Source organism: Sphingomonas sp., assembly GCF_019749955.1.
Classification (GTDB): domain Bacteria; phylum Pseudomonadota; class Alphaproteobacteria; order Sphingomonadales; family Sphingomonadaceae; genus Sphingomonas.
The window spans coordinates 1-57,671 of record NZ_JAIEPC010000043.1 but is presented as its reverse complement, the minus strand read 5'-3'; the positions used below and the strand labels follow the sequence as shown (position 1 = coordinate 57,671).

Here is a 57,671-nt window from a genome sequence, read left to right as displayed (position 1 = left end):
GGATTTGAGCCATAGCGCGGGCGCGGTGCCGGCCGATCTGAACGGTGCGAACGCCGATCTCGCGGTCGGCTGCGGCTATAAGTATTTGAACGGCGGCCCCGGCGCGCCGGCCTATCTCTTCGTTGCCGCGCGTCACCAAGCCGCCCTCGTTAATCCGGTTTCGGGCTGGATGGGCCATGCGGCCCCCTTTGATTTCGCCGATGGCTATGCCCCCGCCCCGGGCATCAAGCGCTGGCTCGCGGGCACACCGCCGGTGCTGTCGCTCGCCGCGCTGGAGGTCGGCGTCGACCTGATGCTCGAAGCCGACCCCGCCCTCATCGCCGCCAAAAGCGCCGCCCTGTTCGACACCTTCGCCGCAATCGGCGATGCGCTCGGCCTCGAATGCGTGTCCCCCCGCGATCCAGCGCAGCGCGGCTCGCACATCTCGTTTCGTCACCCGCAAGCCTATCCGCTCTGCCAGGCCCTCATCGCGCACGGCGTGATTGGCGATTTTCGCGCGCCCGACATCCTCCGGCTCGGCCTGACGCCGCTCTACCTGGGCTTCGAGGATGTCGTGCGCGCGAGTGCGATCCTTGCCGACCTGCTCGCCACCGGCGCTTATCGCGACCCGCAATACGCAGCTCGCCACGCCGTCACCTGAGCGCCCGCTCGCGCGTTGCGCCAGCGCGCGCCATCCGGTATAGCAGTCGTTCCCGCCCCGGTTCTTGCGCGATGCCCGTTGGTCGCGCAGCCGGGGCACGTTATTTGTGAAAGTCTCCGCCGATGGCTCGCCGCCGCCAAATCTACGAAGGCAAGGCCAAGATCCTGTACGAAGGCCCCGAACCGGGCACGCTGATCCAATATTTCAAGGATGATGCGACCGCGTTCAACGCCCAGAAAAAGGGCACGATCAGCGGCAAGGGCGTGCTCAACAACCGGATTTCGGAGCATATCTTCACGCTGCTGGCGCTGATCGGCGTGCCGACGCACTTCATCCGTCGTCTGAACATGCGCGAACAACTCATTCGCCAGGTCGAAATCGTGCCGATCGAAGTCATGGTGCGCAATGTCGCCGCCGGATCGCTATCGAAGCGCCTTGGGATCGAGGAAGGCACCCAACTCCCGCGCACGATCATCGAATATGCCTATAAAAGCGACGAGCTCGGCGATCCGATGATCACCGACGAACATATCGCCGCGTTTGGCTGGGCGAGCCAGGAAGAGATGCACGACATCGCCGATCTGGCGATCCGGGTGAATGATTTTCTGTGCGGGCTGTTCGCCGGGATCGGCATTCGGCTGGTCGACTTCAAGCTCGAATTCGGCCGCATCTGGGACAATGATTATTCGCGGATCATCCTCGCCGACGAGATCAGCCCCGATTGCTGCCGCTTGTGGGACATGGAGTCGGGCGAGAAGCTCGACAAGGACCGCTTCCGGCGCGACCTTGGCGGTGAGGTAGAGGCCTATCAGGAAGTGGCGCGTCGCCTCGGCCTGCTGCCCGAAGGCGCCGAGAATGCGGTGCTCGACCTCGAAAGCCATCGCAAGCGGCGCGGCAAATAACCCGCGCCGCCGGTGGGGTTAGCCCTTCACCTTCAGCCCGCAGATGATGCCGAAGATGAAGCAGCAGAACAGCGCGAGCTGGATTTGCCCGCCATGGTCGCCCCAGCCGAAATACTCGCCGCCAAAGGCGAAGAGCGCGATGAACATCACCATTGCCAGCCCGGCCATATCCCGCATTCCTCTGATTACGCGGCATCGCGCCCCCGCGCTGCCCAATTCGGAGCCTGTGCCCCAGACGTAAACAAGTGATGAAGGTTGCGGCGAGCCGAGCGCCTAGGCATAGCAGACATGCGTTACCGGGGAGTAAGTGATGAAATTGCGGATCGTGGTGACCCTGAAGCCCGGCGTGCTCGACCCGCAAGGCCGCGCGATCCACAAGGCGCTCGACGGTCTGGGCTTTGCGGGCATCAACGATGTGCGCGCGGGCAAGCTGTTCGAACTCGATGTCGCCGACGACACCAGCGACGCGGCGATCGACGAGATGTGCCGCAAGCTGCTCGCCAATACCGTGATCGAAAATTACCGGATCGAGCGCGCATGAAAGCCGCCGTCATCGTCTTTCCCGGATCGAACTGCGACCGCGACATGGCGGTGGCGCTCGACGCCGTGACGGGCACCAAGCCGGTGATGGTGTGGCACGGCGATACCGCGCTGCCCAACAATATCGGCCTGATCGCACTCCCCGGCGGTTTCTCCTATGGCGATTACCTCCGCTGCGGCGCGATTGCGGCGCGCTCGGCGATCATTCCCGCCATCATCGCGGCGGCGGAGGCTGGCGTGCCGGTGCTGGGTGTCTGCAATGGCTTTCAGGTGCTGACCGAAATCGGGCTGCTGCCCGGTGCACTCATGCGCAACGAAGGCCTGGATTTTGTCTGCCGCGATGTCGCGCTCACCGTCGACAATGCCCAAAGCGCCTTCACCAGCCGCTATAGCGCGGGCGAGCGGATCATCGTGCCCGTCGCCCACCACGACGGCAACTACACCGCCGACGCCGAGACGCTCGACCGGCTCGAAAGCGAAGGCCGCGTCGCTTTCCGCTATGGCGAAGCCGTGAATGGCTCGGCGCGGCAGATTGCGGGGGTGCTCAACGCGAGCGGCAATGTGCTCGGCATGATGCCGCACCCCGAACGTCGGATCGAAGCCGCGCATGGCGGTGACGACGGACGGCGGCTGTTCGAAGGGCTGCTGGAGACGGTGGGCGCCTGATGGCCCATGATCCGCTCGGCTGCGACGACTGCCCGGTCCGCGATATCGCCGTGTGCGCGGGGCTTGGCGATGCCGAGCGGCGCGACCTGGCCCGGCTCGGACGCCGCAAACGCTATCGGCGCGGGGAAACGGTGTTCGCGGCGGGCGATGAGTCGATCGCGTGCGCCACGCTCGTCAGCGGCGTGCTCAAGCTATCGCGCTTCGACGCTAATGGCACCGAACGCACCGTCGCCCTGCTCCATCCGGCCGGATTCCTCGCCCGGTTGTTTGCAACCGAGATTGACAGCAGCGCGACCGCGATCACCGATTGCGAGCTCTGCCTGTTCCCGCGCGAGCTGATCGAGCGTGAGATGGGCCACCACCCCGGCTTCATGCAGCGCGTGCTGCGCGCCACCAGCGAACAGCTCGCCAGCGCGCATGACCTGATCGACCTCATCGGGCGGCGCGACGCCCGGGCGCGACTGGCCGGCCTGTTGCTGATCTTCGCGCAAGGGAGCTGCGAGGGAGCCCCGGCCGACGGCCTGCTGCTCGATCTGCCGCTGACGCGCGGCGAAATCGCGACGTTGCTCGGCCTGACGATCGAAACGGTCAGCCGCCAGCTCACCGCACTCGAAGCCGATGGCATCATCGCGCGCGAAGGCGCACGCGGCATTCGCCTCGTGCGCCTCAACGATCTGCGCGACGCTGCCGCCTGAACCCGGTCAGACCGTCGCCCGGATCACCGCGACTGCCAGACCCCAAAGGATCAGCATCGCGGGCATGATCATCACTTGCGCAATGGCAGACCCCGCGCTCAGCCGACCGCTGCCGGTATCCATCCCCTCGCGCAGGAAATCGGCCCAGCTCTCGCGCGCACCCGCTGCGGGCGCCATCCACGCCCATATCGCTGGGACCACGAAGAAGGCGGCGATGAAGAAGGCGAAAATGACGAACGGAATCGCGAGGCCAGGATCGGCAAAGGCGCTCCACATAATGCCCAGATAAACAAAGAAGCCGCCGAACACCGCGACATGCAGCATCGGGTGCAGGTCGAAAACATGCGGCGCGGGGCGGTTGTGGCCGATCCCGGCAGGCGCTCTTGCGACCGCTGGTTGTGCAACGGCGAAATGGTGGGCGGGAAAATGAGCAGTCATGGCATCGCTCCCTCATCAGGTGATGCCGCCTTCTACGTCGAGCGATGCGCAGCCGCTTTGACGCCGATCAAACTGTCAACGCTTGAGCAGCGTCGTTCGCCGCGCAAGCAGCAGGATGACGCTCGGCCAGAACATCGTGTTCCACACGTCATGCCAATCGCCCCACAGGTCGAGCGCCACCCCGCTCACCAGCCGGTCGCGAATGTCCCACGCCTCGCCCAGCAGCGCGGCCGCGAGCACCACGGCCCACGGCTTCCAGCTCGTCAGCTTCCACCCGAACAGCAGCGCCGACCCGAAGAACAAACCGAGCGCGACGTAGATGTGCAGTGCATCCTTGGCGAGATGCGTCTGGCCAACCAGCCAGAGCTTGACGGCTTGGAGCCAGCTCACACGTCGGCCCGGAAGGGCGTGAAATCAGTCTTGTCGTCGAACACGTCAACACCTTCGCGCGCCTTCAGAAAATTGACGACGAGGTAGGTGACCGGCGTCAGCAGCACTTCCCAGCTGACCTTGAGCAGCCACTGGGTCAGCAGCACCTTGATCACCAGATCATTGGTCCACCCTTCCGCCCCCCAAAAGGCGAGCGGATAGAAGATCAGGCTGTCGACCGCCTGCCCCGCCACCGTCGAACCGATCGTGCGACTCCACAACTGCTTGCCGCCGGTCCACAGCTTCATGCGCGCCAGCACATAGGAATTGACGAATTCGCCCGCCCAAAACGCACAGACCGACGCAAACACGATGCGCGGCACCTGTCCAAGAATCGTCTCATAAGCGGCCTGGTTTTTCCAGTCGGGTGCCGGCGGCAGGGCGACGACGACGAACGACATGAATGCCATGAACAGCACGGCAACTGTCCCCGCCCAGATCACCCGCCGCGCGCGGGCGTAGCCGTAAACCTCGGTCAACACGTCGCCGATCACATAGGAAATCGGGAAGAACAGGATCCCCGCGCCGAATGGCCAGTAACCGACACCCGGCAGCCATATCTGCGCGACCTTGCCCGCGCCGATGACGTTCGACAGCAGGATGATCGCAACGAACGCTGCCATCACGAAATCGAAATAGCGAAACGGCTCGCGCCCCAGATCGCGTGCCGAAACCGATTTGACGTCCATCCCGTTCCCCCAAATTCTCGCGTGCGAAGCTTTAACGGCGTTTCCCGGTCGCGCAATTCCGGCTAACGGACGTGTCGCGCGCGCCCGTAGTTCAACTGGATAGAGCACGAGCCTTCTAAGCTTGGAGTTGCAGGTTCGAGTCCTGCCGGGCGCGCCAAATACCCGGTATTAGGTAGCAAACGCACCTAAACCCTCACTCGCTGCAATCGGCGGCACCTCAGGGTCGCGACATCCATTGCGCGAACGCGATGCCGTACAGGGCGGTTAGAGCCAGCCGAGCGATGTCCAGCGATTGAGGTCCTGTCGATCTTTCATTGCGGACTAGGCAGGCAAAAGCGAGAGACAAAGGGCCGAATAGAAACAGCATGAGGCTAAGCACATTATCGCTTCGGCCGTCGCGCTCGCACAGCCACATGGCCGCCGTGCCGCAACCGAAAAGAATGATCGTAATCGTACTTTCGGTCATATCCTATCCCAATCGGTTTCGACAAATAAGCCTAGCACCAAAATCTTAATGTCTTCGATACGCGATTTTAACCGGCCGTCTGTTAACTCGGAAGAAATTTCGGGAGTAATGTAATGGGCTACTTGGTCGGATCGCTGATTGGATCGCTGATTGGCATCTATCTGCTGTATTCGCTGCTTCATTGGGCAATTTTCAAGCGCGTCACTCCCGACCCATTGGTCAGCAATCTGCTTGCAGCCGTGGCAGCTTACGTGGTGGGCTCGACGATATACGGCTTCACCTCTGCGGTGGATGGCTCGTTCAACGCCAGCGGCTTTATCGGCTACCTAATCCCGTCACTGATCGTTGTGGCGCTCGCGTTTAAGCGAGGCCGGGACAAGGCAAACGACAAGACCCTGAACACGGTCTTTGAATAAGTTGGTCGTTTCGTCCTGATACCGGCAGGGATTGGTTATCAGCTATGGTCGATTACAGCACTGCGCTGATTGCCGCGATCACCGCAATGGCCGGCTGGGGCGGCAGTGTCATCACTGGCCGCTTTAGGACGCGGGAATTGAGTCAATCGCAGAGGCGGGACGATGCAGCGCTAATGCGGGCAAAGGTAGACGAACTCTTTTCCGAACTCGACGCGCTCCAAAATGTTTCGTCTGAACAGATCGTCGTCGCCATTAGTATTCTCGATCGGAAGGACGCGGCTGGTGCAAAGATCGAGAAGCTCAACCTCGGCAGGATAAGATCGCTGGTCAGTCTGTATTTCCCCGACCTTGCAGCGATGGTCACGGTGTACGACGAAAATTGCAACGGACTGATCAGAACATTGCGGGCAGACCTTCAAAATGAAGGTATGGATAAAATGACCGCCATGTATGGTCACGTTATTCAAGCCAGCCAACTTACCTCGAATTTATGCAATGAATTGCGGGTTTCGCTAACCAAAAGCGCCACTAAGATCGGCACTTCGATCCGTCGCGCTGCATGATCTGGGGCGACTGACGTTGGTTGGTAACTTACAGCGGGCCGATCAGGGCATCCAGCAGCTTCACGCTATTCTGCGACGGCTCAACCAAAAATCCGCCGGGGTGTACGGTCCATCGCAAATTTTGAAGGATGGTAAGAGTGTCGGCGCTGGTGACGTGCCGGAACACTTCGTGGCCGGGTGCCGTGCCGTCGTCCAAGCCATTCTTGGTGCATTGACAGCGGTGGACGGACGCGTCGATCGACTCCCGCCCCGTAGGCCACCAGAATGGTGGCGAAATCTCCAGAACGCGATTGCTGACAAACGACTGGAATACGCCACGACCCATCCAGCCCTTATTGATGCCTTCGACGTTCTCGATCGCCATGTCCGCAATGAGGACTCGCGAATGGGCGCGCTTATTGTCCTCGTCGAAAACCTCGATCGAAAGATCGTGCGCTTGGCAACGATCGGCGGTTTGCGGTCGGTTGGCGATCCATACCCGCAGTGGATGACATTCACCTTCGATCTGGAAATCAGCCACGATATGGACCAGTCCCTGCTCAAATTGCTGCGAGAAGCTGATATCTTCCCTGTAACGTGCATTGGGCTTTTGGGGGACGCCCTTAACGAGGCGCGCGACATCTTCGCACATTTTGGGATTCCTGAAGCTTAAGTGAGCGGGCGCTGCAAGATTAGGACTCTTGGGCCGAACCTCGCAATCGAGCACTGCGAGGTTTAACAAAATTTGCGCGCTTTGTCAATCCTGTTTAGCGAGTTGGTGGAAGGCCGATCGTCAGCGCCGCCACATCACACCCCATTGCCCGCGCAAGCCTAACCAACGAAACAAACGTCAGGTTATGCTCGCCGCGCTCGACCCGACCTACGTAGCTGCGGTCAAGCCCGGCTGCGTGCGCCAAGCCTTCCTGCGACAATCCCATACCTTGCCGCCGCGCCCGGATGCGCTGGCCGAGGATGTCGAGATATGGATCGCTCACCCCGCCAAATCGACGGATAGGTGATTATTCGTCCACGGAGTAAGAGTCCCACTGTTAACCTTTGGTCACTAAATGCCTTCTCGGTTCCAAGGGAGGCGATGACGAAATGGCGATGGCACAGAGAACGATACTGGGTTGCGTGATTGTGCTTGTCACGGTCGGAGCGATCAGTGCGAATTTGTCTGGTGAACCTCCGAGATCAATTCCGGTCGCGGCCCAGACCCCGGTTTCGCTGCCGGATTCCAAGGGCTCGAAGCCGCCGCACGAGACGCCGAAGGTTGTGGCTCCCGCCGTATCAAGCGTTTCCGACGTCACACGGAAATCCCCTGTGGAGATCGACCCAGCCGCCGTTGCCCCGTACACCGAGGATCAATATCCAAATGTTGTCGCTAAGTTTGGGTCAGCAGTGCGAGAGTTGAACGCCACTCGGCGAAAAACGGCCAAGATTGCGGCTATGGATGCGCGATGCGACCGGGTTCAAATGGCGCAAGTCACGTCGGGCTCAAACCGTTTCAATCAACGTTTTTGGGTCAGTTGTGATAATCAAACGCGATACTATTTTGACGGCGATTCCCTTGCCGCCAACCAACCAGCCGGTGTGCAGACCCTTAAAGACATGGGCCGAGATGGCCTGCTGGACTGGTGATGGGCTGTCTCAAGGGCATCGTCGGGATCGTGTGCGGGCTAATCCTGCTCTTGATCGCAGCGGCAATTATCTAGCCGTCCGTTTCGACTGCAAGCTGAATGCGGCACGCTTGAAACATTACCCCGCAGCAAACCCCATCCTCATCGGGCAAGACCATTCTGCCCTCGATGAATTTGGTGCGTGATGCGATCTCGATCAGGTCCGCCACGTTGCCAGCGGGCAGATCGACAAGGAGCGGCTGGTTGGAGCCGATGAGGAGGACGCGGAAGGTCGCCATCACGCGGCTTTCCGCCGTTGCCAGTAGCCCTTCCACTGGCGTGACACGGGGTGATGAAGACCCGCCGCAGCAATGGTCAGGAACTGTTCGCCGTTGGAAATTCGCCGATTGTCCTCCCGCCATGACATCTCATCCGCATAGGCTCCCAAGTGAACGGCGATCCGATGATGCACACCGCGTTCCGCACGCCGCATCCGGGAGAAGAAGGACTCGGCCTGGTTAGTCGATACGTCGCCTTCCGCGTAGCTCTTGGAATGGTCGATCCGATCGACGCGCACGATCGCCTCAAGCGAATCATACGACTTTGATTCGTCTGCGAACATGCGACTGCTCTTGATGTCCACGACATAGGGGACCAGCCCAGCGCCCTCGACTTCGCTGCATACGAATGGACGGGAACGCCCCTTCCGTTCGCGCATGATCGTGACGCATTTCCGCTTCCCGGACTGATTTGCGAGCTTGCGGCGGTCACGGCGGTGTTCTTTGCGGGTGGATGGTTTCACGTAACCGCCGAAATATGCCCCGTCGATCTCGACCGCGCCGGTGAGGGTTTCGGCGTGCTGGAGCTTCCCGAGGGCCTCCCGCAGCTTCTGCTCCAACACGAACGCGGTCTTATACTGCACGTTGAGATCGCGGCTGAGGTGCAGCGCCGCCTTGCCCTTCGCGCCGTTCGTGAAGAGAGCGATGGCGAAGAGGATGTCGCGGTGCGCCAGCTTTCGGCTGGCAAAGATTGTACCGGCCGTCGCCGAAAACTGCTTGAGACAATTGGCACATTTGAACAGGCGACGCGTGCGGATCGCTCCCGTCTTTCGATTCTTGACGGTTCGGTTGATCCGATAGACCACCTGACAGCCGCAGTGATGGCAGAATGGTTCGCCGTCAGTCTCGCAATAGCGAAGCGCCACGAACGCATCCTCCGCCTCTTCCTCGGACATGCGGGCGACGCGCTTGAGATCAAGCGTTCGTGCCCTTGCCGAGAGAAGAAAATGCTGCGACTCACCCTCCAATGCGTTACGTTCGCATCGGATATGATGGTCTAGTCCAAGCAGGTCAAGCTAATTCGCATCAAATATGATGACGTAAATACCATAAGAGGTTATGCCCGTGATTGATTGGTCTGCATACGCCAAAGGCGTCCTGAGAGCGGAAATGCTTCGGAAGGGGATGAGCTACGCCGATCTGGTCGGTGCTCTCGGTGCGGCAGGGGTGAAGGAATCCGAAGCCAACCTTAGGAACAAGGTTAGCCGGGGCTCCTTCACCGCCGCCTTTCTGTTTCAATGTCTGTCGGCGATGGGCGTCAAAACGCTCCATCTGGATTAGCTAAAAAAAAGCTGGACTCCCGCTAAATGCGCAAGTAAAAAGCCTTCGTAGCGCGACATATGCGCATACGATTCGTCCCCTTCGCAAACAAGGGTTGATGAAAGAAGCCCGTGGACGGATTACGCCCCGTCTGCGGGCTTCGTCGTTTGTGGCGACGGCGGACGATATAGCTAAATCTATTTGTTGACGCAACCACTTTTTCGTAATTGTTCAAAGTGTTACTTAGAATAGCACTGTGCCGAGTCCGAGTAACACTGCGCTGATGCTTTGACCGATACTTACGGATCGAAGACAATCTCCGGTCGCACGATGCTGCGCCACTGCATCGGATACTTCCCTGATGCCTCAACCGTCCGCCCTTTGAATTTTCGGAACGAGGCCTCAACGGCCGTTTGCGTGCGACGAAGCGTCTGCCGGTCAGGATCATCACAACCGACTTCACGTAGAACTTCCAGCGCGACCTCCCGCGCCGTCAAACCCTTATCGCCCGCATTGAGAAGAACCGCCATGCCGCGCCGGCCGCATGACCCAAACGGGACCGGGATATTATGGGTCCAAGGCTTGAGCGCTGGTGTTTGTTCGGGTTGCCAATCTGGATCGGCATCGCGAAGCAGCATCTCAGCGCTTGCCACTAGCGCCTCCAGTTGCGGGATGCTGGCCTCAAGCTCGTCTAGCTTTTCAGCCTCGCGGCGGATGCGGTCGATATTGGCGTGCACGTCTTCAAGACGTCCCGCAAGCGAGGAATAGCGCTTCTCAAGCGCCAGTCGGAAATTGGTCATACCCATGCGTCTAAGGGTAAGGGTCGATGGCTCTGGTCGGATAGATAGCTGTTGGTGCGTTTGCTACCTAATACCGCAAATACCGAATTTGCGCAACGCGCGCTGTCACGAATCCTTGCTCTTGCGCGTATATTCGTCAAAGAGCCGTGGTTTGGCAGTTCGGGCGGTCCGGGGGGGGCCATGTGCGCCGTTCTGGCCCAGGGGGAATTGTAGTGATACCTGCTTTGGTGAAGCGTTGACCAATGCCGCATTCTACCGGGCACCCGTCAGGGTCGCCTCGGCACCAACGGGCGCGTTCACTGCGGCGATGACGGCATGAGCTTTGCCGGCATGACCAGCGCGATGCTGCTCGTCGGGGCACCGGTCAATAGCGGCGGCATCTCGCTTGCGCTGCCCGCCGAGGTGATCGCGCAGACCCAGCAAGATCAGGATGCTCCCAAGCCAGCGGCCGCTGCAACACCCGCGCCTGCAACACTGCCCGCACCGACCGATCCGGCCCAGACGACCGAGTCTGAGCCGATGGAAGTCATGGTCACCGCGAATCAGCGCACGGCTGGCGATCCGCTCGAAAAGCTCAACGCAACCTCGTTTGCGGTCACGCAAGCGGTCGACAAGGCAGTGGTCGCGCCGGTCGCGCTCACTTTTGTCAAGGTCGTGCCGGCACCGGTGCGCGACGGGCTCAATAATTTCCTGTTCAACATTCAGGAACCCAAGGTGTTCGTGAACTTCGTGCTCCAGCACAAAATCGGCAAGGCCGCCGAAACCTTCGCGCGCTTCTTCGTCAACACGACGATCGGCATCGGCGGGCTGTTCGACATTGCCAAGCGCAAAGGGATCCGGCTGCCGCGCCGTCCGAACGGTTTTGCCAACACGCTGGGCTTTTATGGGGTGCAGCCGGGCGCCTATCTTTTCCTACCGATCGTCGGGCCAACCACGATTCGCGACATCGTCGGCTCGTTCGCCGACAGGGCGCTGCTGCCCGTGGTGGTCGGCAGCCCCTTCAACCGCGTCGAATTCGCTTTGCCGACCAGCGCCGGACGCACGCTCGACCGCCGCGCCGCTTTCGACGAGGATTTGCGGCGGATGCGCAGCAGCGACAAGGATCTCTATTCGCAGCGCCGCGATCTTTACCTCCAGATGCGCCAGGACGAGATCGATGATCTGCACGGGCGCCCGCACACGCCGATCCGTGCGATGCTCCCGACGACCGTCGCGCCGGCAAAGCCCTTGCCGGCGCCACCCCCCACCGTCCCCGCACCCGCCACGGCCGAAACCCCGCCATTGATCCCGGCGCCCGCACCCGGCATGCCTACCCCATAGGCAACGGGGAGAGGTTGGGCATGGCAGGCGCATTATCGGGCATCCGGATCATCGAATTCGCCGGCATCGGCCCCGCGCCTTTTTGCGGCATGATGCTCGGCGACCACGGCGCCGAGGTGATCCGGATCGATCGCCCCGGTGCGCGGCTCGATCCGCGCGACGCGCTGTCGCGCAATCGCCGATCAGTGGTGCTCGACATGAAGACGCCTGAAGGTGTCGCGGCCGCGCGCGATCTGTGCCGCGGCGCCGATGGCCTGATCGAGGGCTTTCGTCCCGGCGTGATGGAACGGCTTGGACTCGGCCCCGATGTCCTCCTCGCCGATAATCCGAAGCTTGTGTTCGGCCGCATGACCGGCTGGGGGCAAACCGGCCCCTACGCACTGGCCGCAGGGCACGACATCAACTATATCGCGCTGTCGGGCGTGCTCCACACGATCGGCCGCGCGGGCGAACGGCCAGTGCCGCCGGTCAACTATGTCGGCGATTTCGGTGGCGGCGGCATGCTGCTCGCCTTTGGTATGGTTGCCGCCCTGCTCGCGGTGAAGAACGGCGCGCCGGGCCAGGTGATCGACGCCGCAATGACCGACGGATCGGCGCTGCTCAGCGGCATGAGCTGGCACATGCTCGAAGCCGGGATCAACCGCGACGAAGCGGGGGTGAATCTGCTCGACGGCGCCGCGCCCTTTTACGACACCTATGCCTGCGCCGACGGCAGATTCGTTGCGATCGGATCGATCGAGCCGCAATTTTACGCGCTGCTGCGTGCGGCGGCTGGTGTCGCCGATGATCCCGATTTTGACCGCCAGCATGATCGCACGGCCTGGCCCGCGCTCAAGGCCAAGCTGACGGCGATCTTTGCGACCAAAACCCGCGATGACTGGTGCGCAATCATGGAAGCAACCGACATCTGCTTCGCCCCGGTGCTGGCGATGCGCGAGGCGCCGCTGCACCCGCATAATGCCGCGCGCGAAACTTTTGTCCGCGTGGCCGGCGCAACGCAGCCCGCCCCCGCCCCGCGCTTCTCCGCAACCCCCGCGCCGCACCCGACAGCGGCGCCAGAAATGGGGGCCGATACGGAGTCTTTGACGATGGTCGCCGATGCCGGAGCATAATCCCGGGAGCTGAACGACGCTGAGATAGCACGGGCGCCCCAATTCGGGGCAGCCTGCCGATGGGTTCATACCGTTACCCAAGCGAAATGGCAGGACTTCCGCCGCTTTTGTGGTTAGCATTTGGTTGCCGAATCGGGTGCGCGGGGCGCCGGTCTGGCCGGAGGCCGGGGTAGATGGGCGCTGAACTGGCCTTGAGTGTCGGACGACTTCGGCCAGCGACGGTATCCGCATTCAGCGAATTCTACGACGAAGACCCCAATCTGGTCGTCCGCGACATTGCCGCGCGCCCCCGCACCGCCGGCCACATCATTGTTTTTGCAAATGAAAAAGGCGGTGTCGGCAAATCAACGCTCGCGTTCCACACCTGTGCGGCGCTGGCGGGTGCGGGATACCGGGTCACCGGTTTCGATCTCGACTATCGCCAGCAGACGCTCGCGCGCTCGCTCACGAATCGCGAGGCGACCGCGCGTAGCCTGGGGGTTGCGCTGCCGATGCCGCTCTGCGGCGTCCTGCGTCAGCAAAATGGCGCGCAATTGTGCCAAGAGCTGGCGCGGATCGGTTGGGACAGCGACTTCATCGTTATCGACGCGGCGGGCCATGATTCGCCGATCGCGCGCCGGGCGATCGCGCTCGCCGATACGCTGGTCACCCCGGTCAACGGCTCCTTCGTCGATCTCGATCTGCTGGGCCGCTTCCGCGCGGATTATTCAAAGCTTGAGGCGCAGGGCTGCTTCGCGGCGCTCGTCAACGCGCTGCGCGACGCGCGGGCGCGGCACGGGATGCGCGCGCTCAACTGGGTGGTGATGCCCAACCGCATGCGCCGGGTCGGCAGCCAGAATGACCAGCGGTTCGAAGATGCGCTGGAGGAGCTCGCCTCGGCCTGCGGCTTCCGCGTCGGTCAGGGTCTCGCCGAACGTGTGGCTTACCGCGAGCTGTTCCTGCTCGGCCTGACCCATCTCGACCTCAAATATATTCGTGGAATCGGGCGTCTGCGCGGCGCCGCGCGCGATGAGCTGGCGGGCTTTATTGCGGATTTGCGCCTGCCCGAAATCCCGCTGTTCGTCCGCTCGTTCGGCGAACGTCGCGCCTGACGGGCGCTTATCCCTGCCCTGCACCCGGCGCCAGCGTTCCCCGATCGTTGCGCCAACGCCAATGCTGCGGTTGCCGCCCAAGGGTCGCCTCGTTAGGCTCCGCGACCATGAAAATGCTCCCCGTCGCGCTCGCCGCCCTCGCCTATGCCAGCCCCGCTTTCGGCCAGACCGACACAATCGAGCGTGCGCGCTGGGCCGCGACCGCGCAGCGCACGACGATCATCCGCGACGATTGGGGGATCGCGCATGTCCATGGCCCGACCGATGCCGATGCCGTGTTCGGGATGATCTATGCCCAGGCCGAAGACGACTTCAACCGCGTCGAGACCAATTATCTCGTCGCGCTCGGGCGGCTGGCCGAGGCGGAGGGCGAGAAGGCGATCTGGCAGGACCTGCGCCAGCGGCTCTACCTCGATCCCGCCACGCTGCGGCAGCAACATGCCGATAGCCCCGCCTGGCTCCAGGCGTTGATGCGTAGCTGGGCCGATGGGCTGAACTATTATCTGTTCACGCACCCCAATGTCCGCCCGCGTGTGATCAAGCATTTCGAGCCGTGGATGGCGCTCGCTTTCTCCGAAGGGTCGATCGGCGGCGACATCGAACGCGTCAACCTGCGCCAGCTCGCGGCCTTTTATGGCGGCAAGCAACTCGCGATGAATGATCCCGACCCCCGCACCTATCGCGAGCCGCAGGGATCAAACGGCATCGCCATCGCGCCGTCGCGCACCAAGGATGGCCATGCGCTGCTGCTGATCAATCCGCACACCAGCTTCTTCTTCCGCTCCGAACAGCAAGTGTCGAGCGACCAGGGGCTGAACGCCTATGGCGCCGCGACCTGGGGTCAGTTCTTCATCTACCAGGGCTTCAACGCCCACGCCGGGTGGATGCACACGTCGAGCGGCGTCGATTCGGTCGACGAATTCGCCGAGACGATCGTCGAACAGGCCGGCAAGCGCTTTTACCGCTATGGCCGCGAGTTGCGCCCGGTGAAGGTCAAGCCGATCACTCTGTCGTACCGGCGCGCCGACGGCATGCTCGCGATGCGACGCTTCACCACCTTCGCCACGCATCACGGCCCGATTACGCGCAGCACGGGCGGCAAATGGATCGCTTTTGCGCTGATGAACAAGCCGATGGCCGCGCTGGAGCAAAGCTTCCTGCGCACCAAGGCGAGCGATCTCGCGAGCTTCCTCAAAGTCGCCGAGCGCCGTGCGAACAGTTCGAACAACACGTTGTTCGCCGACGACAAGGGCGCGATTGCCTATCTCCACCCGCAATTCGTGCCCAAGCGCGATGATCGCTTCGATTACCGCAAGCCCGTCGATGGCAGCGATCCGGCGACCGATTGGCAGGGGCTGCACGCGCTGAGCGAATTACCCAAAGCCGCCACGCCGCCCGTGGGCTGGGTGATGAACACCAACGACTGGCCGTGGTCGGCGGCCGGACCCGACAGCCCCAAGGCAAGCGCCTTCCCGCGCTATATGGACACCGCAGGCGAAAATCCGCGCGGGCTGCACGCGACGGCTCTACTCACCCCGGCGAACGGCCTGACGATCGAGGGGCTGCGCGCGCTCGCCTTCGATCCGCACCTCAACGCGTTCGATCCGCTGATCCCCGGCCTTGTGACGGCGTGGGAAGCGCTGCCCGATGGCGCCGACAAGGCGAAACTCGCCAAACCGGTCGCGCTGCTCAAGGGTTGGGATCGCCGCTGGGCCGCTGACTCGGTTGCAACCTCGCTCGCGATTTTCTGGGGCGAGGCGTTGTGGGGGGAGACCATCCCCGATCTCCAGCTCGAAACCGCAGGGCTTGCGCATTACCGCGCGATGGAAGCCGCCAGTCCCGCGCGCAAGCTCAAGGCTCTCGGCGTCGCCGTCGACCGGCTCACCGCCGATTTCGGCTCGGCCGAAGTGCCGTGGGGCGAGATCAACCGCTTCCAACGCAATGATGCGGCGATCGTGCAAAAATTCGACGATGCCAAGCCGAGCACGCCGGTCGCCTTTGCTTCGGCGCAATGGGGCTCACTCGCCTCGTTCGGCGCGCACGCCTGGCCGGGCACCAAGCGCTATTATGGCACCAGCGGCAACAGCTTCGTCGCGGTGGTCGAATTCGGCCCGCAGGTGCGCGCCGTTGCCGTTACGGCGGGCGGCGAAAGCGGCGACCCGGCCTCAAAGCATTTCAACGATCAGGCGACGCGCTACGCCACGGGCGCGCTTCGCCCGGTCTATTTCTGGCCCAGCGAGCTGACCGGGCATATTGAGCGGCAGTATCACCCCGGCCGCTAAAACGAGCCCGCTAAGCCGGGAGCGCTCACTGGCCTTGTCGGGGAAAGCGCCTTATTGGCGGCTTTATGGCCAAATCGCGCACCCACCGCTTCTATTCGATCCACGCCCATGAAATGGTGCGCGTCGCCGCGACCACGCCACGCGCGACCGTCGGCGAGCCTGCCGCCAATGCGGAAGCCGCGATCGATCTGGTCAAAAAGGCGGCGGCGAACGGCGTCGACCTGATCGTTTTTCCCGAACTCAACATGTCGTCCTACGCGATCGACGACCTGCACATGCAGGCCGCCCAGCACAGCGCGACCGACGCCGCGATCGCCCGGCTCGCGAGCGCGACCGCCAAGCTCGCGACAGTGATGCTCGTGGGTGCCGCAATCCCGCGCAACGGGCGACTCTATAATTGCGCCATCGCCATCGCGCGCGGGCGCATCCTCGGTGTCGTGCCCAAGACCTTCCTGCCCAATTACCGCGAATTTTACGAAAAACGCTGGTTCGCGAGCGGCGCTGGCCTCACCGGCATGGAAATCGACCTCGCCGGGCAACGCGTGCCGTTCGGCACCGACCTGATCTTTGCCGCGAGCGACTTGCCGCATTTCGTGTTCCATACCGAAATCTGCGAGGATTTCTGGTCCCCCACCCCGCCCTCGACCACCGGCGCGCTCGCGGGGGCCTATATCTGCAGCAACCTCTCCGCCTCGCCCATCCTGATCGGCAAGGCACGCGACCGCGCGATGCTCGCCTCGGCGCAATCATCACGCGCGATCTGCGCCTATGTCTTCTCGGCCTCGGGGCCGGGCGAAAGCACCACCGATCTCGCTTGGGACGGCCAGAGCCTGATCTACGAAAACGGCGATCTGCTGAAAGAGTCTCAGCGCTTCCGCTGCGAGGCCGACACGATCGTCGCCGACATCGACGTCGCGCGGCTGCGGATCGAGCGGATGCGCAACGGTACCTTCAACGACGCCGCACGCCTCGCGGGCGACCCCGAGTACGAGTTCCGCCGCATCACTTTCGAGCACAAGCCCGACTTCGCCGATGTCGGGCTCCAGCGCGACCTGCGCCGCTTCCCCTTCGTCCCCAACACGCCCGAGCGGCTCGACGCCGATTGCTACGAAGCCTTCAACATCCAGGTCGAAGGGCTGATGAAGCGGATCGAGGCATCGCGCACCGAACGACTCGTCATCGGCATTTCGGGCGGGCTCGATTCGACGCATGCGTTGATCGTCGCGGTCAAAGCCGTCGACCGGATGAAAATCCCGCGCGATCATGTGCTCGGCTATACCATGCCCGGCTTTGCGACGAGCGACCACACCAAGGAAAACGCCTGGGCGCTGATGCGCGCGCTGGGTGTGGCGGGCGACGAGATCGACATTCGCCCCGCCGCGCAACAGATGCTCGACGATATCGGCCACCCGTTCGCGAAGGGTGACAAAATCTACGACGTCACCTTCGAAAATGTGCAGGCGGGCCTGCGCACCGATTATCTGTTCCGGCTCGCCAACCAGCATAATGGCTTGGTCGTCGGCACCGGCGACTTGAGCGAACTCGCGCTAGGCTGGTGCACGTACGGCGTCGGCGATCACATGAGCCATTACGGCGTCAACGCCGGCGTGCCCAAGACGCTGATCCAATATCTGATCCGCTGGACGATCGCGACCGACTTTTGGGATGCCGAGACCGACCGCGTGCTCGAAGCGATCCTCGCGACCGAAATCTCGCCCGAACTGGTCCCCGCTGATGCAAGCGGCGCGATCCAGAGCACGCAAGAGCGGATCGGCCCCTATGAGCTGCACGACTTCTTCCTGCACTACACGATCCGCCAGGGGCTGCCGCCGTCGAAGATCGCTTTTCTCGCGCTGCATGCCTGGAACGATGTCGCGAAGGGCCGCTGGCCACGCGGTTTCCCGAGCGCGGCAAGGCACAGCTATGATCTGCCGACGATCCGAAAATGGCTCGAAGAATTCCTGTTCCGTTTCTTTACCACCAGCCAGTTCAAGCGCTCAGCGCTGCCCAATGGCCCGAAAGTCTCGGGCGGTGGGGCGCTAAGCCCGCGCGGCGACTGGCGCGCGCCGAGCGACGGCGTCGCGACGGTTTGGCTGGAAGAGCTGAAGGCGAATTGTCCCGGTTAACCTGGCAGCGATTGTTGCAGTTTCTTGCTGTTTCTCTCCCTATGCTCGCCATTACCGGGTTGATTGCAAGCGTAAGACATACGATTTCCCCGACGTAGACGGTCTCGTCGCGTAGCAATTTGGTGCCAGTCAATGCTCCGCAACCAGATATCTCGTCCGGGGGGGGTTGAGCAGATGTCCACGCCAAACCAAGGATTGAACGCGCAGCGCGAAGCGGAAATGCCCGCGCGCCTCAATACCGATCTTGATCGGCCGGGTTTCGACTTTTTTGAACACAGCGATACGGGCGTAACCCTCTTCAACGTCGTCCAACCAGCCCGGACCAACGAGTTGATGGTGTCCGGGCGAGTTGAAGCCCAACCGGACATGTTGATGATCACGCGCGGTTCGGGGGAAAGGGCGTTTGGCAAATTTGCCGGGACGCCGTTTGCAGTGCAACCCAGTAACGCGGTGCGTGCCACATTTACCCCACATGGAACCGACAGCCATGTTGTTTATAATCCAACGTCCCAAACATTTGGCCTGAATTTTCCCAATGGGTTGCTGGCCAATTTGTCGCCAGACTGCACCAAATTCCGCGAGATGGCCCCCGTCCTGTTTCACCCCCATGGACAATTGATCCAGTTTGCACAGGCATTGAAGGCAGAAATCGCTTCGCCGGGCTTTGCGTCTTCAATGCTGGTCGAGGGGATGAGCCGCGCCATCAGCGTGGCATTGCAGCGTTTGGACCTGCACCCGATCAACGATCAGGCCGACCACATCGTCCTGCCGAACTGGAAACTGCGGCGGGTAATCGACTATATCCAAGGCCATTTAGAGGATGACGTGCGTCTTAGCGATTTGGCGTCGGTGGCCGGGTTGTCGACCTTCCATTTTGCGCGCGTGTTCAGGCAAGCGACGGGCGTCACCCCTTATCAATATGTGCGTGATCGCCGCATCGAACACAGTCGCGTCCTGCTGCTGGAGGACAATCTCGAATTGTCACAACTCGCGCTAAAGTGCGGATTTGCCAGCCAGTCGCATTTTACCGCCGCATTCACCAAGGCTGTTGGCATGTCCCCAGGTCGATTCCGCCGCAATAATCGCCAATAATGCCGCATCGAACGCTTTTTTTCGAAATCTTGCTATTCACCGCATCTCCAAATTGCCGACGCCGCACGGCGGAGCAACTGTTTGAGCTGAAGCCAAACCGCCCCTGAACGGTCGGGCTGATTTTTCGATCTTTGCGGCGGGTAAAGCCTGCGCGCGTCACGTCAATTGCTTCGGTCGGTGCCCTTATGTCACATTGACGTCTGAAATCGGCCAAAATGGGTCGGTGTTCAGAGGCGGGCAACCACGACTCGCGATGATGCCAGCGGAGCGGAGGGCGGCAATGACAGAGCAATCGACCACCGTATACCGATCGCAAACTGGCTATGCGCCGACGAGCCAGATTCGCTTTGAGCAGGCCGCACGCGTGGTGCCGCATCATCATCAGGAATCGGACATCGTGTTGTATCGCATGTCAGGCGCGAAGGGCGCCGCGGGCATGAGCGAAGCCACGCGCGGCGGTGACGCGCCCGATTTATTCTATCTGTCGCGCGGCACCGGTATCGGTGCGGTCGGCAAGGTTGCCGGCACCCCTTTTGCGATCAAGCCGCATCATGACCTGCGCACGACCTTCACGCCGTCCGGCGCCGACGCGAGCGTTACCTTTGCTGCGTCCGCCAGCTCATCCAATCTGATGTTTCCCAAAGGCTATCTTCAGTCGCTGCTCGAAGATCGGATTTGTCAGAGCTTTCGCCCGATCCTGTACGGCCCCGACAAAAACCTGATTCAGCTCTTCTACATGCTGGAAGCCGAAATCGTTCAGCCGGGGTTTGTCACCCGCGCGATGGTCGAGGGGTTGAGCCACGCCATCGCCGCGCGGCTGATCGGCATTGACCCGTCGGAAATCAACCTGGAGGCGGACAAGATCCATCTGCCAAAATGGAAATTGCGTCGGGTCATCGACTTTATCGAGTCCAATCTGACGCAGGGGATTGCGCTTGCCGACCTTGCCGCCGAGGCCGGCTTGTCGATGTTCCATTTTGCCCGCGTATTCAAGCAAGCCGTGGGCGTGACGCCCTATCACTTTGTGCGCGATCGCCGGATCGACCGCGCCCGCGCCTTGTTGCTCGACGAAAGTCTCGACCTTGGTCATGTCGCGGCGGCTTGCGGTTTTGCCAATCAGTCGCATTTCACGGCGGCGTTCAGCAAAGCGGCGGGCATTTCGCCGGGTCGGTACCGGCGCCATCATCGCGCTTAGTCGCGCACTACCCCCGCGCCCTTTCCGGGCGACCTAGCGATCGACCCGACCGGTCTCTTTCGGATTTTGCTGCGTGCGCTGCTTCTACCGTGCCCGGGCGCAGCACATGATCGCGATCAGTGCGAGAAACGCAGGTTGCGGCGATAGCGTCCCGGCGAGATGCCCATCGCCTTGGTGAAGGCGCTGGTAAAATGCGACTGATTGGCAAAGCCGCACGCACCGGCGACATTGACCATGTCGAGATCGCCTGCGGCCAACAACTTGCAGCTATAGGCAATGCGGCGCTCGAACACGTAATGATAGGGCGTCGACCCCGTCGCGCGCTTGAACACGCGCGAAAAATGGAACACCGACAAGCCGGTCAACGCCGCGAGATCGCCGAGGCGAATGTTCCGATCAAGGTTCGCCTCAATATAGTCGTCGACGCGGCGCAGCTTCCAGGCGGGCAGGTAGATGCGCTCGGCCTCATGCGTCAGCTTGTCCTGATTGATCTGGACGAGGATTGACGCAATCGCCCGCGTCAGCCCCTCGATCATCATCGCCGAAACAAAGCCGGGCGTCGCAATCTCGGCCTCAAGCATCTGGATCAAACCGGCCAGCCTGACGTCGTCGATGAACAGCTTGGGCACCAGGCCACTGTTGCACTCCTCGGCGACCAGCCGGTCGAGATAGCCTTGCGGGAACATCAAATTGCTCGAGCGCGCCGCTGCGGTGAATTGGATCGACGTATCGATATCGCGGGGAATAAAGGTCGCGCGCAACCGACGATGCGGCTCCATGACGAACGGCGTGCCGGCAATCTTTCCTTGGGCGGGGTTGCCTGTCCCGGGGAACAGGAACAGCAGGTCGGGCTCGCCGGTTCCCCGCACGGCTTCGGTCAGCATGCCGGCATTGCCGTTGCCAATCATGCGGTACATCAGGATGTCGGTCGCGCGGTGCTGAAACGGATCGATCACGGTCTCGCGTCCGTAGCGGACCGCATCGATCGGATCATAGCCCGTCTGCGCCCGATAGGCTGTCATCTGCGGTCCCGCCATTCCAACCCTCCCTCATTTGGCGTGCGTTTGCGTGCCATCAGCGTTGCAAATGATCTTATCACAATCCGGCCCATCGTAACGGTGCCGTGCTCATTTCGCCGCAAGAATGCGAAAATGGTGCGGCGTCGACCTATGGTCGTTAGTGGCCACCGCGCTGCATCACCTGCGCCGCGAACCGCTCCATCTCTTCCGCCTGCGGGCTCATCTGGAGCAGCAGCAGGTCGAGACCGGCATCCTCATAGGCCTCGATCCGCTCACGCAATTGTTCGGGTGTGCCGACAAGATTGGGGCGCAAGCCACGGTTCGATACCGAATATTCATGGATTTTCATTTCTCGTTCGAGCTGCGTGCCCGACAGCCATTGATCGAAATTATCGTAGCCGGCCGGCAGCTCGCTCACTTCGGTAATGCGCGCCAGCTCGCGCTGCGCTTCGGCTTCGCTGTCGCGCACGATCGCATAAGCGGCCATGCCGTACTGCATTGGCGGCTTGCCGGTGGCTTCGCGCCGCGCGGCCATGTCGGCGATCTTGGGCGCAATATTCTCAACCGGATCGCCGTGCATCACATAGGCGTCGCATTGATTGACGATCAGCGTCTTGGCGGCCTCGCTCTCGCCGCCGGCGTAGATGGTCGGATGCTTGACCGGCTTGGGGCTACAAATCGCCTTGTCGGCGTTGTAGAATTTGCCCTGGAAGTCGAATTCCTCCTCCGACCACAGCCCCTCGACCATCGTCAGCCATTCGCTGGTGCGCGCATAGCGATCGTCGTGCTGGTCGAATTGCAGGCCATAGCGCTTGGCCTCATCGGCCCACCAGCTCGACACCACATTCAGCGCGAGCCGCCCGCCCGCAATCTGGTCGATATTCGCGGCGGCCTTGGCGAACAGCGCAGGCTGGTGAAAATTGGGCCGCACCGCGACCATCAGCTCGAGCGTTTCGGTCACCGCCGCGAGCGCCGCCGCCGTCGACCAGGCATCGAGCGTCGGCGCACCGACGCCCTTGATGTCGTTCATGTTGAGCTCGGCGATCAACGACAGGTCGTAGCCGAGCGCTTCGGACCGCTGGGCGAGCGCCTTGGTATAGGCCCAGCTCGCATCCATCCCCTCGTCGGGCACATTGCGCAGCCAACCACCAAACACGGGCATCCAGTAACCGTAACGCATCACTTTCCTCGTTCGATTTCGGCGACCAGATAGTCGACGAGACGTTCGTGCGGGTCCCAGCCCAAGACGTCGAGCGGCTTGGCAACAAAGTTGGACAGCGCATTGATATCATAGAAGCGCGGGGTGCCGTCGCGGTCGTCGATCATCACTTCGACCCCGCCGATATCGAGCCCGGCCGCCGCTGCAATGCGTTCGGCGGCGTCGATCAGCGTCGCATCGGGGTCTACCTTCGTCATCGTGATCGGCTTGCCATCGGCGACGCAGGCATCGGCCGGGCAGAGATCGAACGCGCCACCCCCGGCGACATCAAGTGCATAGAGATAGCGCCGGTCGAGCGTTTCAATCCGGGTGATCACGCCGTCACGCGCGGGCACATATTCCTGCACCAGCAACACGCCGTCGATGCTCGTCGGCAGAAACTTGTCGGCGACGGCGACGGCGAGCTCGGCGGGGGTATCATAGCGCATAATCCCGGCGCCCGACCCGCCGACATTGGCCTTCACCACCAGCGGATAGCGGAGTTCGGCTGCCGCCGCGATGATGTCGACCGAACGGTGGACGACGCGCGTTGCGGGCACCGCGAGCCCAAGGCTGGTGATGAGGGCGAGCTGTCGCGCCTTGTTCGCGTCGACCGCCAGCACATCGGCACCGTTGATCACGCGCGCGCCCTGCCCCGCCCAATGCGCGAACAGGGCGTGCGCGTAATAGATCGCGTGATCGGGCGAGCGCAGAAAGCTCGACATTGCGAGCCGACTGAACACCACGCGGGCGGGCGGTGGCGCGCCGGCGGGATCAAAGCGATGCCCCTCGATTCCGATGCGCACATAATCGACGCCCCGCGCATCAAGCGCCGCGAACAGCGACGCGAACCAGGCGGGATGTTCATAGAAAATCGCGAGATCGTGCATAAAATCCAGTTCAGCGGCGCCGTCGGTCAGGCGCGTTGATGATCCCCCGTCGCGCGGGATGTAGCGCTGTGTCTATGCCGTGCCATGTCGGCATGCAATCATCGCACGCGGGCGAGACTATGCCGCACGATCAAGCCGTATTGGCGTCCGGCAGCGGCGCATCGATCGTGCAGACCAAGCCCTCGAGCCGGAAGTCGAGCTGGACTTCGCCTTGCAATTCAGTCGACAGCGCGCGCTCGATCATCAGCGAGCCAAAGCCACGACGGCTGGGCGCCACGACGGGCGGACCGCCCGATTCCTGCCAGCGCAGATGCAGCCGGTGATGCGCGCCGCGCTCGATCGACCAAGAGAGTGCAACCCGCCCCGAATCGACCGACAGCGCGCCATATTTGGCCGCATTGGTGCACAGTTCATGCAGCGCCATCGCGATCGTCACCGCCGTCTTGGGCGCGAGCCGGAGCGACGGGCCGACCATCGTGATCCGGTCAGCGCCGTCGAGATGCGGTGCGCAGGCCTCGACCGCCACCGCCGCCAGATCGGCCGATTCCCAGCTTTCGCGCGTCAACAGGCCATGCGCCTTGCCGAGTGCGGCGAGCCGCTGGTCAAACGCTTCACGCGCTTCGATCGCGATGCCTTCCTGCCGAAAGGTTTGATAGGCAATGCCCTGAACGATCGCGAGCGTGTTCTTCACGCGGTGGTTGAGCTCGTCGATCATCAGCCGCAAGCGCCGCTGCGCGCGGCTGTGCTCGGTGACGTCGGTGGTGACGCCGACCACGCCAACGATCGTGCCGTCGCTGTCGCGCATTGGCGCCTTGGTCCCCTGAAAAATGCGGACCTCGCCGTCGGGCGTCGTGAAATGCTCCTCGACCCGGATGATCTCGCCGCTGTCCATCACCGCGCGATCATTGGTGATGATCGCGGTCGCCTCGTCCTGGTCTTCGTGCCACTCCTCCTCGGTGTGACCGATCACCGCGTCGGCGGGCTTGCCGATCACTGCCAGCGTCGCCGAATTGGCATAGAGCATCCGGTGCGCGCGGTCCTTGGCGAAAATCAACTCGCCCGAACTTTCGCCGATCGCGCGCAACAGCCGCTCATTGTCCGCAAGCGCACGATGCGCCCGCGCCGAAGCGCGCGCGGCGGCGGTCCGTTCGGCGACATCGGCGATCAGGCTTTGCTCGGTATCGCTCCAGCTCCGCGGCTGCGCGGCGACGACGAACATCAGACTGCGCAGCGCATTTTCGCGCCACAGCGGCACCACGACAAAGGCGCCGACTCCGGCCGCCACCAGCCCGACCCGCACCGGCGCGACGATGCGCTCTTCCTGCGCAACATCATCGACGACCACGGTGTTGCCGCTGCGCAATTCACCCGTCAGCGCTGGCCCGAAAGTGATGACCCGGTGCCGCCCCGCCACCGTCCGCCCACCGGCGCGGTGCCATTCATGCTCGATCGTCATCGAATCGGTGGCGAGATCGGCATCGATGAACCCGACGCTGTCGACGCCGAGCCGCTCGCCGAGCATCGCCGACGCCGTTGCAAGCACGGCGCCCGGATCGCCCATATCGCGCAGCGCATCAACCAGCGACACGACAAACGCCTGCCGCTGTTCCGCCATCACCCGCGTGGTCGTTTCGGTGCAGATCACCAACACCCCGGCGATCCCGCCCGGCGCGCTATCGTCGTCGATCGGGCTATAGCTATAGGTCCAATAGACATTTTCGTGGCGCCCGTGACGCAGGATCGGGATCAGATGGTCCTGATGCCACGTCGCGCCCTGCCCCTGCATCACCAGCGCGATCTGCGGGCCGATCACCGGCCAAATCTCGGCCCACGCCTCGACGGCGGGCGCGCCGAGCATCGCCGGATGCTTCTCAGGGCCGAGCGACGCCCGATAGCCGTCATTGTAGAGGCATGTGCCCTCAGCACCCCAGAAAATGAACATCGGGTGGCGCGTGCCGAGCATCAGCCGCACAACCGTGCGCAAGCTCTGCGGCCAGCCCGACGGCGGCCCGAGCGGGGTCGCCACCCAATCATGCGCGCGGATCAGCGCCCCGAGCGTCCCGCCGCCGCGCAGGAACGCCGGTGCCTGGCTGTCACCCGGACCTGCCACCGCCTCGTCGAGCGGCTGGTGGGGGTCCACCGGGTCGTGCGGACTCGTCATCGTCACAGGCATCCCCGGGCCGGCAATGCGCGGGCGCGCCGAGACTAGCCCGACGCCGCCACTTTGTCATTGATCGGCTTTACGATTGTTCGACCCGGCCAGCCTGCAAGCGAATGACCCGGTCGCAAAAGGCGAGCGTCTCGGCGCGGTGCGCGATCACCAGCATCGCCGGACGCGGCACCTGCGCGCGCAGGGCGGCAAAAATCCGTGCCTCGGTGGCCAGATCGACCGCGCTGGTCGCTTCGTCGAGGATCAGCAGCCGCCCGCCGCGCAGCAGCGCGCGCGCCATCGCCAGCCGCTGGCGCTCGCCGCCCGACAGCAGCGCACCGCGCTCGCCGACGATCGTCGCCAGCCCCTCGGGCAGCGCACGCACCAGATCGGCAGCGGCGGCAGTTTCGAGCGCGGCCCAGATCGCCGCATCATCAGGATCGCGCGCACCCCACAACAGGTTTTCGCGCACGCTCGCGTGAAACAGATAGGGGTCCTGCGCGGCATAAGCGATCTGCTCGCGCCACGCCGTGGCCGCCGCCCCGGCGACCGCGACATCACCAACGCGCACCGTGCCCGATTGCGGCGTGAGCAGCCCGACGAGCAGATCGGCCAAGGTCGATTTGCCCACGCCCGACGCGCCGGTCAGCCCCACCATCTCGCCGGGGCTGATCGTCAGGCTCGCGCCGTCGAGCACGGGCGCCGGGCTATCCCCACCGCCGCGCGCGAGATGGGCGAAATGGACGGACTCGACCCGGATCGTCGCGCCGTCAGGCAAGCTCGGCGCCGGACCGGTCTCGGGCGGCGCCGGGACGATCGCATCGGCCAGGCTCGTGAGTTGGGCATAAGCGGGCAGCGCGAAGAAGAGCTGCTGCATCGATTGCTGGATTTGCGACACTGGCCCGCCCAGCCGCGACAGCACCAGCATCAGCGCGCCGAGCTGCGGCAGCGGCGCCTCCAGCCAACCGCGCCCGACCAGCGCAATCACCGCGCCCACCGCCAGCGCTGCCCCCGACACGATCAGCCGCGCGCTATTCTGCTGGCGGATGAATTGCACCTGCTGCACCCGAACGGCGGCAAGCCCTGCCTCGAACCGCTCGACGAAGCTCGGTTGCAGATTCTGGCTCGCGGCGACGCGCAGCCCGCCCAGAAAGCGCGTCGATGCTTCGGCCAGCTCCAGATTGGCCCGCACCGCCAGCGTCCCGATATCCTGCGTACGGCGCAGCAGCAGCGCGAGTCCGGCGCCGACCAGCACCAGCAAGCCAAGCGCAATCGCCGCCAGCAACGGCGCGAGCAGCAATGCCACCAGCGCGAAGGCAACCAGCATCACGCTCGCCACCGCAATCTGGACCAGCATCTGCGTCGCCTGCGAGATGCGGGCGACGTCGCCGCCCAGCGCCTGGACGATCCGCGCATGCTGCATCGCCGCGACCTGCCCCCACGGCGCTGCCGCGAGCTGCGTGACGATCCGGCGCCGTTGCGCTTCGGCAAACCCCATCGTCAGCATCGCGAGCCGCATGTCGCGCTGCCACGCCAGCACCCCGCGCGCGATCCACAGCACACCGATCAGCCCGAGCAGGCACGCGAGCTGAGCAAAAGGCGTCGCAATCCCCATGCTCGCGAAGGCGCGCGCCAGCACCCGCCCCGGCAGCGCGCCGCCCGCGAGCAACGCCAGCAGCGGCGCGACCAGCGCCAGCGCCGCGCCTTCGGTCACCGCGGTCACGATCGAAAGCAGCACCGCGACCAAGCCGCCGCGCCCGGCAAAGCGCGCCACATCGCGCGTGAAACCCAGCGCGGTCCCGGCTCGGTCCGTCATCAGCGGTGCTTCATTGCGGCGGGACGAACGCGCCGATTTCGGCAATGCCCGACGCGATCGGATAGCCCGTTACCTTCACGCCCGCGGCATCGAGCCACGCATGCGCAACCAGCGCCCCCGTCTCATCACGACCAGCGCCGTAATGGAGGACACTCGCGACACCACGCTGCGCCAGCATCCCGCGCGCGGCGACCGCTTGTTGGATGCACATGGCCTTGAACGGCATCACCGACGCCGTCGCCGTGACGGCCCAGCCGATTGCGCGCGCCAGCTCGGCTGCATCGGTGGATGCCTCGGGCATCGTCAGCCGGGGGTCGCCCACCGGGATCAACGACCCCCAGCGCGCGGCAAGCTTGGGAAAGGGCACCGCGAGCAATCTGATTCGCGCCACCAGCAGCGCGAGCGCCGCTTCGGGCACCAGCCGCTGACGCGCCCAGCCAATCGACACCAGGGTGCGGGCGCGGCGCAAAGGGTGGCTTCCCATCATCGTCCCCAACGCTAGGCGGCCCACCGCCGAGCGTCCACCGCGCGGACCGTCAGCCATTGCTCTGGCTCGCCTTGCGCAGGAAATGCCCTACCGAAACCCCGCGCAGCATTGCCAGCCGATATTCCTGCGTCACCGCCTCCGACCCCCAGCCATCGGTCGGCCAGTCGCGCTCAAGCGCGCTCAGCCGGTCGAGATCGAGCAAGTTGCCGGCGGGCGCGCAGGCAGCGATCCGCGCCAGTTCTTCGCGCATCGAGGCGCGCGCCGAATCGAACCCCAAATGCCAATCGGCGGCCTGCAAGCCCTTGCGCGGCTCATCGAGCACGGCGGCGGGCAAGCGGTCGGCGAGCGCGCGGCGCGGCAAGCTCCTAAAGCGCCCGCCCCTCACAAATTCATCCATCGGCGCGGCAAGCATATAGTCGACCAGCCGTCGGTCGTTGGTCGGATCACGCTGGTCGACGCCCCAGCCGGCCAGATAGCCTTTGTGATAATTGCCCGGGTCGTTGCGACCGATCACGAACATCCGCATTGCAAAGCCATCGTGCCAAGGCCGATAGGCGAGGTCCATGCCGCGCGCCCGCGCCCGTTTGTCGAGGTCGACATCGCGGTACACGTCGCGATTGACTGCCGTATGCGCCAGCGGATCATGATCGAGCTTCCAGCGGCGCTGCCGAATCGCCTGCTCGACCCCGCCCGGCAGAAACGGCAGCAACAGCCGCGACGCCAGCCCGCGCCACCGCATCGACCCCTGCCGCACCAGCGCGCGGCTGACCCGCGCCAGCTCGATCAGCCGCCCTTCGCGCAGCAGCTGCGGCAGATATTCCTCCCCCGCATAGCTGAGCGACATATTGCCTATTTCGCCGGTGAGCATCACGCCGATGCCTCGCCGCTTGGCCTCATTGAGGATGCCGAGCATCCACGGCATGTTGCAGCGGTTGAGCAGCGGCATTTCGAACAGGAAGAAATCGCGGTCAAGCATTTCGAGCGGCGATGTGCGGCCGGTGCGCAGCAGGACGTGCTCGATGTTCGGATAAAGCGCGGCGGTCTGCGCGGCGAGTGGCCCTTCATCGGCAAAGCGCCAGCGATCCTCAACCGGCGCACAGTCGGGCTCGGGTACCGAGGTGAAGGCCGCCACCGATCCCCTACCCGCCAGCAGCCGCGCCGCAGTTGCGGCCACTGACGCGCTGTCCCACCCCGAGCTCAGATGCGCGCCCACCGTCGTCCCTGCCCCGCGCAACCGCGCAGCGACCGCCTGATCGAGATGATGCCGCAAGCCCTCGACATAATCGCGCGGTGGTGCGGCACGGTCGGGTCGGGCAGGTTGCCAATAGCGCCGCGACGCGATTGCCGATCGGGTGACCGACAGGATCGTCCCTGGCGGCACGCGCTCTATTCCTTGCCAGAAGCTCGGCGTCTCGGCAGCGGGCATCAACACCAGAAAATCGGCGCTGGTCTGCAAATCGGGCGCATAGGGCACCTCGGCCAGCGCGTGCAGCCCTTTGGCCATCGACGCGACCGCGATCATCCCGTCGCCGCGGTGGAAATAGAGCGGGCGATTACCGCGATAGTCGCGCGCCAGCAGCAAGGTCTGGTCCGCCGCGTCCCAACAAGCAAAGGCGAAATCGCCGATGATTCGATCAACCGCGCGTTCACCCCAGCGCGCGAGGCAATCGAGCAGCAGCGCGGCATCACAACGGTTGGCGATGCTCCCCGTCGGCTGGCCAAGCGCAGCCGCCAGCTCCTCGCGATTGTCGAGACGGACATCAGCGACGAGCGTCAGTCGCGCGTCCGGGGTTTGCAAAGGCTGGCGATCGTATCGATCTTCGGGCAGCGTCCGGTGGAGGCACCGCCCCAGCCCTACCGCGCCATCGGCCCATTCGGCAGTGTCGTGCGACCCATAGGGCCGCAGCGCCGCGAGCATCCGCGCCAGATCGCGCGCGACCTCGCCTTGCCCCTCGAACCGCCAAAGTCCCGCAATCGCGCTCACTGTTCGTCATCACCCCGTCTGCGGTCGGCATGTACCAAGCGCGCCGCCGTCGCAACCGCTTGGCGCGGGCGTCGCTTGCTGGCAAGGGTGAAGCAACGGGGGAAAATCGCTTGGTCCGTCATGTCTATACCGTCGCCGGGCTGAAGGTGGTGAGCGACCTGCCGATGCCGGGTTTGCTGCCCGGGCCGTCGCTGGACGGATCGCCCGACACCGCAGACGTGACGATCGCGCGCGCGGTGCTGCCGCCGGCAGCGATGGCCAATGCCCATCACGAATTGAACTTCGAGATCGCCGACCTAATGCGCATGTCGATGCGGCATGGGACGACCATGCTCTACGATCCGCTGCCTGATGCGCTCGCCGACGATATGGCACTCTACCTCGGCGGCACCGGCTTCGGTGCGCTGCTGCACCAGCGCGGTATGGTGCTGTTGCACGCCAGCGCCGTGCGGATCGGCGACGCAGCGGTGCTGTTCTGCGGCCCCTCGGGCGCGGGCAAGTCGACGCTTGCCGCCGCGCTGGTCGAAGCAGGCTATGATCACGTCGCCGATGATTTCTGCGCGATCAGCTTTGCCGCTGACGGCACACCCATGGTCGCGCCCGATGGCCGACGGCACAAATTATGGGACAGCGCGGTTGACGGGCTTGCCGCGCACCATCGCAAAGGTGTCGCGGTGCGATCGGACATGGCGAAATATTATGTCGATCCGCATCGCACGGTCGCGACCCCATTGCCAATTGCAGCGATCTTTGAACTGGCCGTCGGCGATCAGGTTGCGATCGAGGCGCTCGGCGGCTTGGGGCTGGTGCGGGTGATGCGCGAGCATGCCTATCGGCCGCATCTCGTCAGCTTGATGGGACAGCATCGGCACTATTTCGATGCAGCGGCTGCCATCGCAAGGCATAGCCGCACGGGCCAGTTGATCCGACCCCTGCAGTTTAAGATGATGAAATCGACGATCAATACGGTCGAGCGATATCTTGATCGGCAATAGCCAATCAGCAACTCGCGCTCATACTCTAGCAATCTCGCAGAATCGCGACTCACGTTCAGGAAGTCGAAAACGCACCATCTACAGTGGACGGACGGGTTCCCAATTCGGCATCAGCTGCTGCCATCTTGATGACTTGGGGAGCCTGCCAAGGTGCGCGATTCTCTGAGAATTCAGGGCGCGCAGTGCCGCCTGCCATAATCGGTTGATCCGTCGGCGACATTAACAAAATCCCCATGTTTGTTGCGCCATAGTTTTTGCGGTCCGGTTGAGTTTTGTCAACCCGATTCGGCCCCGCGTCACGGGTGCATCGAGTCGAACGCACCCTTGTTTTTGTGACCCTTGGCGGGGCTTTTTGGCATCATTTTGAAGCGGTCACTCGGGCCGTTTTTGGGCTTCCAACCAGGCGATGATCGCAGTATCGCCTCGCGTCATGACCGCCGCCGTGCCGCCATCCATCGACGACCAGACCGTCATTGCCCGCAACAGCGGCATGATCGACGCCGAAATTGGCGGTGAGCTGGTCGGACTGCACCTCGAAAGCGGCAACTGCTACGGCTTCAATCCCACCGCGACCCGGATCTGGGCGCTGATCGAGCAGCCGACAAGCTTCGGTGATCTCTGCACCGCGCTCACCGCCGCATTCGAGGTTGACGACGTCACCTGCCGCCAAGACGTCGCGCTGCTGATTAACGAGCTGAATCGCGAAGGCCTGATCACGCTCAACCCCGCCTGACTATTCGCGCAACGCGGTGCGTCCCGTTTCGAGAATCGGCGATAACAGATATTCGAGAATCGTCCGCTTCTCGCCGAGCAGATCGATTTCGGCGATCATCCCCGGGCCGATCTGGTGCATTTTGCCATCGGTATCGGCGAGCTGGTTGACCTTGGTCTTGACGCGGATCGTGTAGAAGCTCTGCCCGCTTTTTTCATCGACCAGCGCATCGGGCGAAATCGACACCACGACTCCGTCGAGCATGCCATAGGTTGCCCGGTTGTACGCCGTCAGCGACACCTTGGCCGGCTGGCCGATCGCGATCGTCGCAATATCCGACGGCGATACGCGTGCATCAATCAACAGCCGGTCATTGCTCGGCACGATTTCGACCAGCGGTTGCCCCGGCTGAACCGAGCTGCCCGCCGTCGTCACCAGCACGCGGTTGACCGTGCCGCTGACCGGCGCGCGAACGACCGTGCGCGCGGCGCGATTTTCGAGCGCGGGCAGCGTCTGCCCCCGCGCGCCATATTCAGCCTGCGCCGCGACCAGTTCGGTGGCCGCTTGCGCGCGCCATTGTTGCAACGCCTCAGCACGAGCCGACCGTGCCTCGGCGATTTGCGCGCGCGTCCGCGCCAAGGTGGCGAGCGCTGACTGTGCGTCCGACCGCGCCGAATCAGCCGCAGCTTGCGCCTGGACAAGGCTAAGACGCGGCTCGATCCCCTTTTCGACGAGCGGGCCGATCACCGTGACTTCGTGCAGCTTTTCGTCGCGGATCAGCTCGCGTGATCGAAGCAGCGCGGCCGCGCTCGCCGCTTCGCGCTGGGCCGCATCAAGCCGGGCATCGGCGACCGCCGTGGCATGCCCCAGATCGGCCATCCGCGCGAGATGCAGCGAGCGCTCGACCGCCACCTGCTCGGCCAGCGATGGGTCAGCGACCGGCGGATAGTGCGGCTCGCGCCCCGCGACTTCGGCGGTCAGTCGCGCGATCTTGAGTTCGAGCGCGCCCAGGGTCGCCTTGCCGCTGCCAAGTTCGGCGCGCATTTGGGTCCGGTCGAGTTCGAGCAACGGCATCCCCTGAGTCACCGTGTCGCTCACGCGGGCAATGATGCGCTGCACGATCCCGCCTTCAGGGTTAGACACCACCTGGAGCTGGGTGGTCGGAATCACCCGACCGGTCGCGCGCACGGTGCGGTCGAGCTTGGTGAAGGCGGCCCAGATCACCGCAATCACGAAAAACGCCGCAATCGCCCAGAGCAGGACGCTTGAGCTTCGCCGCGTCACAGGGCGCGCGAACTCGGTCGTCATATGGTTCATTACGCCGCCTTGTTCTGCATCGCGGCGCGCAGCACCTGATCGCGCGGACCGTCGGCGGCGATCTTGCCGCCTTCGAAGACGATCACGCGCTGCACCAGCGCCAGCAATTGCGGCCTGTGCGTGATGATGATCACGGTGCGATCGGCGATTTCCGCCTGGAGCCGCTGGATCAGCCCCATTTCGGTCTGGTTGTCCATCGCGCTGGTCGGCTCGTCGAGCACCAGCAGCCGCGGCTTGCCTGCCAGTGCGCGGGCAAGAGCGATCGACTGGCGCTGGCCACCCGACAGACCTTCGCCGCGATCGGCGAGCCGCAGATCATAGCCATTGGCGATCCGCCCGACGAATTCATGCGTGCCCGACAGCGTTGCCGCGCGCAGCATCTCGTCGTCGTCGATCCCGGCACGACCCAGCGTGATATTCTCGCGCAGTGATCCGGTGAACAGCACGCTTTCCTGCAAGCCCACGCCAACCGACTGGCGAAAGCTCGGATCGAACTGGCGAACGTCGGTGCCGTCGATCATCACCACGCCTTCTTCAGGCGGGTAGAGCCCGAGGATCAGCCGCGCGAGCGTCGACTTTCCGGATCCGACCCTGCCGAGCAGCGCGACCCGCTCGCCCGCCGCGATCTTGAGCGAGACATCGCGCAGCACCGGCTCGGCCGCGCCTGGATAGCGAAAGCTCACCCCGCGCAATTCGATCGCGCCGGCGAGCTTGGTCATTTTCAGCCCCTCGCCGCGCGGCCCTTCGACGGGCTGGTCCATCAGCGCGGTCACCTGGCGATAGGCGGTACGCGTCTGCGCAAGGCGTGAGGCGAGATTGGCGATTTGGCCGAGCGGCGAAATCGCCCGGCTCGACAGGATCGAACATGCCGTCAGCGCGCCGATCGTGATGCCGCCATTGCCCGACAGGACCGCACCGACGATCACCGTCCCGGTATAGCCTATCGTGCCCGCCGATCCGGCAAAGGTCGTCGCAATCGCGCCGATCAATCGCTGCCGGAGCGCCGTCGCTGATTGGTTGCGCGCCGCGCGGCGCCAGCGATCGGTGAGGAGCGGCCCCGCGCCCGACGCCTTGACGGTCTCGATTGCGCCAATCGTCTCGACCAGCACCGATTGCTTGGCATGCCCCTCGCGCATCGTATCGGCGGCGAGCCGGTCCATCGCCGGCTGGGTGAACAGCCCGACCAACACCACCAGCGGCACCAATATCCCCGGCACCAGCGCCACCCAGCCGCCAATCAGCGCGATCAGCAGCAAGGTCAGAAAAATGAACGGCACATCGACGATCGCAACCATCGTCACCGACGCAAAGAAATCGCGCAGCACTTCGAGCTCGCGCATCAGCCCGGTCAGCGCGCCGGTCGACCCTTTGCGCAATTCGAGCCGCATCTGCACGATCCGTTCGAACACGGTGTCGCCAACGTCATGATCGATATCGGCGCCGGCGACATCGACGAAATAGGACCGCAGCAGCTTGAGCGCGAAGTCGAATATCACGACGATCGCCAAACCGATCGACAACCCGACCAGCGACGACATCGCGTTATGCGGAATCACGCGATCATAGACGACCATCGAAAAGATCGACGTCATGAACCCGAACAGGTTGACGAGCACTGCGGCCACGGCGACTTTCACGTAAACCGCCGAATTGCGGCGCATGGGCGCTACCAGCCATTCGGCAAAGCGCGGCCGCGGCGTTTCGATCAGCGTATCGCCCGTCACTTAACGCGGTCTCCGGCTGGCACGTCGATCTGCAGACAATTCAGCAGACCGCCGGTGCGCGCGAGCAATACATAGCGGTTCGTGTCCAATTCGGACAGGCCTTGCAAATAGCCGACCGCAGCCTGGAACAATTCCTCTTCGCCGTTCAGCACATCGAACACCGATCCGCGCGCGACGCGGAAGCGTTCGGCAACGCCGTCGCGCGAAATGCGCGCCGCGACATAAGCCGCTTCATAGGCATCGAGCTGTTCCTGCAACGCGTTGACATCGGACCAGGCGATCGCTGCATCACGCCCGGCATCGCCGCGGATTTGGTTGGCACGCGCATCCGCCTGGCGCGCCCGAGCCCCCGCTTCGCGAATGCGCGCGTCGATACCGCCGAACAGCCGCACGCGCAGATTGACGCGGCCACGGACGTCATAGTCAAAGGGTGTCTCGAAAATGCCGTAGCGACCGGCGTCGATGCCTGCCGTCAGCAGCGGCCGCGCCTCGCGAGCCACCGCGCGGGCATCGCGCGCGGCTGCCTGCGCGGCAGCAGCGGCACTGATGACGGGCGGTGCATGCGAGGCAGCGGCAATCGCTGCGTCCTGCCCGCCCTCGAACCCGCATGCACGCGGGACGCGCTGGAGCCCAGGCGGTGGCGTACGCCCGGCCAGCGCAACGAAGCGCGCTTCGGCGGCGTGCATCCGGCGGTCATAGTCGGACAGCCGCGCCTTGTTGCGGGCAATCGCGCTGTCGATGCGCGCGAGATCGACTGGAGCCGCGACCCCCGCATCGATCCGCTGCTGCACGGCAATGCGCGCGTCGACCTCGCTCGCCAGAAACCCGCGCGCCAGCCCGCCGAGCGCGCGATAGGCGGCAACTTCATACCACGCCACGACCACGTCGAGCGCGATTTGCGATGCGCTGCTGTCGATATCGGCGATGCTCGCGCTCACACGCGCGCGCGCCGCGGCTTGCCGCTCACCGCCCGCGCCGAAGTCGAACAACACCTGGTTGAGGTTGAGCGTCCCGTCGGTACGCCGCGACGGGCGTGTCCGTTCGAGCACATTGAGCGGATCGTTCGAAAAATCGCGCGAGATCACGCGAAAGCTCTGGATATTGATGTCGACGCTCGGTCGCCCTGCCTCGCGCGCGCCATCAAGCTGCGCCTCGGCCGCTGCGCTCGCGGCCCGCGCCTCGGCCAGCGTCGGATGCTGACGGACCGCATCGTTGACGACGGTGATGAAGGGCGCGCGCGGCATCGCCGAATCGGCGAGCGACAGCACCGGGTCTTGCGCGCGCGAGTCGTCCAGTGGTTCGGCCACGCGCGTCGGCAACGCGATCAGCGGTGTCGCCTGTTGGCCGACCGCCGCCGCAGGCAACAGGGCAATGCCCAGCGCAAGCGCTCGCCACCGCCTTCGCCCATTGCTGCTACGCATCACCATCTCGTCAACCTTGGCCCCGCCAGCGGTCCTGATCCGGCCGCAACCCGTCACCTGCGGCCACGTGCCGGTTACGACACGAATCGAGGACGAGACCCGATCCCTTTCCGCACCGCCTGACCAGCTGTCAACGCCACGTTTGTGATAGCGTCCTACAATCAACTTTTCGTTAAGCAGCGGAGCTCCGGCGATAATTGACGACATTTTGGCAATCGGCTAAATCATTGGCATAGTTTAACCGCCGATTGACGAGGCGAACCTGCGATGCCGACGCGCCCAACCCTGACCTTGGCTGATCGCGCGGCGCTGACGCGGGGGTCGCCGGACGCCAATGCCTTTGCCCGCGAAGGCAACCCCGACGACAATTTCGACTTTGTGGTCTTCTTGCGCGGCGACGAATTTGTTCGCGCCGACGAACGGGTTACCTCGGCAACGGCGCCGGTCCGCCTTGAGGCTGCGGCCGCCACTCCCGCCGTTGAAACGGTTGCGCTCAACTCGCCGGTCGTCCCCGTACCAGGCGTCCTCGCCGAAGGCAGCACGCCGCCGGACCCGATGATCGGCACCGATGGCCCAGTTGCTTTTGACAGCAGCAGCGAAGCGACCCCGGCGCTCGCTCGCGCGAGCGGCTTGGCGGGCGATCTCGCGCGCAGCCCCGCGACCGTCGACGAGGCTGCCTCTGTTCAGGCGACAGTTCTTCAGGCGGCAGTGCTTCAGGCGGCAGTAAACACGCCCGCGACGACGCCGATCGCGACGCTATCCGGCGGGCCGCTGATCGTCCAGCTCGACCCGACCGGCAGCATTGCCACGCCAATTGGCACTACGCCCCGGCCAATTGTCGCAACGGTGACGACACCGCCGGTCACGGCATCGACTCCCGGCTTCACGCTCGAATGGGCACCGGTGCTCGAAGCGTATGGCGCCGCCGCGAGCGTGCATGTGTCGATCTTCGATACCAATGGGGACACCGACAGCGGCTTGCTCGCGGCGTTGCACGAGCTGCCGCCGCTGCCGCCGATTACCCCGCCCAATGGGGAGGGACTCGGCGGCTGATTGCCATGCCCGAACGATCGTCGCGCCCGACAATGACTCTCAAGAATTGCGGGTGAGGCATCGACGCCGCCTCGCCCACCAGCAGTCGCTATAGCAGGAACTGCGCCTCAAGCGGCTGCGCGCCTTGTGCCAAAATCTGGAAGTCGGCAGCGCCGTCACCATTGACATCGCCTTCGATCAGCCAGTCACCGCCCGAAGCAATCACGCGCAGCTGACCCGCGATGTTGGTGAAGGCGCCCGCGCCAATGAAGGTGAAGGCGGTATCGCCATTGCCCGCATTGCCGTCAGCATCGATCTGGGTCAGCTCGATCCGGTCGCCTGCCGAAAAATCGGTGATCCGGTCGCCGCTGCCGACCAGCGTTTCGTTGACGGAGGTGTAGCGGAACAGGTCATTGCCCAAGCCGCCGGTCAGCACATCCGCGCCGAGCCCGCCGAAGAAGGTATCGTTGCCCGCGCCGCCAATCAGCGTATCGGCGCTGCTGCCGGCGATGAAGCTGTAATTACCATTGGTTTCGGCGCTTGCATCGAGCTGGAGCGCGGTCACCACAGGGAGCGCGAAGACGGTGAAATTCTGCCCCATACCGACCAGCGAGTCGGCAAACTGAATACTGTAATTGGCAAAATCGCCCGCCACGCCCGCAAGCAGCGCGAGCACTTCGACGTTGCTGATCTGCGCACCGTTCAGCGTGCCGGTGAAATTCCCGTCGAACGCGACCTGATCATTGGTCCCCGCGCCGCCATTGACCGTGTCGGTCGCCGGATTGAAGCGACCGGGGCCGAAGTAGAAGCCGTCATCGCCCGCGCCGCCCGTGAAGGTGTCGATACCGAGCCCGCCGTAGATGCGCACCGCCCCATCGGTCTCGGCCGAGGCATTGACGGTGAAATTATCGCCCGCGCCCAAATTGGTGCCAAAGAAGGTCAGGATCTGGCCAGCGCCGATATTGTCGTCGACCGTGGTGATGTCATAGCTGAATCCCGCCAGCACCGCGATCACTTCGACATTGGCGATCGTCGACGCGCCCAGTGTCAGCGCATTGGCCCCGCTATAATTGCCCTGCAACCCGATCTGGTCGTTGGCGCCAGCGCCGCCATCGACCCTGTCGGCGGCAGTGAAGGCGGCGCCGAACAAGAAGCCGTCATTGCCATCGCCGCCGCTCACCGTATCGTTGCCGCCTTGGCTGAAGTTGAAAAAGTCGTTCCCGGGCGTGCCGGTATAATTGTCGTTGCCGCCCGATCCGGCAAAGCCGGTGTTGCCGCCCGCGTTCGCGACGAGCGTCACGGCGGTGCCGCCACTGCCGTTATCGGCCAGGCTGAACGCGAAAGCGCCCAACCCGGTGCCGACATTGATCGTCGCCTGTGCCGTATCGCCACGATCGATCAGCTTCAGCAGGCCCGTTGTCGCATTATAGTTCGTGATGACCGTGCCAGCTACGATGCTCGTGAAGTCGAGCACATCGCCATCCGCGCCAAAGCCGGTGATCGCATTGCCCAGCGTCCTTGCGAAATCGGCGCCAAGCGCCGCATTGGCGATGCCCAGCGTCTGCGCACCTGCGCCGAACGTCACTGCACCGGTCACGACGGCGCTCAGATTGAGCCGCCCGCCATTTAGCGCAATGCCGCCCGAATAAGCTTGCGCATCGGTGATCGTCCAGGTGCCGCTGGTCACCGTCAGGTTTTCGAAGTTGATCACATTGGTGAGCGACCCCGTCGTGACGCCCGAATTGGCGCCGGTTTGGGCATTGCCCGCGACCCGGTCGTCGAGCGCGAGGATCAGCGTGTCGGTGCCCGCACCGCCGTCGATTCGCCCGGTGATGCTCGATCCGGTGCGCAGCGTGAGCTGGTCGGTACCACCTTCGAGGTTGATCGCGCGCCCGCTGTTGCCGGTGATCGTGCCATAATTGGCGAGCGTGTCATTGCCCTCGCCCGTCTGGATCGCCGCGCCATCGCCGCGAATGAAGCGCGCATTGCCCGCGTCGGCTGCGGTATAGGTCACCCCGTCGAGCGTGCCGACGGCGCCCGGATCGGCGACATTGTCCTGCCGCAGCACCGTGCCCGTCGGGACCGTCCCCGTGCCGGTGATCGTGCCGTAATTGGTGATCGCGTCATTATCGATCGCGGTGCCGGTCTTGTTTTCGAGCCGGATCGCAAAGCCCGTGCCGCCGCTGATCGTGCCGCCGGCATAATTCAGGATCGTCGTCGCGGTGCTGCCCGAACGGCTGTTGTTCGGGTTCGAATCATTGTTGACGACGATGCCGAAGTTAAAGCCTTCGATCGTGCCCTGATTGGTGATCGCCCCGCCACCGATCGAGATTGCTTCGGAGTTATTCGCGCGACCGCCGCTATCGAAGCCGCCCGCGCCGGTCGAGCGGATGATGCCGCCGACATTGTTGGTGATCGTCGCCCCGCCGTCGATGTCGACGCCGTCGCCATCGCCGTCGACGGTGACATAGCCCGCGCGATCGAAAGCGGGCGCATAATCGCCGCGGATCAGCCCGCTGTTGATCACGGTCACGGTGGTCGCCGCCGCGCCCGTGGTGTCGGCGCCGATACCCGAGCCATTACGGCCGATGATCTGCCCGCCGGCGTTGTTGGTGAAGATCAGGTTGGTCGCATCAGTGACGCCGACATCAAGGCCGTGCTGCGCCCCGGTGATCGTGCCGAAATTATTGACCGCCACCGCCGTCGCCGCGCCCTGGTTGACGCGCACGCCGCGCGACACGTCATAGGTTTGCGTGACAGAGGTGTTGGGGTTGCCATTGGCGCCGTTGAACACGTTGTTGGTTGCCGCGTCGTTGACCGGCCCGTTGCCGTTGATCGTCCCGTAATTGTTGAGTGTCTGACGCGAGCCGAGCCGAATCGCATCGCCGTTATCGGCGCGGATCAGCGCAGTCGTGTTGCCGACGCTACCGTTATTGATCGTGCCGCCGGTGGTGAAGTCGGTCGACGGCGCGCCAGTCGCGCCGAGCGCGGCGTTATAGGTGATCGCAAAGGCGGTGCCCGGATTGGTGCCGCCGACGCTCGGGGTAAATGCCGCGGCCCGCGCGATGATCTGGCCCAGGTTGGTCAGGTCGATCTGGCCGCGCTGCGATTGGCTGCGGATCGTATCGCCATTGAACGACTGGACGACACCGCTTGCGCCGACGCTGATCGTGCCGTTTGCCGGGGAGTTTGTATAGTTGATCGCACGAAACGTGCTGGCCGTATCGTTGAGCGTGCCGTCTATCGTCACATTGATCGGACCGGTAACCCCGCCGACGGACACGCCCGTGCCCCCAGCGGCGGTACGCGTCGTGCCGCTCAGCAAGGTGAACGTGCCGGGGTCTTGAATCACGAATGATGGGTTGAACGTCCCCGCAGGGATGGTGAAGCTCGTAGTAAAATCGAGCGCATCGAGCACAATGCCGGCGAATGGAACGCCGGTACTGTTAAACAGAACTCCCGACCCGATAATCACGTCATGGGCCGCCCCCGGACGAAGATCGATCGTTGGGTTAATTGTCACCACATTGCCAGTGATCGTCACTTGCGGGTCATTGATCGGGATCGTCAGATCAGCGCCGCTCGGGGGACGAATGATGATGTTGCCGGTGCCCTGAAAGACATCCTGGTCGAACGTCAGCACAATATTCGAAGCGACGGCGACATTGGTGGAGTTGTCGGCAGGGGTGCTGCTCACCAGCACTGGCGCCGCAGCCGAGTCGTCATTGCCGATCGTGCCCAGCCCTTGGCCATCGAAAACCGTCGCGCCAGTGACATTGGTAAGGTTGACGAAAAATGTTTCGTTCGACTCGAAAACGGTATCGCCATTCACCGTCACATCGAAGGTGTAGGTCGTCGATCCGGCGGGGATGGTCTGCGTCGTCAGTGTTCGCGCAATATAGTCGCTGCCCGCCGTTGCCGTTCCATTGGCAGTCGCGATATCGAACGTCACCCCGCCAACCGGTGCCGGGCCGTTGAGCATCACGGTAAAGGTGAAGGTTGTCGTTCCGCTGTTGCCCTCGACGGCAAAAACGTCATTGATCGACAGGCTCGGCAGCGGCGCGACATCGTCATTGACGATCGTCGCGGTCGCGGTCGCGGTGCCGATTGTCGTTGAAGCCGCTTGGCTATTGCTCACCGATGACAGGGTGAAGGCAAAATTCTCGTTGTTTTCAACCGCGCCGTCACCCTGGACGTTGATCGTGAAGGTCGCCGATGCCTGACCCGCAAGAATTGTCCCGCTAACATTCGTGCCGAAGGTCGTGCTAACGAAGTCATTCGCGCTGGTATCGACCGCATTGAACGTTGCGGTGAAATTCAGCGCCCCGGACGTGCCGCCGGTCCGTGTGACGGTGAAGGTATACGGCGTCTGGGTATTCAAAGCACCTTCATTCTGCGACGTCGGCGACACGGTGATCGACGCGACCTGGTTCTCGCCCGATGTTGGCGCAACATCATCATTGACGATCGTGGCCGTCGCCGAACTCGCGCCGCCGGCCCCCGATACGAGAATGCCGGGGTTGGACAGCGATCCCAGCGAGTAAGAAAATGTCTCATCGCTTTCCGGCGTGGTGTCGCCCGCAACATTGACGGTGAAGGTCGTGCTTGTCTGCCCCGCCGCGATCGAGCCGTTGACCGTCCCGGGTAATGCACCACCGACGAAATCGGTCTCATTGGTGGTGCCATTCACAAAAAGGGCGCTGAACGACAAAGTCCCGCTCGTGCCGCCGGTCCGGCTGATGGTGAAGGTATAGGCGGTCGAACCAGCATCCCCTTCGTTTTGCGAGGTCGGCGAAACGGTGATCGATACGAACTGGTTTTCGGGCAGCACGGGCGTGTCGTCATCGACAATCGTCGCGGTCGCCGTCGTCGTGCCGATCGTTGCCGATGCCGCTGTGCCGTTCGACACACTCGCCAAGCTGTAGGTGAAATTCTCGTTTGATTCCGGTGTTAGGTCGCCTGCCACAGACACAGTGAAGGTCGCTGTCGCCTGCCCCGCGAGGATGGTACCATTGACCGTGCCGGGCAGCGTGCCTCCGGTAAAGTCCGCCGAATTGGTGCCGACCGCGCCAAAATTGGCGGCGAACGCCAGCGCACCGGTCGTCCCGCCCGTACGCGTGACGGTGAACGTATAGGCCGTCGAACCGCTATTGCCTTCGTTCTGCGACGTCGGCGACACGGTGATCGACGCGACCTGGTTCTCGCCCGAGTTTGGCGCCAGCGCGATGCCGCGAAAGGCGGTGTTGGTGCTGGCGGTGGCGATGGTCGTCACGGTAGTGGTGGAGGGCGCAGCATTATAGCCCGCCGTATCGGTGACGGTGCCAATGATTGAACCATTGGTCGAATAAAGGCTGACGTTCGTGCCAGCGACTACTCCCGTCAGGCCGCGCACAGTCGTCGCCGTGATGGTGCCGTTGAGCGACCAGTTGCCGCCCACCAGCGAGTATTTCTGAATGCCAGCGGCATCGTCGGCGACGTAAAGCGTATCAATCCCGGCGACAGCGGCCGTCAGGTCGGCGAAGAAAATCGAATAGGGCGACCCCGTCGTCGGCGTGCCCGGAAGATTTCCCGACAGATTGCCAGTCACTGTAGGGGTGCCTACCCCGACCGTACCCACCCGGAATGTAGTTGTGTTAGCGCTATAATATAGCTGGTCGCCGAAAATATCGATGGTCCGAAAGTTCGTGGCCGTATTCGAAACAACAGTGCCGGCACCGCTCGATCCAAAGGTCGTGTAAACGACACCCGTATTTGCCCCGACCGCCCAGATATCGGTGCCGTTGGTGCTGGCGACGTCGCGAACATTGTTACCGCTGAAAGCCGTCGTCGTCGTCGTCGTATCGACGATGCCGTTCGAATCGACGCGACCGATGACCCGCACGACAGTGGCCGTCGAGGTGCCATTGACGGAGGTCGTCCCTGGCGCGGCGTCGTAGCCGGTCAGCAGCAGATAACGACCGTCCACGCTGCGCGACAGCTGCCCTTCGGACGTCGCGGAGCCGCTTGCGGTGAGGGTCTGATTGGCGCCGTTGTCGGCTGTCGGAAGCGCGATCGACTGCACCAACGTGCCGCTGGTGGTATATTCGTCGAGGAACACCGCCGTTGCCGCGCTGCTCAGCGCAGCGGAACCGGTGCCGACGCGATAGACAACGATGTTGCCGCTTGAGAACGCCGCCTGCGACGAAGGCGTCGTAATGTCGAAGCCGGGGGCCACCCCGCTCCCGAGCGCATCGGTCAGCCCGGTGTCGCTCGGCAGCGTCAGCTCGCCGCCGCCAGCCAAGCTGCCAAGGTCGGCCGAAAAAGCTGTTGCTGTTGGCGCAAAGGGCGACGCGGTGCCGCCGCGATCGGTCACGGCGATGAGTTCGCCTGCCTGCACTGCCGAGATATAGGCTTGGTCGAGGAACAGCGACGCCGCGTTGCTCGACAGGCCGCCCAGTCCAAAGCCGTCGACGTTGGTCAGCAGTGCGCGCGCCATATCAGTCCCCCTGAGCTGATTCGACACCAGGCGGTCCGAATCTATCGCAAATATTAACTATCGCTAAGCCGCCGCGATGACAGAAAAGTTACAAATCCTGCGAAGGACTACAGCGCACCGATTCTCTAAATAAAATCACCCGTCACGAGCGACGCGGGCGGGATGGTGAGCTGGATCACGTAATCACTGCCCGCCTGGTACCCCGCGACGCCATTGGCATCGACGACGAGGAAGGTCTGCCCCGCCAGGTCACCCGCATCGGCCTGGAACAGCACGGCGTGGTTCGCCGCGAGCTGTCCCGCGCCGATGACAGCGGCCAGATTGGCGTCGAAGCTCGCCGTCGACAGCGACCCCGCGCCCACGGTCGCATCAACGCCCGTCACGGTGAAGTTGAAGTCGAACCGGTCAACGCCCGACACAAAGCCCGCGATCCGGTCGTAAGTCGCACCGGTCGACTGGCTGACCGCGTCATAGACGAAGGTATCCGCCCCCGCGCCGCCGCTCAGCACATCGGCGCCGCCACCACCGAAAATCCGGTCATTGCCTGCGCCGGTCGTGATCGTTTCATTGCCGCTGCCACCGAACACGGTGACATTGCCATTGGTCTCGGCGGTGGCATCGAGGGTGAAGCCGGTCTCGACCGCCAGCCCGAACACAGTGAAAGTCTGCCCCGTGCCGATCAGATCATCGGCCAGCGTGATATTGTAATTGGCCAGATCGCCCGTCACGCCGCGCAACAGCACCAGCACTTCAACATTCTGGAGCTGGGTGCCGCTGATCGTCGCGGTGTAATTGCCGTCGAGCGCGACCTGATCGTTGGTGCCTGCCCCGCCGTTGACGAAGTCGCCCGCGCCGAACCGGCCGGGGCCGAAATAGACGCCGTCGTTACCCGCACCGGTGGTGATATTGTCGACGCCGAGCCCGGCATAAACCCGGAACGACCCATCGGTTTCGGCCGATCCGTTGAAGGTCAGATTGTTGGTCTCGCCCAAATTGGTGCCGAAGATCACCAATTCCTGACCCGCTGCCACGTTGGCGTCGATCGTGGTGATATTATAGCTGAACCCCGCGCCCGGCAGCACCGCGAGCACTTCGACATTGCGCGTCGAATTGACGCCCAAGGTCAGCGCCCCATAATTGCCCTGCAGCCCGATCTGGTCGTTCGTCCCGGTGCCGCCATCGACCGAGTCATTGGCATCAAAGGCCGCGCCGAAGAAGAAGGCGTCATTGCCCTCGCCGCCATTGGCAGTGTCGTTGCCGCCCTGGCTCAGATCGAGCGTATCGTTGCCTGAGCCACCGGTGAACTGATTGTCGCCCGAATTGCCCGACTGGTTCTGGTTCGCCGTACCGGTATAGACCAGCCGCTCGACATTGGTCGGCAGGACATAGCCCGCAACCGACGTGCGAATTTCATCGAACCCTTCGCCGGCATTCTCGGTCACCACGTCGTCGAGGCTGTCGACGAAGAACAGATCGTCGCCCAGCCCGCCGATCAGCGTGTCCGCCCCGCCCCGGCCATCGATAATGTCATTGCCACCAAAACCGTTGATCGTCTCGCTCGCCGCCGTGCCATTGAGCGTTTCGGCGCGCTGGCGATAGTCGAGCTGGACCACCGCCGGATCGTGATCCGACAGCCCGGGGTTGCCCGCGGCCCGACCCAAGGGGGTCGTAAGATAGCCAGTATTGATGTGAACGACGTCATAGGTCGCAATATCGGCGAGCTGCTGGTTGACCAGAATATGGTCGATCGCCTGGCTGCGCCCGTCGAAGGTGTAGGTATAGCGCTCAGCCTCGGCGAGGGTGAGCGTCAGGTTGGTAAGCCGCGCCCCGTCGTTGCGCGCGGTGCCGTCGGCAAAAACATAGCCGGTCGCGGCTTCGAGCGGACGATAGAATTGGAAGTCGTTATAATCGCCGCCCGAAATGATCCCGGCATTCGGCGAATTGGTCTGGATAAAGTTCAAGACTGTATAGAGGTCCTCAGCCACCTGGCTGCGTCGGTCGAACGCGGCATTGGTCGGGTTGCCGGTTTCGAGATTCTGGTTGAACTGCCAGAAATTGCCCGACCCGCCCTTTGACGGGAAGTGATTGGCGGCGACGAACACCGTTTCGCCGTTGAAGGTGAACTGGCCCAGCAGCGAGCGCCGTGTGTTCGCCCAGTCAGCGGTGTTGATGCCGGTGACCTGATTGTCCGAATAGAGAATCCGGTCGCCCGCATCGCGCACGCCGTCGCCGATGCGATCGGTGAACTGGCGGCGCTCGGCGATCGTCGCATTCGCGGCCAGATCACCGAGCTGGACGCGGTTGGTATTGTACACGAAACCGACGCGGATATTGCCGCTCTGCTCGCCGCCTTCGGCATTATAGATCGGCAGCTCGTCGACCCACTGGTAATTCTGCCCGGTCGCCAGATTGAGCGCGTCGACCAGCATCTGCCACGTCGTCGACGCGTCGGTCCCGGTCGCGTTGGTGCCGTCGCCTGCGGCCGCACCGTTATTGTCCTGAATTTCCTCAAACGAGATGATGTCGGGCGCCTTGAGGTTGGTCGCAATCGCATTCGCGAGCGCGGTGAAGCGCGCGGCGCCATCGGTCGGATCGAGGTTTTCGACGTTGAAGGTCGCGAAGGTCAGCTGGCGGCTGTCCGGCGTGAAGGTCGCGACTTCGGGCGCGGGCTGACCGCTCGTCTGGATGCTCGCTGCGTCAAAGTTGGTGACGTACAGCTTGAGTTCCTGAAAGTCGAAATCGATGATGCCCGTGAGGCTACCCAGCCGGTCGCCGATCGTTGCACTTGTCGCGAGCCCGGCGGGCGCCGCCGTCGCGAAGCCCGTAAAATCGACTTCGAAAATGTCCGGATTGGTATCGCCTTCGTGCAGCACGCGTCCGCCAGTCTGGACGTCGTCGTTGACGCTCGGCGTGTTGGGTGGCGACAGCGCGGGATCACCACCAATCGTGTAGCCGCCGCGGCTGTTGATCTGCTCGGGGTTGGCGTGCACCCCCGAATAGGCCTTGAAGAATGGCTGGCCACCCGAGGTCGAAACAAAGCCGTCGGCGACGCGGACATCGGGGATCGAGACCAGACTGCCCTCGACCGTTTCCCAGAAGGAAATGCCGTAATTGGCCGCATCGAAGCTGTCGCCCGGATTGTCGACCGAGTCGGTGAAGTCAGGCGTCACCCGCGTGAAGGACTGGTTGGGAATGTTGACCGACGCGTCGAGGATGATCGTCGGCAGCGTATTGCCCGACGAATTGATCGTGATACTGGTCGCGTTGACAAGCGCGGTGATCGGCAGGTTCGTGCTGAAGCCCTGATATTCCTGAATATTGGCCGTCAGCGTCACCAGATCGCCGACCCGCAGCGTCGGCGCCACCGCCGACAGCGCCGACCCGACATTGCCGTCGGTGCGCGTCAGCACGAAAATGCCTTCCGACGTGAACGGATTGCCGTCCTGATCGCTGAGTTCTTCCTGAATGTAGAAGCCCTGGCGATTGCCGACGCCGTCAAGCGCGGTCACGATCGCCTGCACCGTCACGGTGAAGCTCGACGCGACGTTGAAACCGCTGACGCCCGACGCGCGCAGCAGCGGGCTGTAATAGCTGTCGCCCTGAATCTGGCTGATCAGTGTATTATCGTCGTTGGTGATCGTCCCCTGCCCCTGCACGTCGGCCACGATCGTGGCGCCCGTCGCATTGGTCAGGTTGACGAAGAAGGTCTCGGCCGGCTCTGACGCGGTGTCGCCGTTGATCGTGACGCTGACGGTCTGGGTGTTGACGCCGACGCCGAAATTGAGCGTGCCGCTTGTCGCGACATAATCGCTGCCTGCGGTTGCGGTGCCGTTGGCCGTCGCAAAATCGACCGAAAAGGCATCGGTGCCGCCGGTGCGCGTGACGGTGAAGGTCGCGATCGAGGTCCCCGCATTGCCTTCGACGATCGAGACGTCGTTGATCGTGATGCTCGGCGGCGTCGCGTCGTCGTTGGTGATCGTGCCGATGCCCTGCGCGTCGGTGATCGATGCCGTGCCGGTGGTGTTGGCAAGGTTCGACAGATTGATTTGGAAAGTCTCGTTAGCCTCAGCGGTCGTATCGCCGTTGATCGTCACGCTGACCGTCTGGGTCAGCGCGCCGCCCGCGGCAAATGTCAGGGTGCCGTTGGTCGCGACATAATCGCTGCCGGCCGTCGCGGTCGCGTCCGCCGTCGCAAAGTCGAGCGAGAAAGCGCCCGCATTGTCCGACCGCGTGATCGTGAAGGTCAGCAGGCTGGTGCCGCTGTTGCCTTCGGTGATCGAGACGTCGTTGACGGTCACCGACGTGGCGCCTGGGCTGCTCGACACAACGATGTCGTCGATGCCGACCCATTCGTCATTGCCGACCGCATTCGTCGTGATGATGCGCAGTTCGAGCTGCGACTGATTGTTCGCATCACTCGGCAGCGTCACGCTGACGTTGACATCCGGACCCGCGAGGCTCGGCCCGCTGGTCGCATCGGCAGTATAGCCACCCGCCACATTGGTCCAAGCGCCGGTCGGGCTCGTGCGATATTGCAGCGCGACCTGCTGGATCGCATTGTCGGTGCCCGTCTCCAGATCGCGCAGTCGATACGCGACTGTGACGTTCTGCCTGCCGGTCGAATCGAGATAGAATTGCAAATATGGCGCGGTCGCTGTGCCCGAACCGGCAAGCGCGACGACCGCATCATTGCCGACCAGGCCCCCGCTAAAATAGGTAACACCACCGGTCGTAAACGTATTCGGGTTGGTCTGGTTGGCATTGACGTCGATCACCGGTGCCGCGACATTGGCGGTCAGGGTTCGCGGATCGGTGCCGGTCGAGGCGGTGAGCCCGTCGCCGCGATAGCCCACGATGCTCCCGACATTGCTCCAATTGTCGTCGGCGGGGATCGACACGCCCGACCAGTTTTGCGTGAAATTGCCGCTGGAAAGCAAAAACCGCACTGTGTCCTGCGGCGTCGGCCCGACATTGATGATGTCGCTGGCAATCGCGCCACCCGTCTGGCTTTCGGGGCTCGGCACGCCAACAAAGCCCGCCGTGTCCGCCACCGGCGGCGAGTTGCCCGCTTCGAGCATCGCGAAATAATTGGCGTCCAGGAAGAGATTGGCGCGGTTATCGGTGAGCGCGCCCGCATCAACGTCGAGTGCTGCGATCCTGCCGGTGCGTCCGAGATAATTCATGCCATGCCCCCGATTGCCCGCCGTGGCGGGTCGCGCGAATCCTTAATTTTCAGTAAACCGCGCTAGTGGTGGCGCGTGACAATCGGGTTACAGATCGTCAATTAAGTTGGGGATTGCACGACAGCGGACGCCCACGCGGCTAGCGAGTTCGCAACGCAAAAAGCCGCGCGAATCATCGCCTTCAAGCGACTTGTTTGCCAGCGGAAAGGGAAATGGTGCACCCAGAGCGATTCGAACGCCCGACCCTCAGATTCGTAGTCTGATGCTCTATCCAGCTGAGCTATGGGTGCGTGAGAAGCGGTCCCTTAGAGGGCTAACCCCGATTGCGCAAGCCCGTTGCGCACCGACGGCGCCACGCATAGAGCGGCGGTGATGAAACGCCCCCTGCTCTTGTTGCTGTTGCTGGCCGGCTGCGCCCAGCCATCGAGCCGTTTCCCCTCGCTGCTGCCGCGTGCGATCGAGACGCGCGACGATTCCGAACCGATGCCGAGCAGCCCGGCAATTGTCGCCGATCCCGCACTCGATGCCCGCGTCGCGACCGCCACCGCAGCGCTCGCCAGGACCCACGCCGATTTCACGACGCAGGCCGCCCGCGCTGAAGCGCTCGTCAAGGCCGCGCAGGGGCAGCCCGCCGGCACCGACGCCTGGCTCGATGCACAATCAGCGCTTGCTGATCTCGATGTGTTGCGCGTGCAATCATCGTCAACGTTGACCGACCTCGAACGCGACGCGATCGATCGCGCGGCGGAAGGCCACCCAGCCTATCCCGCGCTTGAGGCAGCGCGCGCGCAGGCAACGACGCAGCATGATGACGAGGGCGTCATCATCGAAACACTGAACGGACAGCTCGCGCCAGCCTCATCCCGCGCCTTGCTATTTGAGCAGCGGCAGAATGCTCGAATGATCGTCGGTCCACGGCGCGAAACCCGGTCGACCCTGTAGCGGCACCCAGCCCGGATTGCCCTTGGTCAGCGCGACCAGTGTCGCCGCATCACGGCTGAGTGCAATCCACTGCGACACGGTCTCGCCCTCGCGCGGCTTGATCGACGGGCGATAGACCAGCGCTGCGGCGTGCCAGCCATCGACCTTGGCATTGGCGGCTACGACCGGCTCAAGATCGAGGAACCGGTTCGAGATGTGCACCATCAGCAGCCCGTTTGGCGCCAACACGCTGGCGTAGCGGGCAAAGGCCTCGCGCGTCATCAAATGCATCGGCACGGCGTCCGACGAAAAGGCATCGAGCGCGAGCAGATCGAAGCTCGCGTTCGGCTGAACCGCCAGCGCCAGTCGCGCGTCGCCCACAACGATATCGGCACCCGGCAAGCAGCGGCGCAGATAGCCGAAGCGCGTTTGCGCGATCCTGACGATTGCGGGGTCGATTTCGAACATCCGCCAATGCTGCCCCGCGCGGGCGTAGCAGCTCAGCGTCCCTGCCCCGAGGCCGACAACGCCGATCCGCGCCTGCGGACCAAACAGCCGTGGCGCCGCCAGCATTGCCTCGCCCACGCCCGAGCCGGGAACATAATAGGTCGTCGGCGTAACCTCGCGCTGGACCGACCCGATCAGCTCGGTGCCGTGCACGGTGGTGCCATGCGCGAGCTGGCGTTCGGTCGCGCTTTGCCGCACCGTGTAGACGCCGAAATAGCTGCGCGTGCGGGCGTCGCCATTGAGCGACAGCATCAGCGACGCAAAGCCGCCGAAGATCGCGATGGCACCGCCCAGCACGATCATGAACGCGGCGCGGTGGCCCAAGACAATCAGGCCGAGGCCCGCGATCGCCGCGAAGATGAGTCCGCGCTGGCCGCCAACCCCCTGCCCAGCCGCGCCACCCAGCGCTACAATCACGAGAAGCAGCGTCGCCAGCGCCACCGCCAGCGTCATGATCCGGTGGCGCTGCGGCGTGGTGCCCCAGACCCCCGCCAGCGGCGCGATCGTCAATGCCTGCGGCACCAGCAATCCGGCGAGCAAGATCAGTAGCGGATATTCCCATGTCCAGTCGAACAGCAGCGGCGCGATCAGCCCCGAAAACACCCCACCCAGCGCACCGCCAAGCGACATCGCGAGGTAGAATCCCGTCAGCCGGTCGGGCTCGGGCCGCGCGCGGTACATCGCCGTGTGGAGCGCGACCGACACCGTGAACAACAGGATCAGCGCGAGAATGGCGTTCAAATACGCGCGCGATTCGAACCCGCTCACCATGATCCCGCCGAACAGCAGGACGACCAGCGGCGACAACCGCGTGATGAGATCTGCCGCCGCGCGATTGCTGGCAAAGGCGATTGAGAAACTCAGCAGATAGAGGCCAAGCGGGATCACCCACAGCAGCGGCATCGCGACGATATCGGTGGTGATATAGGTCGTCGCGGCGAGCATCAGCCCTGACGGCACGAACGCCAACAGCACCCAGCGCGCAGTTGTGGCGCGGCTCGGTGCGGTGCTGGTCGGCTTGGACGCCGCGCGCGCCGCCGCTTTGGGCAGCATCACCGCGCAACCCGCGACCAGCAGGATCACCACACCATAGCCTGCGCTCCAAATCCAACGCTGCGCCTGCACCGCGAGCAGCGGCTCGACCAGCAGCGGATAGGCGATCAGCCCGCCGAAACTGCCGAGGTTGGAGGCGGCGTAAAGCGCATAGGGATCGCGCCCGCCGCTCGCGCTCGAATACCAGCGCTGGAGCAGTGGGGCCTGCGCCGATACCGCGAAAAACAACGGCCCGATCGACATGCCGAGCAGCCACGGCACCCAGATCGCCGGCTGGGCATCGGCAGGCAAATCGATCGCGATCAGCCCGATCGGCAGCCACAGCGCGGCCACCAGCAGCACGCCGAGATGCACGCCGCCCTGCGCGCGCGGGCTCAGCCGACCGAGCGCGTGCGCATAGCCATAGCCGCCCAGCAGCAGCGCCTGATAAACGAGCATCGCCGAATTCCACACGCTCGGCGCGCCGCCAAGCTTGGGCAGCGCCATGCGGGCGACCATCGGCTGGACCAGAAAGAGGAGAAATGATCCTGCAAAGATCGCGGCGACGAACGCGGTGGCCGTCGCTTGGCGCGGGCGTTCTGCGGTTATCGTTGCCGACATGTCCATATTCGCCCCCAAGATCGCGGCGCCAAACGAGCGCGCGACCCTCTTCAGCGAAGATGGTTAATAAAGGGTCGATCAAGGCGATAGAGGATATGGCGTTTGAGCGGACTACCGTCGGGCACGCCGGGATGGTCAAAGTCCTGATCGGCCAGCCGCCGCATCCCAATCCGCTCCATCAACCCCCAGCTCGCGGTGTTGGCCGGCACGGTCATCGAAAACAATCCGTCAATCGCCAGATTGACCCACGTCCAGTCGAGGCACGCCAGCGCCGCTTCGCGCGCGTAACCCTGCCGCCAATAGGCGCGCGCCAGCCGCCAACCGATCTCCAGCCCGCCCTCCAGCGGCGTGCCCATCGGTCCGGCATTCAGCCCGCAAAAGCCCAGAAAGGCGGTATCGACGCGCCGCTCAACCGCCCAGAGGCAATAGCCATGCTCGGCCTGCATCGCGATCATGCGGTCGATCAAGCCGTCGCTCTCTGCGCGCGACCGCAGTGGTCCGAGGAAGCGCGTCACTTCAGGATCCTGCCCCATTGCCGCAAAGGGCGCGCGGTCGGTGTCGCGCCAGGGGCGGACGATTAGCCGTTCGGTTTCGATCATGGCCTGTCAATCGCGTAGGTTATGTGCTGCCTGAGCGGGTCGCCTTCGGGCAGCTCGGGATGATCGAAGTCACCGTCGGGCACGCGCTGCATGCCGAGCCGCTCCATCAGCCCCCAACTTGCTGTGTTAGCGGGTACGGTAATTGCGTAAATCGCGGGAACGGACAGATTGGCCCAGCCCCAGGCGAGGCACGCCTCAGCCGCTTCGCGCGCATAACCCTGCTGCCAATTTGCCCGACCTAATCGCCAACCGATCTCGATCTTGCCTTCGATCGGCGGCTTGCCGGGCAGCAGGCCGCAAAAGCCGATCAGGACGCCGTCGTCCCGTCGCTCGAGCGCCCAGAAGCAATGGCCGTGCAAGGCCTGTGCTGCCTCCTGACGGTCGAGCGCGGCGTCGGACTCGGCACGACTCTGCGCAGGTCCCAGATAGCGGCGCACTTCGGGATCGGCATTGAGCGCGAAATAGGGCGCGCGGTCGCGCTCACGCCATGGGCGGATGATGAGCCGCCCGGTTTCGATCATGGCCGGGTGATCGCGTAAGTGACCATCGACCGCAGCGGATCGCCCTCGGGGATCATCACATGATCGAAATTGCCATCGGCCAGCCGGTGCATCCCCAGCCGTTCCATCAGGCGTTGGCTCTTGAGGTTGATCGCCGAGGTAATCGCGACGATGCGGGCCGCATCGAAATGCGCCCAGCCCCAATCGAACGCCGCCACCATCGCTTCGAGAGCGTATCCCTGCCGCCAATAGGGCCGATCGATGATCCAGCCCGCTTCGATTTCGCCCGCAATCGGATTATGCGGATCGCCGCGCTTCAGCCCGCAAAAACCCAGCACCGCCCCATCGTCGCGCCGCTCGACGGTCCAAAAGCCAAGCGCCTCGTGACGATAGCCCTCATGCTTGGCGAGCGCCGCGTCGCTGGCGGCCGCGTCCTTCACCGGCCCAAGTTCGGCCATCACTTCCGGATCGGCCCACATCGCGTGCAGCGCCGCCCGGTCGCGCGGCTCGGGCACGCGCAGGATCAGCCGCTCGGTCGTGATCATCGGCGCAAGTGGCTCAGCCGCCCATCAGCCGCGCGGCGTGGAGCGCGTGATAGCTCAGCACCCCCGAACAACCGGCGCGCTTGAACGCCATCAGCGTTTCCAGCACCATCGCGTCGCGCTCGGCTGCACCGGCTGCCACAGCGGCCTCGATCATCGCATATTCGCCCGATACTTGATAAGCGAATACAGGCACTTCGAACGCGCTCTTCACCCGGACGATGATATCGAGATAGGGCAAGCCGGGCTTCACCATCACGCTGTCGGCGCCTTCGTCGAGGTCGAGCGCGACTTCGCGCAGCGCCTCTTCGGCGTTGGCCGGGTCCATCTGATAGGTCTTCTTGTCGCCCTTCAGCAGCCCGCGCGAGCCAACCGCATCGCGGAACGGGCCGTAGAAGGCGCTCGCATATTTGGCGGCATAGGACATGATCTGGACGTTGACATGGCCTTCGTCCTCAAGCGCTTCGCGGATCAGGCCGATGCGCCCGTCCATCATGTCGGATGGGGCGATGATGTCGGCCCCGGCTGCCGCCTGATTGAGCGCCTGCGCGGTCAGCACTTCGGCGGTGTCGTCGTTGAGGACATAGCCCTGCGAGTCGACCAGCCCGTCATGGCCATGCGCGGTATAGGGATCGAGCGCGACATCGGTCAGCACGCCGATGCCGGGGACATGATCCTTGATCGCGCCAATCGCGCGGCACATCAGATTGTCGGGATTGAGCGCTTCCGCCCCGTCATCGGTGCGCAATTCACGCGGGGTATTGGGGAACAGCGCGATGCACGGGATGCCCGCCGCCAGCGCTTCCTTGGCGCGCTCGACGATCAGATCAACCGACCAGCGCGACACGCCGGGCAAGCTCGCAATCGGCTCCTCGACCCCGTCCCCCGCAGCGATGAACAGCGGCCAGATCAGGTCGGCGGGGGTCAGCACCGTCTCGGCATGAAGCCGACGGCTCCACGGCGCGGAACGGGTACGGCGAAGGCGAAGCGCGGGATAGCTGGTCATGCGGAGGTTTTGGTCCACCGCATGACAGCACGCAAGCCCCTAACCCACCGGCTTGAAGCTCCCGCCCGGTTCGGCGGTGATGTGCGCATTGCCTTCGGTTTCGTGCACCATCGGCACGGTCAACCGCTCGCGCCGCCACGGGCCATAGCGATAGAAGAGCGCGGCCAGCACCACCGTACTGATCGACCCGACCGGGAACGACCACCACAAGGCATCCACCCCCAGCACCGGCCGCGCGAGCAGCGCAAAGCCGATCCGCATCGGGAACATCGCCACGAACAGGATTGCGAGCGGCCCCAGCACCGCGCCATTCGCGCGCACCACGCCGAAGAACACCATCGTCATCCCAAACAGAAGGAAGCCCCAGGTCGCGATCAACTGGATATGCCGCGCGATCGGCAGCGCTGCACTCTCGCTCCCCAGAAACAGCGCCATCACCGGTCGATCAAAGGCGATCAACGCCAGCACCATCGTGCCGGTGATCACGATGTTGAACAATATGCCCGATCCGGTGATCTTCTCCACCCGGTCCCATTTGCCCGCACCGATATTTTGCGACGCCATTGCGCTCACTGCGGCGCCGATCGCCATCGCCGGCATCTGCACATAGGCCCAGAGCTGGAGCGTCACGCCAAAGGCCGCGCTGGTATCGACGCCCTCCCGGTTGACCAGCCCGAACATCGTCAGCCCCGCGACCGCGATGACGATCATCTGCGCGCCGATCGGCACGCCCTTGCTGACGATGGCCCAGACGACATCGCGCGCCGGGAACAGATAGGATAGCTCCGCCCCGCGCAGTCGGATCGGCAAATCGCGCGCATAGACAAAGACGACGAGCCCGACCGCCGCCGCCAGATTGGCGATCAGCGAGGCGGTCGCCGATCCGCCAATGCCCATCGCCGGAATCGGCCCCCAGCCCAGAATGAACAGCGGGTTGAGGCCGATATCGAGCACGGCGGCAAAGGCAGTGACGAACAGCGGCGTCATGGCATCACCCGCGCCGCGCAAGCCCATCGTCATCAGCACGATCAGCATTGCGGAGGGAAGCCCAAGGAAGCTGACCCGCAAATAGATCAGCGCGAGCGGCATCGCATCGCCCGGCGTGGCGAGCAGATAGAGAATTTCGCGCGCAAACACCCAGCCGAGCGTCGCCACGATCACCGCGCTCCAGAACACCAGCCCCACCGCCGATCCGAACGCCCGCCGCGCGCCATCAATGTCACGGCGGCCGAAGCTCTGCCCGACCAGAATCGTCGCGGCCATGCCGAAGCCAAACACCGCGGCGAACATCAGGAACATGATGTTGTTGGCGTTGGAGGTGGCCGCCAGCGCGCTTTCGCCCAGCAGCCGCCCGACCCAGATCGCGTTGATCGAGCCGTTGAGCGACTGGAGGATGTTCGACGCGAGCGTCGGCAGCGCGAACATCAGCAGCGTGGCGCCAATCGGCCCACTGGTCAGGTCGCGTGCGCCGGGGCCGGAGCCAGGTTGGGCCATCAACCGAGCCGCGCCAGCGCCGCCGCGAGCCGTTCGGCTTCAGCGGCCTTGTCGGCGTGATCGGCGCGGGCCTTTTCAACGGCCTCGGGCTTGGCGCGCTCGACGAAGCTGGGGTTGCCCAGGCGCCCGGCGAGCGCGTCGCGTTCCTTCTCGGCAGCGGCGATGCCCTTGGTGAGGCGCGCGCGTTCGGCGTCCACATCGATTACGCCGTCAAGCGGGATGACATAAGTCGCTTCCCCAATGGGCAATTGGAGCGCTGCGCCTGACGACGGCGCCTGATTATAGACGTCTTGCAGCCGCGCAACTTTCCGCAACGCCGTGTAGAAAGCGTTGATCCTGCTCAGCGTTTTATCATTTGGATCGCGGACGTAGGCGGTCAGCATAGCTCCCGGCGACATGCCAAGCTCGTTCTTTGCGGCTCGAACCTCACTCGTCACGCGGATGAGCCAGTCGATATCGGCCATCGCCCCTTGATCGATTTCGACGGCTTCGACTTGTGGCCACGCTGCGACGATCAGCTCACGATCCCGCACGCCCAGCTTCGACCAAAGTTCCTCGGTGATGAACGGCATGAACGGGTGGAGCAGCACCAGAATCTGGTCAAGCACCCAGCCCGCGACTTCGCGCGTTTCGTCTCCCATCCACGGGTATTGCACGGCGTCGTCGTTCAAAACCGGCTTGATCAGCTCGAGATACCAGTCGCAGAAGCGGCTCCACACGAACTGGTAGATCGCGTTCGCCGCGCCGTCGAAGCGCAGATCGGCGAGAGCCGCGTCGACCGCGCGCACGGTTTCGACGACTTCGCCGATGATCCATTTGTTGACCGCGAGGCTCGCCTCGGGCGGCGCGACCGACGCACTCGCGCCAATGCCGTTCGCCTGGCAGAAGCGCGCGGCATTCCAAAGCTTGGTCGCGAAGTTGCGATAGCCCTCGACCCGCTTCTCATCCATCTTGATGTCGCGGCCCTGGCTTTCCATCGCCGCCATGAAGAAGCGCAAAGCATCCGCGCCATATTGGTCGATCAGCCCGAGCGGATCGACCGTATTGCCCTTCGACTTGGACATTTTCTGCCCATCCGCCGCGCGCACCAGGCCGTGGAGGTAGAGCTTGCGGAACGGCACGTCTTTCATGAAGTGCAGCCCCTGCATCATCATCCGCGCGTCCCAGAAGAACAGGATGTCGAAGCCGGAGATCAGCACGTCGTTGGGGTAGCGACCGCCGAGCAAATTCCTCCCCCAGCTTTGCTGGGGGAGGGGGACCGCGCCCGCAGGGCGTGGTGGAGGGGGCGCGGGTATTGAGCCTGTGGCGCGGGGGGGGGGGCGGGGGGGGGCCGGCGGGGGGGCCCGCCCCCCCCCGCCGCGGGGCGGGGCGGCGGGGGCGGCCGACCGC

The 57,671-nt window shown here is 63.8% G+C and carries 48 protein-coding genes, 2 tRNA genes and 1 pseudogene (1 of these 51 running past the window's edge); 21 read left to right on the top strand and 30 right to left on the bottom strand.

The window, feature by feature from the left end; translation table 11 throughout:
• Together kynU and purC are read left to right on the top strand one after the other, a co-directional pair.
• A protein-coding gene (gene kynU / locus K2W81_RS10300) for a kynureninase (protein ID WP_294104011.1) crosses the window boundary here: on the top strand, positions 1-640 show its 3' portion. 575 nt of this gene lie to the left of the window's left edge; the window shows 640 of its 1,215 coding nt (coding positions 576-1,215); its start codon lies beyond the left edge, outside the window; its stop codon occupies positions 638-640.
• Between the two features lie 122 nt (positions 641-762).
• Entirely contained in the window at positions 763-1,542 is a 780-nt protein-coding gene (purC, locus tag K2W81_RS10295) for a phosphoribosylaminoimidazolesuccinocarboxamide synthase (protein WP_294103984.1), read from the top strand.
• Positions 1,543-1,560: 18 nt separating this feature from the next.
• Here purC and K2W81_RS10290 read toward each other — a convergent pair whose 3' ends face one another.
• A complete protein-coding gene (locus tag K2W81_RS10290; RefSeq protein WP_294103983.1) occupies positions 1,561-1,710 on the bottom strand; it encodes a hypothetical protein in 150 nt (49 codons plus the stop codon).
• A 142-nt stretch (positions 1,711-1,852) separates the two neighbouring features.
• On the opposite strand from K2W81_RS10290, the gene purS reads away from it, so the two are divergent.
• Genes purS through K2W81_RS10275 form a run of 3 tightly spaced genes read left to right on the top strand, consistent with a single transcriptional unit; the run spans position 1,853 to position 3,443 of the window.
• The gene (gene purS, locus K2W81_RS10285) at positions 1,853-2,083 is read left to right on the top strand and encodes a phosphoribosylformylglycinamidine synthase subunit PurS (protein WP_294103982.1); all 231 of its coding nucleotides are present in this window, start codon (positions 1,853-1,855) and stop codon (positions 2,081-2,083) included.
• Positions 2,080-2,748 carry a phosphoribosylformylglycinamidine synthase subunit PurQ gene (gene purQ, locus K2W81_RS10280; protein ID WP_294103981.1) on the top strand — a complete coding sequence of 223 codons (669 nt, stop codon included), beginning with the start codon at positions 2,080-2,082 and terminating at the stop codon, positions 2,746-2,748. The genes purS and purQ overlap by 4 nt, the downstream gene beginning before the upstream one ends.
• Positions 2,748-3,443, top strand: coding sequence for a Crp/Fnr family transcriptional regulator (locus K2W81_RS10275; protein WP_294103979.1), 696 nt, complete (start codon positions 2,748-2,750; stop codon positions 3,441-3,443). The genes purQ and K2W81_RS10275 overlap by 1 nt, the downstream gene beginning before the upstream one ends.
• 6 nt (positions 3,444-3,449) lie before the next feature.
• Here K2W81_RS10275 and K2W81_RS10270 read toward each other — a convergent pair whose 3' ends face one another.
• The 3 genes from K2W81_RS10270 to K2W81_RS10260 form a co-directional block, all read right to left on the bottom strand.
• Complete coding sequence (locus tag K2W81_RS10270; protein ID WP_294103977.1) at positions 3,450-3,881, bottom strand: hypothetical protein; 432 nt, start codon at positions 3,879-3,881, stop codon at positions 3,450-3,452.
• A 75-nt stretch (positions 3,882-3,956) separates the two neighbouring features.
• Positions 3,957-4,271 (bottom strand): hypothetical protein, encoded by a 315-nt coding sequence (locus tag K2W81_RS10265; RefSeq protein ID WP_294103975.1) that lies wholly within the window; start codon positions 4,269-4,271, stop codon positions 3,957-3,959.
• Positions 4,268-4,999, bottom strand: a complete 732-nt coding sequence (locus K2W81_RS10260) for a queuosine precursor transporter (RefSeq protein ID WP_294103973.1) — start codon at positions 4,997-4,999, stop codon at positions 4,268-4,270. Before K2W81_RS10260 ends, K2W81_RS10265 begins: the two co-directional genes overlap by 4 nt.
• A gap of 80 nt (positions 5,000-5,079) precedes the next feature.
• Here K2W81_RS10260 and K2W81_RS10255 point away from each other — a divergent pair.
• Positions 5,080-5,156: transfer RNA gene (locus tag K2W81_RS10255), tRNA-Arg, on the top strand.
• A gap of 60 nt (positions 5,157-5,216) precedes the next feature.
• On the opposite strand, the gene K2W81_RS10250 is transcribed toward K2W81_RS10255, so the two are convergent.
• The gene (locus K2W81_RS10250) at positions 5,217-5,465 is read right to left on the bottom strand and encodes a hypothetical protein (RefSeq protein ID WP_294103971.1); all 249 of its coding nucleotides are present in this window, start codon (positions 5,463-5,465) and stop codon (positions 5,217-5,219) included.
• A 113-nt stretch (positions 5,466-5,578) separates the two neighbouring features.
• Here K2W81_RS10250 and K2W81_RS10245 point away from each other — a divergent pair, with 113 nt between their 5' ends.
• Entirely contained in the window at positions 5,579-5,881 is a 303-nt protein-coding gene (locus K2W81_RS10245; RefSeq protein ID WP_294103969.1) for a hypothetical protein, read from the top strand.
• A 44-nt stretch (positions 5,882-5,925) separates the two neighbouring features.
• The gene (locus K2W81_RS10240; RefSeq protein ID WP_294103968.1) at positions 5,926-6,444 is read left to right on the top strand and encodes a hypothetical protein; all 519 of its coding nucleotides are present in this window, start codon (positions 5,926-5,928) and stop codon (positions 6,442-6,444) included.
• 28 nt (positions 6,445-6,472) lie between these two features.
• Here K2W81_RS10240 and K2W81_RS10235 read toward each other — a convergent pair whose 3' ends face one another.
• Together K2W81_RS10235 and K2W81_RS10230 are read right to left on the bottom strand one after the other, a co-directional pair.
• Positions 6,473-7,075 (bottom strand): hypothetical protein, encoded by a 603-nt coding sequence (locus tag K2W81_RS10235; protein WP_294103966.1) that lies wholly within the window; start codon positions 7,073-7,075, stop codon positions 6,473-6,475.
• Positions 7,076-7,190: 115 nt separating this feature from the next.
• Positions 7,191-7,418: a helix-turn-helix transcriptional regulator gene (locus K2W81_RS10230; protein WP_294103964.1), complete on the bottom strand. Its 228-nt coding sequence runs from the start codon at positions 7,416-7,418 to the stop codon at positions 7,191-7,193.
• A gap of 106 nt (positions 7,419-7,524) precedes the next feature.
• On the opposite strand from K2W81_RS10230, the gene K2W81_RS10225 reads away from it, so the two are divergent.
• Positions 7,525-8,064, top strand: a complete 540-nt coding sequence (locus K2W81_RS10225) for a hypothetical protein (protein ID WP_294103962.1) — start codon at positions 7,525-7,527, stop codon at positions 8,062-8,064.
• A gap of 70 nt (positions 8,065-8,134) precedes the next feature.
• On the opposite strand, the gene K2W81_RS10220 is transcribed toward K2W81_RS10225, so the two are convergent.
• Positions 8,135-8,377 (bottom strand): hypothetical protein, encoded by a 243-nt coding sequence (locus tag K2W81_RS10220; RefSeq protein ID WP_294103960.1) that lies wholly within the window; start codon positions 8,375-8,377, stop codon positions 8,135-8,137.
• Positions 8,341-9,348 (bottom strand): IS1595 family transposase, encoded by a 1,008-nt coding sequence (locus tag K2W81_RS10215; protein WP_294103958.1) that lies wholly within the window; start codon positions 9,346-9,348, stop codon positions 8,341-8,343. The genes K2W81_RS10220 and K2W81_RS10215 overlap by 37 nt, the downstream gene beginning before the upstream one ends.
• A 91-nt stretch (positions 9,349-9,439) precedes the next feature.
• Between K2W81_RS10215 and K2W81_RS10210 the strand changes: the two genes are divergently transcribed.
• On the top strand, positions 9,440-9,661 hold the full coding sequence (locus tag K2W81_RS10210) for a DUF6471 domain-containing protein (protein ID WP_294103946.1): 222 nt from the start codon (positions 9,440-9,442) through the stop codon (positions 9,659-9,661).
• A gap of 278 nt (positions 9,662-9,939) precedes the next feature.
• Here K2W81_RS10210 and K2W81_RS10205 read toward each other — a convergent pair whose 3' ends face one another.
• Positions 9,940-10,446, bottom strand: coding sequence for a hypothetical protein (locus tag K2W81_RS10205; RefSeq protein WP_294103944.1), 507 nt, complete (start codon positions 10,444-10,446; stop codon positions 9,940-9,942).
• A gap of 309 nt (positions 10,447-10,755) precedes the next feature.
• Between K2W81_RS10205 and K2W81_RS10200 the strand changes: the two genes are divergently transcribed.
• The 7 genes from K2W81_RS10200 to K2W81_RS10170 all read left to right on the top strand — a co-directional run bounded on the left by K2W81_RS10200 (position 10,756) and on the right by K2W81_RS10170 (position 20,658).
• The gene (locus tag K2W81_RS10200) at positions 10,756-11,760 is read left to right on the top strand and encodes a VacJ family lipoprotein (protein WP_294103942.1); all 1,005 of its coding nucleotides are present in this window, start codon (positions 10,756-10,758) and stop codon (positions 11,758-11,760) included.
• Positions 11,761-11,780: 20 nt separating this feature from the next.
• Positions 11,781-12,872 carry a CaiB/BaiF CoA-transferase family protein gene (locus tag K2W81_RS10195; protein WP_294103939.1) on the top strand — a complete coding sequence of 364 codons (1,092 nt, stop codon included), beginning with the start codon at positions 11,781-11,783 and terminating at the stop codon, positions 12,870-12,872.
• Between the two features lie 173 nt (positions 12,873-13,045).
• Positions 13,046-13,963, top strand: a complete 918-nt coding sequence (locus tag K2W81_RS10190; RefSeq protein ID WP_294103937.1) for a division plane positioning ATPase MipZ — start codon at positions 13,046-13,048, stop codon at positions 13,961-13,963.
• A gap of 113 nt (positions 13,964-14,076) precedes the next feature.
• Positions 14,077-16,245, top strand: a complete 2,169-nt coding sequence (locus K2W81_RS10185) for a penicillin acylase family protein (protein WP_294104010.1) — start codon at positions 14,077-14,079, stop codon at positions 16,243-16,245.
• A 65-nt stretch (positions 16,246-16,310) separates the two neighbouring features.
• Positions 16,311-18,371, top strand: coding sequence for an NAD(+) synthase (locus tag K2W81_RS10180; RefSeq protein ID WP_294103935.1), 2,061 nt, complete (start codon positions 16,311-16,313; stop codon positions 18,369-18,371).
• Positions 18,372-18,545: 174 nt separating this feature from the next.
• Positions 18,546-19,463, top strand: coding sequence for an AraC family transcriptional regulator (locus K2W81_RS10175; RefSeq protein WP_294103933.1), 918 nt, complete (start codon positions 18,546-18,548; stop codon positions 19,461-19,463).
• A 280-nt stretch (positions 19,464-19,743) separates the two neighbouring features.
• Positions 19,744-20,658: an AraC family transcriptional regulator gene (locus K2W81_RS10170; RefSeq protein ID WP_294103931.1), complete on the top strand. Its 915-nt coding sequence runs from the start codon at positions 19,744-19,746 to the stop codon at positions 20,656-20,658.
• 116 nt (positions 20,659-20,774) lie between these two features.
• Here K2W81_RS10170 and K2W81_RS10165 read toward each other — a convergent pair whose 3' ends face one another.
• The 7 genes from K2W81_RS10165 to K2W81_RS10135 all read right to left on the bottom strand — a co-directional run bounded on the left by K2W81_RS10165 (position 20,775) and on the right by K2W81_RS10135 (position 30,201).
• Positions 20,775-21,695 (bottom strand): AraC family transcriptional regulator, encoded by a 921-nt coding sequence (locus K2W81_RS10165; protein WP_294103929.1) that lies wholly within the window; start codon positions 21,693-21,695, stop codon positions 20,775-20,777.
• 139 nt (positions 21,696-21,834) lie between these two features.
• A complete protein-coding gene (locus tag K2W81_RS10160; protein ID WP_294103927.1) occupies positions 21,835-22,857 on the bottom strand; it encodes an LLM class flavin-dependent oxidoreductase in 1,023 nt (340 codons plus the stop codon).
• Positions 22,857-23,765 (bottom strand): alpha-L-glutamate ligase, encoded by a 909-nt coding sequence (locus K2W81_RS10155; RefSeq protein WP_294103925.1) that lies wholly within the window; start codon positions 23,763-23,765, stop codon positions 22,857-22,859. The genes K2W81_RS10160 and K2W81_RS10155 overlap by 1 nt, the downstream gene beginning before the upstream one ends.
• Before the next feature lie 130 nt (positions 23,766-23,895).
• Positions 23,896-25,926: a PAS domain-containing protein gene (locus tag K2W81_RS10150; protein ID WP_294103923.1), complete on the bottom strand. Its 2,031-nt coding sequence runs from the start codon at positions 25,924-25,926 to the stop codon at positions 23,896-23,898.
• 79 nt (positions 25,927-26,005) lie between these two features.
• Entirely contained in the window at positions 26,006-27,730 is a 1,725-nt protein-coding gene (locus tag K2W81_RS10145; protein ID WP_294103921.1) for an ABC transporter ATP-binding protein, read from the bottom strand.
• A 10-nt stretch (positions 27,731-27,740) separates the two neighbouring features.
• Complete coding sequence (locus K2W81_RS10140; RefSeq protein WP_294103919.1) at positions 27,741-28,274, bottom strand: lasso peptide biosynthesis B2 protein; 534 nt, start codon at positions 28,272-28,274, stop codon at positions 27,741-27,743.
• Positions 28,267-30,201: an asparagine synthase-related protein gene (locus K2W81_RS10135; RefSeq protein ID WP_294103917.1), complete on the bottom strand. Its 1,935-nt coding sequence runs from the start codon at positions 30,199-30,201 to the stop codon at positions 28,267-28,269. The genes K2W81_RS10140 and K2W81_RS10135 overlap by 8 nt, the downstream gene beginning before the upstream one ends.
• Positions 30,202-30,311: 110 nt before the next feature.
• On the opposite strand from K2W81_RS10135, the gene K2W81_RS10130 reads away from it, so the two are divergent.
• Both K2W81_RS10130 and K2W81_RS10125 read left to right on the top strand, forming a co-directional pair.
• Positions 30,312-31,196 (top strand): hypothetical protein, encoded by an 885-nt coding sequence (locus K2W81_RS10130; RefSeq protein WP_294103915.1) that lies wholly within the window; start codon positions 30,312-30,314, stop codon positions 31,194-31,196.
• A 430-nt stretch (positions 31,197-31,626) separates the two neighbouring features.
• Positions 31,627-31,929, top strand: coding sequence for a PqqD family protein (locus K2W81_RS10125; RefSeq protein WP_294103914.1), 303 nt, complete (start codon positions 31,627-31,629; stop codon positions 31,927-31,929).
• Here the strand turns inward: K2W81_RS10125 and K2W81_RS10120 are convergent, their stop codons facing one another.
• The 3 genes from K2W81_RS10120 to K2W81_RS10110 are packed head-to-tail and all read right to left on the bottom strand — an operon-like array spanning position 31,930 to position 36,370.
• Positions 31,930-33,225 (bottom strand): HlyD family type I secretion periplasmic adaptor subunit, encoded by a 1,296-nt coding sequence (locus K2W81_RS10120; protein ID WP_294103913.1) that lies wholly within the window; start codon positions 33,223-33,225, stop codon positions 31,930-31,932.
• Positions 33,225-34,949, bottom strand: a complete 1,725-nt coding sequence (locus tag K2W81_RS10115) for an ATP-binding cassette domain-containing protein (protein WP_366932232.1) — start codon at positions 34,947-34,949, stop codon at positions 33,225-33,227. Before K2W81_RS10115 ends, K2W81_RS10120 begins: the two co-directional genes overlap by 1 nt.
• Positions 34,946-36,370, bottom strand: a complete 1,425-nt coding sequence (locus K2W81_RS10110) for a TolC family protein (RefSeq protein WP_294103912.1) — start codon at positions 36,368-36,370, stop codon at positions 34,946-34,948. The genes K2W81_RS10115 and K2W81_RS10110 overlap by 4 nt, the downstream gene beginning before the upstream one ends.
• A gap of 267 nt (positions 36,371-36,637) precedes the next feature.
• On the opposite strand from K2W81_RS10110, the gene K2W81_RS10105 reads away from it, so the two are divergent.
• Positions 36,638-37,423, top strand: coding sequence for a hypothetical protein (locus K2W81_RS10105; RefSeq protein WP_294103911.1), 786 nt, complete (start codon positions 36,638-36,640; stop codon positions 37,421-37,423).
• Positions 37,424-37,511: 88 nt separating this feature from the next.
• On the opposite strand, the gene K2W81_RS10100 is transcribed toward K2W81_RS10105, so the two are convergent.
• The 3 genes from K2W81_RS10100 to K2W81_RS10090 form a co-directional block, all read right to left on the bottom strand.
• Positions 37,512-43,877, bottom strand: a complete 6,366-nt coding sequence (locus tag K2W81_RS10100; RefSeq protein WP_294103910.1) for a Calx-beta domain-containing protein — start codon at positions 43,875-43,877, stop codon at positions 37,512-37,514.
• Positions 43,878-44,002: 125 nt separating this feature from the next.
• Positions 44,003-49,060: a Calx-beta domain-containing protein gene (locus K2W81_RS10095; protein WP_294103908.1), complete on the bottom strand. Its 5,058-nt coding sequence runs from the start codon at positions 49,058-49,060 to the stop codon at positions 44,003-44,005.
• Positions 49,061-49,273: 213 nt separating this feature from the next.
• Positions 49,274-49,350 (bottom strand) — tRNA-Arg (locus K2W81_RS10090).
• An 82-nt stretch (positions 49,351-49,432) separates the two neighbouring features.
• On the opposite strand from K2W81_RS10090, the gene K2W81_RS10085 reads away from it, so the two are divergent.
• The gene (locus K2W81_RS10085; RefSeq protein WP_294103906.1) at positions 49,433-50,002 is read left to right on the top strand and encodes a hypothetical protein; all 570 of its coding nucleotides are present in this window, start codon (positions 49,433-49,435) and stop codon (positions 50,000-50,002) included.
• Here the strand turns inward: K2W81_RS10085 and K2W81_RS10080 are convergent.
• The 7 genes and pseudogenes from K2W81_RS10080 to K2W81_RS10050 all read right to left on the bottom strand — a co-directional run.
• Positions 49,934-52,141: a spermidine synthase gene (locus tag K2W81_RS10080; protein WP_294103904.1), complete on the bottom strand. Its 2,208-nt coding sequence runs from the start codon at positions 52,139-52,141 to the stop codon at positions 49,934-49,936. The genes K2W81_RS10085 and K2W81_RS10080 overlap by 69 nt on opposite strands.
• Positions 52,142-52,191: 50 nt before the next feature.
• The gene (locus K2W81_RS10075; protein WP_294103902.1) at positions 52,192-52,740 is read right to left on the bottom strand and encodes a GNAT family N-acetyltransferase; all 549 of its coding nucleotides are present in this window, start codon (positions 52,738-52,740) and stop codon (positions 52,192-52,194) included.
• The gene (locus tag K2W81_RS10070) at positions 52,737-53,261 is read right to left on the bottom strand and encodes a GNAT family N-acetyltransferase (RefSeq protein ID WP_294103900.1); all 525 of its coding nucleotides are present in this window, start codon (positions 53,259-53,261) and stop codon (positions 52,737-52,739) included. Before K2W81_RS10070 ends, K2W81_RS10075 begins: the two co-directional genes overlap by 4 nt.
• Positions 53,258-53,785: a GNAT family N-acetyltransferase gene (locus K2W81_RS10065; RefSeq protein ID WP_294103899.1), complete on the bottom strand. Its 528-nt coding sequence runs from the start codon at positions 53,783-53,785 to the stop codon at positions 53,258-53,260. Before K2W81_RS10065 ends, K2W81_RS10070 begins: the two co-directional genes overlap by 4 nt.
• A gap of 13 nt (positions 53,786-53,798) precedes the next feature.
• Positions 53,799-54,788 carry a porphobilinogen synthase gene (gene hemB, locus K2W81_RS10060; RefSeq protein WP_294103897.1) on the bottom strand — a complete coding sequence of 330 codons (990 nt, stop codon included), beginning with the start codon at positions 54,786-54,788 and terminating at the stop codon, positions 53,799-53,801.
• Positions 54,789-54,827: 39 nt separating this feature from the next.
• Entirely contained in the window at positions 54,828-56,282 is a 1,455-nt protein-coding gene (locus K2W81_RS10055) for an MATE family efflux transporter (RefSeq protein WP_294103896.1), read from the bottom strand.
• Positions 56,282-57,505: pseudogene (locus K2W81_RS10050) on the bottom strand (class I tRNA ligase family protein); the annotation flags it as partial. The gene K2W81_RS10055 and the pseudogene K2W81_RS10050, both read right to left, overlap by 1 nt.
• Positions 57,506-57,671: the final 166 nt, after the last annotated feature.

Bases quoted from the DNA above. Each gene is read 5' to 3' on its own strand.
- hemB (WP_294103897.1), bottom strand. From the start codon at position 54,788: ATGACCAGCTATCCCGCGCTTCGCCTTCGCCGTACCCGTTCCGCGCCG.
- K2W81_RS10260 (WP_294103973.1), bottom strand. From the start codon at position 4,999: ATGGACGTCAAATCGGTTTCGGCACGCGATCTGGGGCGCGAGCCGTTT.
- purQ (WP_294103981.1), top strand. From the start codon at position 2,080: ATGAAAGCCGCCGTCATCGTCTTTCCCGGATCGAACTGCGACCGCGAC.
- K2W81_RS10290 (WP_294103983.1), bottom strand. From the start codon at position 1,710: ATGGCCGGGCTGGCAATGGTGATGTTCATCGCGCTCTTCGCCTTTGGC.
- K2W81_RS10250 (WP_294103971.1), bottom strand. From the start codon at position 5,465: ATGACCGAAAGTACGATTACGATCATTCTTTTCGGTTGCGGCACGGCG.
- K2W81_RS10245 (WP_294103969.1), top strand. From the start codon at position 5,579: ATGGGCTACTTGGTCGGATCGCTGATTGGATCGCTGATTGGCATCTAT.
- K2W81_RS10240 (WP_294103968.1), top strand. From the start codon at position 5,926: ATGGTCGATTACAGCACTGCGCTGATTGCCGCGATCACCGCAATGGCC.
- K2W81_RS10155 (WP_294103925.1), bottom strand. From the start codon at position 23,765: ATGCACGATCTCGCGATTTTCTATGAACATCCCGCCTGGTTCGCGTCG.
- K2W81_RS10270 (WP_294103977.1), bottom strand. From the start codon at position 3,881: ATGACTGCTCATTTTCCCGCCCACCATTTCGCCGTTGCACAACCAGCG.
- K2W81_RS10140 (WP_294103919.1), bottom strand. From the start codon at position 28,274: ATGGCTGACGGTCCGCGCGGTGGACGCTCGGCGGTGGGCCGCCTAGCG.
- K2W81_RS10110 (WP_294103912.1), bottom strand. From the start codon at position 36,370: ATGCGTAGCAGCAATGGGCGAAGGCGGTGGCGAGCGCTTGCGCTGGGC.
- K2W81_RS10070 (WP_294103900.1), bottom strand. From the start codon at position 53,261: ATGATCGAAACCGGGCGGCTCATCATCCGCCCATGGCGTGAGCGCGAC.
- K2W81_RS10160 (WP_294103927.1), bottom strand. From the start codon at position 22,857: ATGCGTTACGGTTACTGGATGCCCGTGTTTGGTGGTTGGCTGCGCAAT.
- K2W81_RS10185 (WP_294104010.1), top strand. From the start codon at position 14,077: ATGCTCCCCGTCGCGCTCGCCGCCCTCGCCTATGCCAGCCCCGCTTTC.
- K2W81_RS10095 (WP_294103908.1), bottom strand. From the start codon at position 49,060: ATGAATTATCTCGGACGCACCGGCAGGATCGCAGCACTCGACGTTGAT.
- K2W81_RS10235 (WP_294103966.1), bottom strand. From the start codon at position 7,075: ATGTGCGAAGATGTCGCGCGCCTCGTTAAGGGCGTCCCCCAAAAGCCC.
- K2W81_RS10200 (WP_294103942.1), top strand. From the start codon at position 10,756: ATGAGCTTTGCCGGCATGACCAGCGCGATGCTGCTCGTCGGGGCACCG.
- K2W81_RS10275 (WP_294103979.1), top strand. From the start codon at position 2,748: ATGGCCCATGATCCGCTCGGCTGCGACGACTGCCCGGTCCGCGATATC.
- purC (WP_294103984.1), top strand. From the start codon at position 763: ATGGCTCGCCGCCGCCAAATCTACGAAGGCAAGGCCAAGATCCTGTAC.
- K2W81_RS10210 (WP_294103946.1), top strand. From the start codon at position 9,440: ATGCCCGTGATTGATTGGTCTGCATACGCCAAAGGCGTCCTGAGAGCG.
- K2W81_RS10065 (WP_294103899.1), bottom strand. From the start codon at position 53,785: ATGATCACGACCGAGCGGCTGATCCTGCGCGTGCCCGAGCCGCGCGAC.
- K2W81_RS10145 (WP_294103921.1), bottom strand. From the start codon at position 27,730: ATGACGGACCGAGCCGGGACCGCGCTGGGTTTCACGCGCGATGTGGCG.
- K2W81_RS10225 (WP_294103962.1), top strand. From the start codon at position 7,525: ATGGCGATGGCACAGAGAACGATACTGGGTTGCGTGATTGTGCTTGTC.
- purS (WP_294103982.1), top strand. From the start codon at position 1,853: ATGAAATTGCGGATCGTGGTGACCCTGAAGCCCGGCGTGCTCGACCCG.
- K2W81_RS10080 (WP_294103904.1), bottom strand. From the start codon at position 52,141: ATGTCGGCAACGATAACCGCAGAACGCCCGCGCCAAGCGACGGCCACC.
- K2W81_RS10100 (WP_294103910.1), bottom strand. From the start codon at position 43,877: ATGGCGCGCGCACTGCTGACCAACGTCGACGGCTTTGGACTGGGCGGC.
- K2W81_RS10190 (WP_294103937.1), top strand. From the start codon at position 13,046: ATGGGCGCTGAACTGGCCTTGAGTGTCGGACGACTTCGGCCAGCGACG.
- K2W81_RS10075 (WP_294103902.1), bottom strand. From the start codon at position 52,740: ATGATCGAAACCGAACGGCTAATCGTCCGCCCCTGGCGCGACACCGAC.
- K2W81_RS10125 (WP_294103914.1), top strand. From the start codon at position 31,627: ATGACCGCCGCCGTGCCGCCATCCATCGACGACCAGACCGTCATTGCC.
- K2W81_RS10085 (WP_294103906.1), top strand. From the start codon at position 49,433: ATGAAACGCCCCCTGCTCTTGTTGCTGTTGCTGGCCGGCTGCGCCCAG.
- K2W81_RS10170 (WP_294103931.1), top strand. From the start codon at position 19,744: ATGACAGAGCAATCGACCACCGTATACCGATCGCAAACTGGCTATGCG.
- K2W81_RS10180 (WP_294103935.1), top strand. From the start codon at position 16,311: ATGGCCAAATCGCGCACCCACCGCTTCTATTCGATCCACGCCCATGAA.
- K2W81_RS10120 (WP_294103913.1), bottom strand. From the start codon at position 33,225: ATGAACCATATGACGACCGAGTTCGCGCGCCCTGTGACGCGGCGAAGC.
- K2W81_RS10150 (WP_294103923.1), bottom strand. From the start codon at position 25,926: ATGACGAGTCCGCACGACCCGGTGGACCCCCACCAGCCGCTCGACGAG.
- K2W81_RS10165 (WP_294103929.1), bottom strand. From the start codon at position 21,695: ATGGCGGGACCGCAGATGACAGCCTATCGGGCGCAGACGGGCTATGAT.
- K2W81_RS10105 (WP_294103911.1), top strand. From the start codon at position 36,638: ATGCCGACGCGCCCAACCCTGACCTTGGCTGATCGCGCGGCGCTGACG.
- K2W81_RS10195 (WP_294103939.1), top strand. From the start codon at position 11,781: ATGGCAGGCGCATTATCGGGCATCCGGATCATCGAATTCGCCGGCATC.
- K2W81_RS10175 (WP_294103933.1), top strand. From the start codon at position 18,546: ATGTCCACGCCAAACCAAGGATTGAACGCGCAGCGCGAAGCGGAAATG.
- K2W81_RS10055 (WP_294103896.1), bottom strand. From the start codon at position 56,282: ATGGCCCAACCTGGCTCCGGCCCCGGCGCACGCGACCTGACCAGTGGG.
- K2W81_RS10205 (WP_294103944.1), bottom strand. From the start codon at position 10,446: ATGGGTATGACCAATTTCCGACTGGCGCTTGAGAAGCGCTATTCCTCG.